Annotated in this window: 50 protein-coding genes, 2 tRNA genes and 3 pseudogenes; 32 read left to right on the top strand and 23 right to left on the bottom strand. The window is 63.7% G+C overall.

The window, feature by feature from the left end; translation table 11 throughout:
* Positions 1 to 152: 152 nt before the first annotated feature.
* Positions 153 to 422 (top strand): annotated as a pseudogene (gene phaP / locus EN845_RS24160) (TIGR01841 family phasin); the annotation flags it as partial.
* 226 nt (positions 423 to 648) lie between these two features.
* On the opposite strand, the gene EN845_RS24150 reads toward phaP, so the two are convergent.
* Positions 649 to 1944: a DUF445 domain-containing protein gene (locus EN845_RS24150; protein ID WP_127872691.1), complete on the bottom strand. Its 1296-nt coding sequence runs from the start codon at positions 1942 to 1944 to the stop codon at positions 649 to 651.
* A 271-nt stretch (positions 1945 to 2215) separates the two neighbouring features.
* Between EN845_RS24150 and rirA the strand changes: the two genes are divergently transcribed.
* Complete coding sequence (gene rirA, locus EN845_RS24145; RefSeq protein ID WP_127278767.1) at positions 2216 to 2680, top strand: iron-responsive transcriptional regulator RirA; 465 nt, start codon at positions 2216 to 2218, stop codon at positions 2678 to 2680.
* A gap of 31 nt (positions 2681 to 2711) precedes the next feature.
* Here the strand turns inward: rirA and EN845_RS24140 are convergent, their stop codons facing one another.
* From EN845_RS24140 to hemP, 5 genes are read right to left on the bottom strand one after another with little or no spacing between them, the layout of a single operon-like run.
* Entirely contained in the window at positions 2712 to 3500 is a 789-nt protein-coding gene (locus EN845_RS24140) for a heme ABC transporter ATP-binding protein (protein WP_127872692.1), read from the bottom strand.
* A gap of 26 nt (positions 3501 to 3526) precedes the next feature.
* The gene (locus EN845_RS24135; RefSeq protein ID WP_127872693.1) at positions 3527 to 4627 is read right to left on the bottom strand and encodes an iron ABC transporter permease; all 1101 of its coding nucleotides are present in this window, start codon (positions 4625 to 4627) and stop codon (positions 3527 to 3529) included.
* A gap of 5 nt (positions 4628 to 4632) precedes the next feature.
* Positions 4633 to 5541 (bottom strand): hemin ABC transporter substrate-binding protein, encoded by a 909-nt coding sequence (locus EN845_RS24130; protein ID WP_127872694.1) that lies wholly within the window; start codon positions 5539 to 5541, stop codon positions 4633 to 4635.
* A 10-nt stretch (positions 5542 to 5551) separates the two neighbouring features.
* Positions 5552 to 6613, bottom strand: a complete 1062-nt coding sequence (locus EN845_RS24125; protein WP_127872695.1) for a hemin-degrading factor — start codon at positions 6611 to 6613, stop codon at positions 5552 to 5554.
* A gap of 23 nt (positions 6614 to 6636) precedes the next feature.
* Complete coding sequence (gene hemP / locus EN845_RS24120) at positions 6637 to 6843, bottom strand: hemin uptake protein HemP (protein ID WP_027051401.1); 207 nt, start codon at positions 6841 to 6843, stop codon at positions 6637 to 6639.
* A 200-nt stretch (positions 6844 to 7043) separates the two neighbouring features.
* On the opposite strand from hemP, the gene EN845_RS24115 reads away from it, so the two are divergent.
* Genes EN845_RS24115 through EN845_RS24100 form a run of 5 tightly spaced genes read left to right on the top strand, consistent with a single transcriptional unit; the run spans position 7044 to position 11200 of the window.
* Positions 7044 to 9233, top strand: a complete 2190-nt coding sequence (locus EN845_RS24115; RefSeq protein ID WP_127872696.1) for a TonB-dependent hemoglobin/transferrin/lactoferrin family receptor — start codon at positions 7044 to 7046, stop codon at positions 9231 to 9233.
* Positions 9234 to 9239: 6 nt separating this feature from the next.
* Positions 9240 to 9677, top strand: a complete 438-nt coding sequence (locus tag EN845_RS24110; protein ID WP_127872697.1) for a hypothetical protein — start codon at positions 9240 to 9242, stop codon at positions 9675 to 9677.
* 8 nt (positions 9678 to 9685) lie between these two features.
* Positions 9686 to 10462, top strand: coding sequence for a hypothetical protein (locus tag EN845_RS36155; protein WP_245511793.1), 777 nt, complete (start codon positions 9686 to 9688; stop codon positions 10460 to 10462).
* Between the two features lie 49 nt (positions 10463 to 10511).
* Positions 10512 to 10826 carry an energy transducer TonB gene (locus EN845_RS36150; RefSeq protein WP_245511792.1) on the top strand — a complete coding sequence of 105 codons (315 nt, stop codon included), beginning with the start codon at positions 10512 to 10514 and terminating at the stop codon, positions 10824 to 10826.
* A gap of 59 nt (positions 10827 to 10885) precedes the next feature.
* The gene (locus EN845_RS24100) at positions 10886 to 11200 is read left to right on the top strand and encodes an antibiotic biosynthesis monooxygenase (RefSeq protein ID WP_127872698.1); all 315 of its coding nucleotides are present in this window, start codon (positions 10886 to 10888) and stop codon (positions 11198 to 11200) included.
* Between the two features lie 12 nt (positions 11201 to 11212).
* Here EN845_RS24100 and putA read toward each other — a convergent pair whose 3' ends face one another.
* Positions 11213 to 14821, bottom strand: coding sequence for a bifunctional proline dehydrogenase/L-glutamate gamma-semialdehyde dehydrogenase PutA (gene putA, locus EN845_RS24095; protein WP_127872730.1), 3609 nt, complete (start codon positions 14819 to 14821; stop codon positions 11213 to 11215).
* Between the two features lie 162 nt (positions 14822 to 14983).
* Between putA and EN845_RS24090 the strand changes: the two genes are divergently transcribed.
* Complete coding sequence (locus tag EN845_RS24090) at positions 14984 to 15436, top strand: Lrp/AsnC ligand binding domain-containing protein (protein WP_127872699.1); 453 nt, start codon at positions 14984 to 14986, stop codon at positions 15434 to 15436.
* Positions 15437 to 15493: 57 nt separating this feature from the next.
* On the opposite strand, the gene EN845_RS24085 is transcribed toward EN845_RS24090, so the two are convergent.
* The gene (locus EN845_RS24085) at positions 15494 to 16693 is read right to left on the bottom strand and encodes a cytochrome c peroxidase (protein ID WP_127872700.1); all 1200 of its coding nucleotides are present in this window, start codon (positions 16691 to 16693) and stop codon (positions 15494 to 15496) included.
* A 7-nt stretch (positions 16694 to 16700) separates the two neighbouring features.
* The gene (locus EN845_RS24080) at positions 16701 to 17150 is read right to left on the bottom strand and encodes a FixH family protein (protein ID WP_127280325.1); all 450 of its coding nucleotides are present in this window, start codon (positions 17148 to 17150) and stop codon (positions 16701 to 16703) included.
* A gap of 151 nt (positions 17151 to 17301) precedes the next feature.
* On the opposite strand from EN845_RS24080, the gene EN845_RS24075 reads away from it, so the two are divergent.
* A complete protein-coding gene (locus EN845_RS24075; RefSeq protein ID WP_127872701.1) occupies positions 17302 to 18225 on the top strand; it encodes a sugar kinase in 924 nt (307 codons plus the stop codon).
* A gap of 5 nt (positions 18226 to 18230) precedes the next feature.
* Here the strand turns inward: EN845_RS24075 and EN845_RS24070 are convergent, their stop codons facing one another.
* The 3 genes from EN845_RS24070 to EN845_RS24060 form a co-directional block, all read right to left on the bottom strand.
* Positions 18231 to 19253: an aldose epimerase family protein gene (locus tag EN845_RS24070; protein ID WP_127872702.1), complete on the bottom strand. Its 1023-nt coding sequence runs from the start codon at positions 19251 to 19253 to the stop codon at positions 18231 to 18233.
* Positions 19254 to 19339: 86 nt separating this feature from the next.
* The gene (locus EN845_RS24065; protein WP_127280496.1) at positions 19340 to 20797 is read right to left on the bottom strand and encodes an NAD-dependent succinate-semialdehyde dehydrogenase; all 1458 of its coding nucleotides are present in this window, start codon (positions 20795 to 20797) and stop codon (positions 19340 to 19342) included.
* Between the two features lie 182 nt (positions 20798 to 20979).
* A complete protein-coding gene (locus tag EN845_RS24060) occupies positions 20980 to 21930 on the bottom strand; it encodes an AEC family transporter (RefSeq protein ID WP_127280495.1) in 951 nt (316 codons plus the stop codon).
* A gap of 106 nt (positions 21931 to 22036) precedes the next feature.
* On the opposite strand from EN845_RS24060, the gene EN845_RS24055 reads away from it, so the two are divergent.
* The 10 genes from EN845_RS24055 to EN845_RS24010 all read left to right on the top strand — a co-directional run bounded on the left by EN845_RS24055 (position 22037) and on the right by EN845_RS24010 (position 32738).
* Entirely contained in the window at positions 22037 to 25057 is a 3021-nt protein-coding gene (locus EN845_RS24055) for a caspase domain-containing protein (RefSeq protein ID WP_127872703.1), read from the top strand.
* Between the two features lie 100 nt (positions 25058 to 25157).
* A complete protein-coding gene (locus EN845_RS24050) occupies positions 25158 to 25706 on the top strand; it encodes a histidine phosphatase family protein (protein ID WP_127872704.1) in 549 nt (182 codons plus the stop codon).
* 230 nt (positions 25707 to 25936) lie between these two features.
* Positions 25937 to 26010, top strand: a tRNA-OTHER gene (locus EN845_RS24045).
* A 1-nt stretch (position 26011) separates the two neighbouring features.
* Positions 26012 to 26077: transfer RNA gene (locus EN845_RS24040), tRNA-Ile, on the top strand.
* Between the two features lie 358 nt (positions 26078 to 26435).
* A complete protein-coding gene (locus EN845_RS24035) occupies positions 26436 to 27578 on the top strand; it encodes a slipin family protein (protein WP_167531450.1) in 1143 nt (380 codons plus the stop codon).
* A 230-nt stretch (positions 27579 to 27808) separates the two neighbouring features.
* A complete protein-coding gene (locus tag EN845_RS24030; protein WP_027029416.1) occupies positions 27809 to 28102 on the top strand; it encodes an acyl carrier protein in 294 nt (97 codons plus the stop codon).
* Between the two features lie 55 nt (positions 28103 to 28157).
* The gene (locus tag EN845_RS24025) at positions 28158 to 29348 is read left to right on the top strand and encodes a beta-ketoacyl-ACP synthase (RefSeq protein WP_127872705.1); all 1191 of its coding nucleotides are present in this window, start codon (positions 28158 to 28160) and stop codon (positions 29346 to 29348) included.
* 50 nt (positions 29349 to 29398) lie between these two features.
* Positions 29399 to 30676: a beta-ketoacyl-ACP synthase gene (locus EN845_RS24020; RefSeq protein WP_127279729.1), complete on the top strand. Its 1278-nt coding sequence runs from the start codon at positions 29399 to 29401 to the stop codon at positions 30674 to 30676.
* A 36-nt stretch (positions 30677 to 30712) separates the two neighbouring features.
* Entirely contained in the window at positions 30713 to 31741 is a 1029-nt protein-coding gene (locus tag EN845_RS24015; protein ID WP_127279730.1) for a zinc-binding dehydrogenase, read from the top strand.
* A gap of 13 nt (positions 31742 to 31754) precedes the next feature.
* Positions 31755 to 32738, top strand: a complete 984-nt coding sequence (locus EN845_RS24010; RefSeq protein WP_167531449.1) for a lipid A biosynthesis lauroyl acyltransferase — start codon at positions 31755 to 31757, stop codon at positions 32736 to 32738.
* 70 nt (positions 32739 to 32808) lie between these two features.
* Here the strand turns inward: EN845_RS24010 and EN845_RS24005 are convergent, their stop codons facing one another.
* On the bottom strand, positions 32809 to 33237 hold the full coding sequence (locus EN845_RS24005) for a L,D-transpeptidase (RefSeq protein ID WP_127278311.1): 429 nt from the start codon (positions 33235 to 33237) through the stop codon (positions 32809 to 32811).
* 217 nt (positions 33238 to 33454) lie between these two features.
* Here EN845_RS24005 and EN845_RS24000 point away from each other — a divergent pair.
* From EN845_RS24000 to EN845_RS23980, 5 genes and pseudogenes are all read left to right on the top strand, one after another.
* A pseudogene (locus EN845_RS24000) lies at positions 33455 to 34735 on the top strand (acetylornithine deacetylase/succinyl-diaminopimelate desuccinylase family protein).
* Positions 34736 to 34896: 161 nt separating this feature from the next.
* A complete protein-coding gene (locus EN845_RS23995) occupies positions 34897 to 36375 on the top strand; it encodes an ABC transporter substrate-binding protein (RefSeq protein ID WP_127872707.1) in 1479 nt (492 codons plus the stop codon).
* 34 nt (positions 36376 to 36409) lie between these two features.
* The gene (locus tag EN845_RS23990; protein WP_127872708.1) at positions 36410 to 37357 is read left to right on the top strand and encodes an ABC transporter permease; all 948 of its coding nucleotides are present in this window, start codon (positions 36410 to 36412) and stop codon (positions 37355 to 37357) included.
* The gene (locus tag EN845_RS23985) at positions 37354 to 38223 is read left to right on the top strand and encodes an ABC transporter permease (protein ID WP_127872709.1); all 870 of its coding nucleotides are present in this window, start codon (positions 37354 to 37356) and stop codon (positions 38221 to 38223) included. The genes EN845_RS23990 and EN845_RS23985 overlap by 4 nt, the downstream gene beginning before the upstream one ends.
* On the top strand, positions 38220 to 39842 hold the full coding sequence (locus EN845_RS23980) for a dipeptide ABC transporter ATP-binding protein (protein ID WP_127872710.1): 1623 nt from the start codon (positions 38220 to 38222) through the stop codon (positions 39840 to 39842). Before EN845_RS23985 ends, EN845_RS23980 begins: the two co-directional genes overlap by 4 nt.
* Before the next feature lie 97 nt (positions 39843 to 39939).
* Here EN845_RS23980 and EN845_RS23975 read toward each other — a convergent pair whose 3' ends face one another.
* Positions 39940 to 40371, bottom strand: a complete 432-nt coding sequence (locus EN845_RS23975) for a TerB family tellurite resistance protein (RefSeq protein WP_127278305.1) — start codon at positions 40369 to 40371, stop codon at positions 39940 to 39942.
* Between the two features lie 119 nt (positions 40372 to 40490).
* Here EN845_RS23975 and EN845_RS23970 point away from each other — a divergent pair, with 119 nt between their 5' ends.
* The 4 genes from EN845_RS23970 (at position 40491) to EN845_RS23955 (ending at position 42924) form a co-directional block, all read left to right on the top strand.
* Positions 40491 to 41276, top strand: a complete 786-nt coding sequence (locus EN845_RS23970) for a TSUP family transporter (RefSeq protein ID WP_127278304.1) — start codon at positions 40491 to 40493, stop codon at positions 41274 to 41276.
* A 51-nt stretch (positions 41277 to 41327) separates the two neighbouring features.
* Positions 41328 to 41498 (top strand): hypothetical protein, encoded by a 171-nt coding sequence (locus tag EN845_RS23965; RefSeq protein WP_127872711.1) that lies wholly within the window; start codon positions 41328 to 41330, stop codon positions 41496 to 41498.
* A 103-nt stretch (positions 41499 to 41601) separates the two neighbouring features.
* The gene (locus tag EN845_RS23960; RefSeq protein WP_127872712.1) at positions 41602 to 42432 is read left to right on the top strand and encodes an AraC family transcriptional regulator; all 831 of its coding nucleotides are present in this window, start codon (positions 41602 to 41604) and stop codon (positions 42430 to 42432) included.
* A gap of 72 nt (positions 42433 to 42504) precedes the next feature.
* On the top strand, positions 42505 to 42924 hold the full coding sequence (locus EN845_RS23955) for a VOC family protein (RefSeq protein WP_127278301.1): 420 nt from the start codon (positions 42505 to 42507) through the stop codon (positions 42922 to 42924).
* Between the two features lie 3 nt (positions 42925 to 42927).
* Here EN845_RS23955 and EN845_RS23950 read toward each other — a convergent pair whose 3' ends face one another.
* A complete protein-coding gene (locus EN845_RS23950; protein WP_127872713.1) occupies positions 42928 to 44403 on the bottom strand; it encodes a cobyric acid synthase in 1476 nt (491 codons plus the stop codon).
* Entirely contained in the window at positions 44403 to 45017 is a 615-nt protein-coding gene (locus tag EN845_RS23945; protein WP_127872714.1) for a dimethylsulfonioproprionate lyase family protein, read from the bottom strand. The genes EN845_RS23950 and EN845_RS23945 overlap by 1 nt, the downstream gene beginning before the upstream one ends.
* A gap of 136 nt (positions 45018 to 45153) precedes the next feature.
* Between EN845_RS23945 and EN845_RS23940 the strand changes: the two genes are divergently transcribed.
* Both EN845_RS23940 and mmsB read left to right on the top strand, forming a co-directional pair.
* Positions 45154 to 46320: an isobutyryl-CoA dehydrogenase gene (locus tag EN845_RS23940; RefSeq protein ID WP_127872715.1), complete on the top strand. Its 1167-nt coding sequence runs from the start codon at positions 45154 to 45156 to the stop codon at positions 46318 to 46320.
* Positions 46321 to 46347: 27 nt separating this feature from the next.
* Positions 46348 to 47232 (top strand): 3-hydroxyisobutyrate dehydrogenase, encoded by an 885-nt coding sequence (mmsB, locus tag EN845_RS23935; protein ID WP_127872716.1) that lies wholly within the window; start codon positions 46348 to 46350, stop codon positions 47230 to 47232.
* A 281-nt stretch (positions 47233 to 47513) separates the two neighbouring features.
* Here the strand turns inward: mmsB and EN845_RS23930 are convergent, their stop codons facing one another.
* The 4 genes from EN845_RS23930 to EN845_RS23910 all read right to left on the bottom strand — a co-directional run bounded on the left by EN845_RS23930 (position 47514) and on the right by EN845_RS23910 (position 52453).
* Complete coding sequence (locus EN845_RS23930) at positions 47514 to 48158, bottom strand: cytochrome c oxidase assembly factor Coa1 family protein (protein ID WP_127872717.1); 645 nt, start codon at positions 48156 to 48158, stop codon at positions 47514 to 47516.
* A gap of 105 nt (positions 48159 to 48263) precedes the next feature.
* A complete protein-coding gene (locus EN845_RS23925) occupies positions 48264 to 48629 on the bottom strand; it encodes a hypothetical protein (RefSeq protein WP_127872732.1) in 366 nt (121 codons plus the stop codon).
* A 123-nt stretch (positions 48630 to 48752) separates the two neighbouring features.
* The gene (locus EN845_RS23920) at positions 48753 to 50132 is read right to left on the bottom strand and encodes an aspartate aminotransferase family protein (protein ID WP_127872718.1); all 1380 of its coding nucleotides are present in this window, start codon (positions 50130 to 50132) and stop codon (positions 48753 to 48755) included.
* Positions 50133 to 50377: 245 nt separating this feature from the next.
* Positions 50378 to 52453, bottom strand: a complete 2076-nt coding sequence (locus EN845_RS23910) for a prolyl oligopeptidase family protein (RefSeq protein ID WP_127872719.1) — start codon at positions 52451 to 52453, stop codon at positions 50378 to 50380.
* 179 nt (positions 52454 to 52632) lie between these two features.
* Between EN845_RS23910 and EN845_RS23905 the strand changes: the two genes are divergently transcribed.
* A complete protein-coding gene (locus EN845_RS23905) occupies positions 52633 to 53127 on the top strand; it encodes a hypothetical protein (RefSeq protein ID WP_245511791.1) in 495 nt (164 codons plus the stop codon).
* 24 nt (positions 53128 to 53151) lie between these two features.
* Here EN845_RS23905 and EN845_RS23900 read toward each other — a convergent pair whose 3' ends face one another.
* Entirely contained in the window at positions 53152 to 54312 is a 1161-nt protein-coding gene (locus tag EN845_RS23900; protein ID WP_127872733.1) for an MFS transporter, read from the bottom strand.
* A gap of 96 nt (positions 54313 to 54408) precedes the next feature.
* Positions 54409 to 55584 carry an MFS transporter gene (locus tag EN845_RS23895; protein WP_127872721.1) on the bottom strand — a complete coding sequence of 392 codons (1176 nt, stop codon included), beginning with the start codon at positions 55582 to 55584 and terminating at the stop codon, positions 54409 to 54411.
* Between the two features lie 256 nt (positions 55585 to 55840).
* On the opposite strand from EN845_RS23895, the gene EN845_RS23890 reads away from it, so the two are divergent.
* Positions 55841 to 57418, top strand: a complete 1578-nt coding sequence (locus tag EN845_RS23890; RefSeq protein WP_127872722.1) for a trimethylamine methyltransferase family protein — start codon at positions 55841 to 55843, stop codon at positions 57416 to 57418.
* Between the two features lie 150 nt (positions 57419 to 57568).
* Here EN845_RS23890 and EN845_RS36790 read toward each other — a convergent pair.
* Positions 57569 to 57671 (bottom strand): annotated as a pseudogene (locus EN845_RS36790) (IS110 family transposase); the annotation flags it as partial.

The following is a 57671-nucleotide window of genomic DNA, read 5'->3' as shown; positions in this document are numbered from 1 at the left end:
TTGACCTTCCAGCTTGCCGGGAGCTTATGCCGTGGCGCTAATGCAACTATGTGCAAGGTTGCGGAATCGCGAACCGGCGTGCCGGATAGAGGGCGAAACGACAGCCGATGGGATTCACTTCTGCCCGTAGCCGGCGCGGACCTCCTCCATCGCTGGAGAAGGCGGCGCGGACCAGTGCGGCGGGAGCGACCTCGCTGTTGTCGAGGCAGCGCGAAATGCTGCAGGACACGTTGCGGGAGGTCGCCGACATGGCGCAGAGCTACCGCGCACCGGGCAATCCGCAGGAACTGATGGCCAAGCAGACGGAGTTTGCCAGAAAATCCTTCGAGGCCGCGCTCAAGAACGCTGGTGAAGTGGCTGAACTGGCCAGGAAATCAGGCACCGAATCGATCGACATACTGCGCGCGCGCATCAAGGAGGCGCTTCGAGGTTCTTGCGATGATGGGCAAGGATCGCCTCGACATCGACGTTGGGCACCTTCAGGTCACGGCCCGAATCTGCCGAACATCTCCATGAAGGAATCGGATTCTGCTTGTCTGGCCATGACTGTCTTCTCCCCTTTGCCGCGGTTGCGGACGCCCTCGACGGGAGAATAGCACTCGAACGCCGTGTGTCCATTTCGAACGCACACCTGGCGATCGATACGGATCAATTGACCGGGAGCAGCAACTCGATCGTATAGAGCACGATGCCAGCCAGCCCGCCGATGATCATGCCGTTGAAGCGGATATATTGCAGGTCCCTGCCGATGTTCATCTCGATCAGGCGTGTCAGTTGCGCCAGGTCCCAGCGCTTGACCTGGTCGGCGATGAATTTCGACACGCCGCTCTTCTGGCTTTCCACGAAGGAGGCCAACGCCACCACGAATCCTTGGTTCATGTCGGCTCGAATCTGGGCATCGCCGGCGAGATGGCGGCCGACTTCGACGAACATGTTGGCGAGATGCTCCCGGACCAGCGAATTCGGCGCCTTGGCATCCTGCTCGATGAACAGGCTGAGGCTCTCCCACATGTCGCCGGCCAGCGCCCTGACTTCGGGTCTGGCGAGAAAATCGCGCTTCATTTTCTCCGCTCGCTTGGCATATTGCTTGGACGTGCGCAGCCGGTCGACGAAACTTTGCGCGAAACGGTCGAATTCGGCGCGCATCGGATGGTCGGGATCGGCACGCACTTCGTCCAGCAGGGAGCCCGCCGAGGCGACGATCTTCTTCAGGAGGTAGGCATCGGCGCGAAACAGGTTGAACAGCGACGGCAGTTCCTCGCGGATCTTGTCGCGCATCGTCGCCAGCGCCTGTTCGTCGTTGAGGAACCGGCCGATGACCTTGATGAACTCGTCGAACAATTTCTGGTGGCGGCGATCGTCGGTGAGCGCCGACAAGAGTTCGGCGGCCAGCGGCGCCAGCGGCACCTTTTCGATCTGCTCCAGCATGCGGCTGGTGACGAAACCGCGCAGGCCCGATTGTTCGACGGCCGCAAGCGTACGCGGCACCAGCCGCACGACGAAGCGCGACAGGCCGGCGGCGCGTTCGGCATCGGCGAGCCAATCGGCGACGAGCGCCGAAAAATCGACCTCGGCGAGTTTTTCACGCACCGGCTCCGTTGCCAGGAAATTAACCTCGATGAAACGGCCGAGATTGTCGGCTATCCGATCCTTGTTTTCCGGGATGATGGCGGTGTGCGGGATGGGTAGCCCGAGCGGCCGTTTGAACAGCGCCACCACCGCGTACCAGTCGGCAAGGCCGCCGATGGTTGCCGCCTCGGCGAAGGCGGCGACGAAGCCGAGCCACGGGTAGCTGGCCTGGAAGGACTTGGCCAAGACAAAGACCAGCACGCAGAGTGCCAGCGCCGCCATGGCGACGAACTTTGTCCGCCGCAGCGCCGAAAGCTTGGCGCCCGCGTCGGTGTCGAAACGGACAGGCGCCAGCGACTGGGCCGATTGAGACATATGAGCCGCTCCTCGTCGATCCCAGGCTATTTAGTGCGTCGGTCGTCAAAATGCCCGCGACAGCCGATTTTCTCAGCGTTTCGCCTGGCCACGCACATAAAGTTGACGAGAATATTCAGCTATGATGCGAAGCCAGTCTGGAATTATTCCAAGGTATAGGCCATATTCGACCGAGGCCAGCGCGGCGACTCCGAAAATCCGGGTGAAGCCGCGCCGGCAAAGTTCCAGACTCTGGCATGGTTGCACCGCGCCAGCGCTTTGTGAGGATGAAATGCGGCTTACCCGCCAGACCAACTATGCCATGCGCATCCTGATGTATTGTGCCGCCAACAATGAACGGTTGAGCCGCATCCCGGAGATCGCGACCGCCTATTCGGTGTCGGAACTGTTCCTGTTCAAGATCCTGCAGCCTTTGGTCGAGAACGGGCTGGTCGAGACTGTCCGCGGCCGGAACGGAGGGGTACGGCTCGGCCGCGCCGCCGAAGCGATAAGCCTGTTCGATGTTGTGCGCGTGACCGAGGAAAGCTTTGCCATGGCGGAGTGCTTCGAGAATGACGCGGCCGAATGCCCGCTGGTCGACAGCTGCGCATTGAACTCGGCGCTGCGCGAAGCGCTCAACGCCTTCTTCGCCGTGCTTGCCCGCTACACGATCGCCGATCTGGTGGCGGCGCGGCCGAATGTGCGCAACCTGCTCGGTATCGACATGCTGATGGAGCGCCGCGCCCCGGCAGCTTGATCTGCGCAGGCCGGGCTGTAGACCGCCGGATCTAGGCTGCGGATTGCGGCAGCACGAATGGCATGTTGCCGGCCGGCAGCACGCCGACCTTGAGCCGGCAGTCGAACACCTTCTCGATCAGATCGTCACTCAGCACGTCGCGCGGCGATCCGGTCGCGGCCAGCCGGCCGCGATGCATCACGAAGATGCGGTCGGCGAACATCGCCGTCAGATTGAGGTCGTGCAGGATCGCGACCACGCCGCCGCCTCTTCTGGCGAAGTCGCGGGCGATGTTCATGATGATCAGCTGATGCTTGATGTCGAGGCTGGAAACCGGTTCGTCGAGGAAGAGATAGCGCGGCACTCCGTAAAGCACCGGCGCCCAGACCTGGCACAGCACGCGGGCAAGCTGGACACGCTGCTGCTCACCACCGGAAAGCTCCTGGTAGAAACGACCGGCAAAACCGTCGAGATCGACCCGCGCAAGCGCCCGCTCCGGCAGGCGTTCGTCCTCGCCGGGCAGCACGCCCGAGCGTCCACCGACAAGGCCAAGCCTGACGATCTCGCGCACGGTGAAGGGAAAGGACAGGGTCGTTGCCTGAGGCAGCACCGCTCGCACTGTCGCCGCCTCGACCGGCTTCATCGTCGACAGCTCGCGACCGTTGATAAGGATCCGTCCGGTATGGACGAGATCCCCCGACATCGACTTGAGAAAGGTCGTCTTGCCCGATCCGTTGGGGCCGACGATGGCCGAGATTTCACCTGGCCTGACTTCGAAATCGACGTTGGCGACAATGCGCTTCTTGCCGATCGCCACAGAAACGTCGCGGGCTTCGATCATGAAACACTCCTACAGGGTCTCAAATCTCACAAATCGATCACGCCACGCTTGCGCAGCAGGATCCAAAGGAAGAACGGCGCGCCAGCGACGGCGGTGACGATGCCGATCGGCAACTCTGCCGGCGCCACGATGGTGCGGGCGACGGCATCGGCGAGCAGCAACAGCGAGGCGCCGAGCAGCGCCGAGGCCGGCAGCAGGTAACGATTGTCCGGGCCAATCAGCAGGCGCAGCAGGTGCGGCACGACGATGCCGACGAAACCGATGCCGCCGCTGACGGCGACGGACGCCCCGACCGCCGCCGAGACACCAATGATGGCTGTGTATTTCAGCCGCTGCACCGGAATGCCGAGATGGCCGGCGGTGGCCTCGCCGAGCGCCAGCGCGTTGAGACCCCGGGCAAGGAACGGCATCGCCGCGAGTGCCAGGACGATGATGGGCCCGACGGAAGCGATCTTGGCCCATGTCGCACCACCGAGCGATCCCAGTGACCAGAAGGTCAGATCGCGCAACTGGCGATCGTCGGCCATGAAGATGAGGATTCCGGTCAGCGCCATGGCGAGTGCCGCCAGGGCGATGCCCGCGAGCAGCATGGTGGCGACAGAGGTTTGCCCGCGTCGCGTCGCGATCTGATAAAGCACCAATGTGGTGGCGAGGCCGCCGAGGAACGCCGCAAGCGGCAGCGCAAGCGTTCCGAGCAATGCGGTCACCGGTGCCAGCATGGTCCCGCCCAGCACGATGATGGCCACCGCACCGAGGCTGGAGCCAGCTGAAACGCCGATCAGTCCGGGATCGGCGAGCGGATTGCGGAACAGTCCCTGCATGACGGCTCCAGAAACCGCGAGCGCCGCACCCACCAGCATGCCGAGGATGACGCGCGGCAGCCGGATGTCATGGACGATCAGGCTGTCACGAGCGTTTAGTGCCGCATCGCCGGGGACGGTGCCAAAGAGCCAATCCCTAATGACGTTCAAGGCGGATGCGTCCGACGCCCCGGATGTGAGCGAAAGCAAGACGGCGCCGGCCAGGCCCAGGCACAGCATAAGAATGACGGCACGGGCGCGGCCGGAACGATCCCCTTCGGATGCACCCATCGCCTTCACCGGACCGGCGATCGACTGGTCGGCCATGATGCTCAGTCCGTGACCTGTGCGCCATAGAGCGACACGGCGAGATCGTGGATCGCGTCGGCAGTGCGCGGTCCGAAGCCCAGTAGATAGGCGCCGTCGATGCGGATCAGCTTGCGCGCCGTTCCGGCTGGCGTCGAGGCGATGGATGGATTGTCGAACAATTCGTCGTCCGAGACTGGCGGCCCGGCATTGGTCATCATCAAGATCACGTCCGGCCTGGCGGTGATGATCGCTTCGTCGGACATTTGCTTGTAGCCGGAAAAGCCTTCCACCGCATTGACCCCGCCCGCCAGCTTGACCATGCCATCGGCCGCGGTTTCGCTGCCGGCCGCCCGGATCTTGCCACCCTGTATCGAGAGAACGAACAGGACGCGCTTGCGCTCCTTGATCGAGGCTGTCTGCTTTTCGGCGGCCGTGAGTTTGGCATCGAGCGCCTTGGCCAGCACCTCGGCCTTGGCCTCGACCCCGAGCGCCTTGCCGACGATGCGGACCTTCTGGAGGATGCCTTCGCGGCTGTACAGTTCGGGCACTTCGATGAATGGAATGCTCGTCTTCTTTAGCACGTCGACGGCTTCCTTGGGGCCGCTGCCGTACAATGCCAGTATGCCTGTCGGATTGACCGACAAGACGCCTTCCGGCGACAGCTGGCGCATGTAACCGACATCAGGCAGGTCGAGCGCGGCTTTTGGAAAATTGCTGGTGGAATCGCGAGCCACCAGATGCTTTTCCTCTCCAAGCGCATAGACGATCTCGGTGATGGACCCGCCGATGGCGGCGATCTTCGAAGGATCGGCGAAGACCGAAACGCCTTCGTTGGCGCCGGCCGGCTGCATTGCGGCGAAAGCCAGGGCAAGGCCGATCGCGGAACCGATCATCGATCCGCACAGGGCGGACAGTCTCGACGCAAAACTCATTACACTGTCCTCAGGCTGCCGTCGGGCTTGGAATGCGCGGCAGGTGCTCGGCCAGGAAGCGCCAGTCGTCGCGCTCGCTTTCGCCTTCGTGGCGCTTGCCGAAGAACTGGATGATCATGTCGCCATTGGCGGCATAGACCTCGAGCGAGGTGACGTGGCCGTCCCTGGTCGGCTTGCGCACCGCCCATACCTCATGGATGTGGTCGGTTCGCAGATGCAGATGAAAGGTCTCGTCCAGCACGTTGATCCACGGCCCCATCGGCTTGATCGACTTGACCGGGCCGGAATGGATCTGGATGCAGCCGCGGTTGCCCACGAAGCACATGATCGGCATCTCGCTTTCGGCGGCGTGATGGAACATGGCGCGCACCGCGTCATTGTCGAGCAGCCAGGCGTAATCCTGGCCGACCATGCGCACCGCCTGGCGGCGGCTGAGCTTCAACGTCTTCAGCATGCCGAAGAACTGGTGCACGTCCGTCAGCCGGCTCCAGCGGTCACGCAGATCGTCCAGGCTCGCAGTCGATGTCCCGGCCTCGCTTTCCTCGTCGAGAACGGGTCCTGAAATCTCGATCGTCGGCCCCTGGTTCGGTGATTCCAGCGAGGCGACCAGCTTCTGGTAGGCATAGAGGCTGGAGGCGGGGCGCAGATGCACCTTGTGCACGGCCTCGCCGGAAGCATCGAAGAATTGCAGGCTGCGGCGGATGTCGTCGCCGTCCCGCTTTTCCAGGGCGAAGCCATGCGCCCAGATTTTCGGGAAGATGCGCAGGTCGATGTTCTCGCCAAGCACCATCGCATTGTGATTGCCGGTGACGACCTTGTCGTAAACGCCGATCTTTTCGTGCACGGCGCTTTCGTTGCGGGTCAGCGCCATCACCTCGCCAACGGCCTCTAGACCGGTCAGAAGGTCATTGACGCGCGGCTCGATGCGAATGACGCCATCACCGCAATGCGCGGCCACCAGCTCGGCCTCCGAAATGCCGAGCTGGCCGGCCAGATCACGCTCGCGCGCTTTCGGATTCTCGGTCCGTGCCCGCCGGATTTCATGCGGAGCGGGTTTTACGCACTGGTCCATGTCCTTACCCCTGATGCCTTGCCTTACTTGTTGAGAATGAGCTTGCCCTGGCGGGTGATCTTCAGCCGGTAGAGCGCCCCATGATGTTCGATGCCGATCTCGTGCTCGCCCTGGAATAGGGTGTTGCTGGACAGCGTTCGCACCGCCAGCGGAATCCGATCGAAACGGGCGGAGGCATCGTCGGAACGGCGGACGCGATAGCGAAAATCGTTGGGATTATGCGTGTTCATCTGGGTCGATCCCTTTCCTGTGCCGGGCATCTGGCTAGGCGTTGCGAAATTGCCGATTCATTTCTTGACTCGAATAATCATGTTTACTAGTCAGTGCAATACCGGACTAAATGAGTCAACATTTAAGATGCCGGATACGATCAAAAATGCCAGCAAGCCCCAGGCCAGCCAGCATGGAACCTGGGATTTGGAGTTGGGGCATGGGGTCGATGAATTGGGAACGGCGCGGCCGGGCGACGGCGAACGGCGCGGCGGCTTTACTCGCAGGCGTGGCGGCGATCGCCTTGTCCGCGCTATCGGCGCACGCCCAGCAGGCAATGCAGCCGGCGGGCAAGCAACCGGATCAATCGAAGAAGACTGACCAGGAAAAAGCAACTCCCGCGGGCGCGACGCTGCTCGACAAGATCCTGGTGCTCAGCCGCACCGGCGAAACGGCGATCGAATCGCTGGCCTCGGCCAGCCATGTCGACCAGGAACAGCTCGACCGCCGCATGGCGACGACGCCAAACGAGATGCTTTTCGGTGTGCCCGGCGTCGCCGCCCAGGCGGACGCCAGGCGCGTCAGCACCAGCATCAACATCCGAGGCCTGCAGGATTTCGGCCGCGTCGCTGTCATCGTCGATGGCGCGCGCCAGAATTTCCAGCGTTCCGACCACGGCACGCAGTCGACCTTCTACATCGATCCCGAGCTCGTCAAATCCGTCGACGTGATCCGTGGCCCGGTCGCCAACACCTATGGCTCGGGCGCCATTGGCGGTGTCGTCTTCTTCGACACCAAGGATGCCCAGGATTTCCTCAAGCCTGACGAGACCTGGGCCGGTTCCGTCACCGGACGCTACGAGAGCAACGGCAAGGGCTGGACATCAAGCGCATCCGGCGCTTATCGCGTCAGTGAGAACTGGGAGGTGCTGGGCAACATCGTCTACCGCGACTACGACAACTACAAGGACGGCGACGGCGACACCGTCAACGGCACTGGTTTCGACGTGCTGAGCGGCCTGCTCAAGACCACCATCCGGCCGACCGAGAACAGTGAGCTGAAGCTTGGCTGGGTCGGATCGAGCGACGGCTGGGACGAGACCAGCGGCGGCGTGCCTGTGAATGATATCGACCTGAAGTCGAACACGTTCACGGCCCGCTACAACATCACGGACGAAGACAAGAGCTGGCTCGATCTCCACATCAACACCTCCTACAACAAGACCAATCTCGGCCTGACCAGTCTTGTCCCGCAGAACCGCTTCGATCCGGTCTCCGGTCTTCCCGTGGTGCTGCCGGCAGGATCACAATCGACATTCGATGTCGGCACGGCCGGTATCGATATCTGGAACACGTCACGGTTCGAAACGGGCGGCATCGCGCATGAACTGACCTATGGCGGCGACTGGGTCGGCGACAATGTCAAGACGGGCGGCGCGGCCGGCGGCGACAGTTTCTACACGCCTTCGGGCAAGCGGAATGTGTCGGGCGCCTACGTCCAGGACAAACTCACCTGGGACTGGCTCGAGGTCATCGCCGGACTGCGCTACGACAGCTACAGCCTGAAGGACGCCACGCATGATATCTCCGGCGACAGGCTGTCGCCGCGCGTCACGGTCGGTGTCTCGCCGTTCGAGAGCGCCGGCCTTGCCGGCCTGCAATTCTACGGCACCTATGCGGAAGGCTATCGCTCGCCCTCGATCACGGAGACTCTGATCAGCGGCAACCATCCGGCAGGCGTCAGCTTCCCGTTCCTGCCCAATCCAAATCTGCGGCCTGAAACCGGCAAGACGACCGAATTCGGCGTCAACTACAAGCAGAACGACATCTTCGAGGCTGGCGACGCCTTGCGCCTGAAGGCAGCCTATTTCAACAACGATGTCGACGACTATATCGACGGCGTGACGCTGTCCCCGTTCGCCCCAGGCAGCGGCTGCCCCTTCGGCCCCGGCATCCCGATCTGCTTCCAGTATCAGAATTTCGCCAAGGCCAGGATCAACGGTGTCGAGCTGGAAGGTGTCTACGACGCGGCGTGGGGCTATGCCGGCCTCTCGGCTTCGATCACAAATGGCCACACAGTTTCCTACAAGGGCGTGGAGGCCGACCTCGCCACCACTCCCTCCTCTCAGGTCACCGCTCAGCTCGGTTTGCGTTTCCTCGAGGACAAGCTGACCGTCGGGGGCGAAGTGCAGTACAACGGCAAGCCCAAGGGCAATGCGGTGGCCACCGACTATACGCTGGTCAACGCCTTTGCCAGCTATCAGGCGACCGACGATCTGAAGGTCGATTTCCGCGCCGACAACCTGTTCGACGTCAAATACGCCAACCCGCTGAATGGCGGCACGACGGTCGCCGTCTATGAACCCGGCATCACGCTGAAACTGGCGGCAACCATGCGATTTGGAGGCTGATCCATCATGACGAGCTTGACGACATCGCTTCGTCTGCTGACCTCGGCGCTGGCGATGTCGCTTGCGATGGTTCCGGCGTGGGCTAAGCAGTCCGCGCCGGTCCTGACCCTCGAACTCAATGCAGCGCAGCCTTCCGACAAGGGCTGCCGCCTGACCTTCCTGGTCAGCAACAATCTCGGCGCCGACCTCACCAAGGCGGCGTTCGAGATCGCCCTGTTCAACGAGGCCGGTATCGTCGACCGGCTGACCGTGCTCGACTTCAAGGACCTGCCGGCCGGCAAGACCAAGGTGACGCGCTTTGACCTGGCCGGCACTGACTGCACCAAGGTCAGCCGCGTGCTGATCAACAGCGCCACGGAATGCGCCGGCACGGGCGTCGAGCCGGCCGCCTGCATGCGCAAGCTGAAGACGGACACCAGGACCGGCATCGCTTTCGGAGTCTGAGGGCGGCGGTGGGACTGGAACTTGACTTGGCACGACATATGGTGGCCCGGCCCCTGGCCGGCCTTCCGCTGTTTGAGCCAGTCCATCTTGATTTGACAATGACGCCTGGGCCGCTGCATTTTCCGCCGCGCGACATGCAGGAAATCAGTCCCCTCCGCGACGCCGGCGACGAGTTGGCCATCGTGCCGGCCGAGCCGCTTGCCCAGACACGGCCGCCGGCCGGCAACGGCAAGTGGGCAACGGCGATCGCCATCTCCGGCCTGCTCCATGCCGCGGTAGCGGCGGCTTTTCTGGTCTCACCTGCCGGCACGCTTGTTTCCAGGGAGACGGAGCAATCGGAAGGCGGCGATCACACAGGCGACAAGGTAGCCGGCAGTGCGCTGGACAAGGACCCGACGGCAATGAATGTCACGTTGGTGCCGAGCCAGCCGCCGGCCACCCCCCCCTCAGGCAAAGGCAGCCAGGCCGGCGCCGCCGACGGAACCTTCGCGGCCCGCGCCGGAAGCTGTGACACAGGATCGCGAGCCCGCCCGGGACGCCGCGAAGCAGGCTTCGGAGCCCTCGCAGGAACCGGCCAAACAGCCAATGGTGACACCCGACATACTGGTGACGGCAAAACCCCGCCCGGACGACCAGAGCGTGGCCGCCAGGAACGAAACGCAGGCGCAGCCGAGCGTCCAGGCCGAAACCGTCGAGATGCCTGTCGCCGCTCCCGATCACCCGCCGACCCCCTATGCAAGGCCGACTCCGGCGGCCGCGCCTGCGACAGCTGCAGCGGCGGATGAACGGAGCGGTACGGCCGACGGCCAGGATCGGCCGGCGCAAGCGGCCAGCATGGGCAAGAGGCAGAAAGAGGCCGGCAGCGCCGCGGAAGACAGCTACCGCGGCGACGTCTTTCGAAAGCTCGGCAGCGTCAATCGAACTCTCCCGCCTTCGCTGCAACTGGCCGCGCGAAACAATGCGGTTGTGGCATTCGCCATAGGCAAGAAGGGCAACATAGATCAGTTGCGTATTCTGGAAAGCTCGGGATCGAAGACTTTCGATGAGGCCGCGCTTGGCATCGTGCGCAAGGCTGCTCCCTTCCCTCCAATTCCGCCACAGGCCGCGAATCCGGGTTTGGAATTCGAGGTCGGGATCGGCCCGTTCTAAGATGTGAGCAGCACAAACGTTGCGGCGCCAACCATCAACATCCGCACGAAAGGGACCCCATGTATATCGCCATGAACCGCTTCAAGGTGCAGACCGGCTCCGAGGCCGATTTCGAAGCCGTGTGGAAGAACCGCGATTCCAGCCTTGCCGAGATGAAAGGCTTCCGGGAATTCCATCTGTTGCGCGGCCCGGCCAACGAGACCGAAGGCTACACGCTGTTTGCCTCGCATACGGTCTGGGCGAGCCACGCCGACTTCGTCGCCTGGACCAAATCGGAGAACTTTCGCGCCGCCCACCGCAATGTCGGCACGACAAAGGTCCATTATCTCGGCCACCCGCAATTCGAGGGTTTTTCCGTCGTCGAAGGCGCATAAGTACCGACTAATCTATGCGGCGGCCAACAGGCTGGCATTGCCGCCGGCCGCCGTGGTGTCGACGCAGACGGCCCGCTCATGCGCATAGGCCGCGGGATTGAGCACCTCGCTGACCAGCGGCACGATCGGCCCGCTGCGCTCGGCGATGACCTTGCGCACGATGCGCGCCGCCTCGGGCGTGCCTGAAAAAGCAACGACATCGACGCGCAGCGAGCGCGCCTCGACCGGATCGGGGCGGCCATCGATGGCCGCCAGCGGCAGGCCTTTGCCGGTCAGCGCCGACAGTGCCGCCGGGGCACCTGGCGCCACGGCCAGCACTGCATTGCCGGCGGCGAGCGCCTGGATGGTCTGCGCCAGCAGCGTGTCGGCGTCCGGCCCCAGGCACAGCACCCGGCCGCGCGGCGACAGTGACAGCGTGTTGGCCTCGCCGGTCGGGCCGGGCAAATCGACCTGACCGAAATCGATTGCAGCGGCGGCACCGATCGCCGCCGCGCCCTTGCCGCGCAGATGTTTCCTCAGGATGGCGATCCGGTCCGGCCGCGTCGACCAGCCGCCCAGCGACGGATCGGGCAGATTGTCGGCCAGTTCGGTGGCGGTGACCTTGTGCCCGTCGGCCAGGTGCGTGCCAGCTTCCGGCCCCTTGCGGAAGCGCCTGAGATAATGCGGGCCGCCGGCCTTCGGCCCGGTGCCGGAGAGGCCCTCGCCGCCAAACGGCTGCGAACCGACGACGGCGCCGATCTGGTTGCGGTTGACGTAGATGTTGCCGGCATGAATGCCGTCGACGAAATGCTGGACGCGGCCCTCGATGCGGGTGTGCAGGCCGAAGGTCAGGCCATAGCCCTTGCGGTTGATGGCGGTGATGACGCTGTCGATCTGGTCGGCATCGAAACTGGCGACATGCAGCACAGGCCCGAACACCTCGCGCTCCATGTCCTCGATGCCCTTGACCCGCAAGACATGCGGCGCGACGAAGCGCCCATCCTTGGGGGCCTCGAGCTTGGCGATCAGCCGGCCCTCAAGACCCTTCTTCGTGCAATAGTCGCGGATCGAGGCCTGCGCCTCATCATCGATGACCGGGCCGACATCAGTCGAGATCAGCCAGGGATCGCCGATATTGAGCGCCTCCATGGCGCCTTTCAGCATCTCCAGCATCTTCTTCTCGACGTCCTTCTGCACATAGAGCACGCGCAGCGCCGAGCAGCGCTGGCCCGCACTCTGGAAGGCCGACGCCAGGATATCGCGCACCGCCTGTTCGGGCAGCGCTGTGGAATCGACGATCATGGCGTTGAGACCACCGGTCTCGGCGATCAGCATGGCGTCCGGCACGGCGGTCTCGGCCAGTTGTTTCTCGATCAGCTTGGCGACTTCGGTCGAGCCGGTGAAGCAGACGCCGGCAATGCGCGGGTCCGCCGTCAACGGGCCGCCCACCGATGGGCCGTCGCCGGGCAGGAGTTGGATGACGTCTTCCGGCACGCCAGCCTCGCGGAGCATCTCGACAGCGCGGAATGCGATCAGCGGCGTCTGCTCGGCCGGCTTGGCGATCACCGAGTTGCCGGTGACGAGTGCCGCCGCGATCTGGCCGGTGAAGATGGCGAGCGGGAAATTCCATGGCGAGATGCAGACAATGGCGCCGCGCGCTTGCGTGCCCGCCTCGGCGTTTGCCGCCTCGGCGGCGTAGTAGCGTAGGAAGTCGACGGCCTCGCGCACCTCGGCGACGCCGTCGGCCAACGACTTGCCAGCTTCGCGGGTGGCGAGCGCGAAGAACTCGACCGCATTGGCCTCGTAAAGGTCGGCCGCCCGGTTGAGGATCGCGGCACGCTCGGCAACCGGCCGTTTTGCCCAGGCCGGCTGCGCCTCGACAGCGATGCGCACCGCGGTCGCAACCTGCTTGGCGGCGGCCTCGTGAACCGTGCCGACGACCTCGGAAGGCTGTGCCGGATTGACGATCGGACGCTGCTTGCCGTAGCCGGCGGCGCGCGTGATCGGCTTGGCGTGCCAGCGATCCGGCCCGGCAAAAGCCGCTTTGGCCTTGTCGATATCAGCCAGCGTCACCGTATCCGTAATGTCGAATCCTTTCGAGTTGCGGCGCCCGATCCCAAAGATCTGGGATGGCCTGGCAATCGCCGGATTGGCGGCGGGACTCTGGCTTTCGACCGTTTCCAGCGGATCACGCGCGATGTCCTCCGGCTCGATGTCCTCGTCGGTCAATTGGTGCACGAAGGAGGAATTGGCGCCGTTCTCCAGCAGGCGACGGACCAGATAGGCAAGCAGGTCCGAATGTGCGCCGACGGGAGCGTAAATGCGGCAACGCGTGCCCTCTGACCGGCGCACGGTTTCGTGCAAGGCCTCGCCCATCCCATGCAGGCGCTGGAATTCGAAGGTATCGCGGTTGTCAGCCATCGACAGGATGGCGGCGACGGTGTGGGCATTGTGGGTGGCGAATTGCGGATAGATCCGGTCGGTCATGCCAAGCAGTTTTCTCGCGCACGCAATGTAGGAAACGTCGGTGTTGGCCTTGCGCGTGAACACGGGATAGCCTGAAAGGCCGAGCGTCTGCGCCCGCTTGATCTCGGTGTCCCAATAGGCGCCCTTGACCAGCCGCACCATGATGTTGCGATTGTACTTTTTCGCCAGTGCATAGAGCCAGTCGATGGTGAAAGCCGCGCGCGGACCGTAGGCCTGCACGACGACGCCGAACCCGTTCCAGCCGGCGAGTTCCGGCTCGGCCAGCACCCGTTCGATGACGTCGAGCGACAGGTCGAGACGATCGGCCTCCTCGGCATCGATGTTGAGGCCCATGCGCGAATGCCTGGCCGCGAGTGCCAGCGACAGCAGCCGCTCGGCCATCACAGGCAGCATTTCCTCCTTCTGCGCCACCTCGTAGCGCGGATGCAACGCTGAGAGCTTGACCGAGATTCCATGGTTGAAGCGGATATCAGGGCCGTTGGAGCCGGCATCGAGCGAGGAAATGGCGTCGGCATAGGCCTTGTGATAGCGCAGCGCATCCGCCTCGGTGCGGGCCGCCTCGCCCAGCATGTCGAAGGAATAGAGATAACCCTTCTGCGTCATCGGCCGGCCGCGCTTGACGGCCTCGGCGATGGTGCGACCCAGCACGAACTGTTCGCCCATCTCGCGCATGGCGGCGGCCACCGCCTTGCGGATGACCGGCTCGCCCAGCCTGCGCACCATCGAACGCAGCGTGCCTTCGATGCCGCCCTCGCCTTCGTCGAGCACGCGGCCGGTCAGCATCAGCGCCCAGGTCGAGGCGTTGACGAAGATGGAACTCGAACCGCCCGAATGCGCCGACCAGTCGTGCGGCGCGATCTTGTCGGCGATGAGGTCGTCCATCGTCTCGGTGTCGGGCACGCGCAGCAGCGCCTCGGCCAGGCACATCAGCGCCACGCCTTCCTTGGTGGACAGACCGTAGGCGGAGAGAAAGACTTCCATCAGCCGGGGATCGGTGGAGCCCCGCACCGCCCGCACTAGGTCGGCCGCGCGGGCCGAGATTGACTTGCGGTCGCCGGCCGAAAGTCCGGTCGCCTCGGCCAACCGCCTTACCGCCTCGTCTTCGTCGGGCAAATAATTGGCGCGGATCTGCTGGCGGATGGCGTCGAGCGGCATGGCGGTCCTATGAGCAAGCATAAGGGAACGGGCCGGCGGTCACCGGACCGAATGGCGCAAGCTAGCACAGGGTGCGGATTTCAGTCGATCCAAAGAAATCGACACCGCAGGTCATTTGATCTATCATTACGGCACAAACTCAACAGATTGACCGCATTTTCCATGATAGAAGACCAATTGGACCGCATCGACAGGAACATCCTGTCGGCGCTGGCAGGCAATGGCCGGCTTTCCATGTCGGAACTGGCGGCCAAGGTCGGTCTGTCGAAGACACCGGTGCAGGCGCGGGTGAAGCGGCTGGAGAAGGATGGCTACATCAGGGGCTACCAGGCGATCATCGACCGCGAGCGCATGGGTGAAGGCCATGTCGCCTTCGTCCAGGTGAAATTGTCGGACACCCGTTCCGCGGCGCTCGATGCCTTCAACCGGTCCGTACAGGCCGTGCCGGAGATCGAGCAGTGCCACATGATGGCATCGAGCTTCGATTATCTCCTGAAGGTCCGCACCAGGGATATCGCCGCCTACCGGCGCGTACTCGGCGAGCGCATCTCGGCCCTGCCCCACGTCGCCCAGACCTCGACCTTCGTGGCGATGGAGACGGTGAAGGACCGATGACCATGATCCGAAAAGTGGAAGCCGGTTTTCGGACAAGATCACGGTCAACCAGAAGGGCTATTCCGACAGCGTCTTCAAAAACGCCACGAGTGCGGCGCGCTCGCGGTCCGACAACTCCAGCGGGTGGACTTCGGATACCCCTTCGACGCTCGGCGCAGCCTTGGCATAGTGAGCCACCACCTCGTCGAGCGATGAAAACTGCCCGGCATGCATGTAGGGCGGCCGTGTCGCAGCACCGCGCAGCGACGGCGTCTTGTAGGCGCGCACCAGTTCCGGCGCATCCTTGACCATGAAGCGCAGCTCGCCGCAGGCATTGGCCTCGCCATCGCGATAAGCGCCGAAGCAGTTGAACGGGTCGGCCTCGACCTGCGCCACCGCCTCGACCCGCCCGCGATCCGCCGGCAGGCCGGCAACTGGCGGCACGCCCGTATTGTGAAAACCGTTGTCGGTGAAACGCGGGCCATTGTGGCAGGTCACGCAATTGGCCTTGCCGATGAACAGTTTCAGCCCAAGGATTTCTTCCCGCGAAAAGGCCGCATCGCCTTTCGGCTCGGCGCCTGTGGCAAGGTCCAGCGCAAAGCGGTCGAATCGCGTCGGCGTCGGCTCGATCGAGCGTTCGAAAGCGGCAATCGCCTTGCCTATATTGGCATAGACGCTGTTGATGGCGTCACGCTGCGCATCGCTCATCGCGTTCCAGGCGGCTTTTTCGGTATCGCTTCCAAGCGGGCTGGCATTCAACGGAACGCCGGAAAAATCGGGCAATGGCCCGAAGATGCGCTCATAGCGTTCGCCAAAGCGCGCCTTCATGTAATGCGCGTAGGCGGTGCGGTTTCCCGCCTGTTCCAGCGGGTTTTCGAGCGGCGTCAGCGCCTGCGCCCACAGGCTGTCGCGACGTCCGTCCCAGAAGAACCAGGGGTCACGTGCCACACCCGCCAGCGGCATAGTGCGCCGGTTGGTCCGGCCGACACCCACCGCCTGCGGCAGGTCGTCCTGGAATTGGCGGTCGATCTTGTGGCAGGTCGAGCAGGACACCGTGCCGTCGCGGCTCATCCCAACATCGAAGAACAGCGTCGAGCCGAGCGCCGCGGCGGCCGGCACATCGGCGAAGCGGTTGGTGGTGTCAGGCTTCAGCGCCGGCAGGGTATTCAGCGCGAGCGAGGCAATCGTCTTCTTCTCGGCATCGGAAAAATCCGGCTTGCCGCAACCGCCAAGGAGCACGGCCACGGTCAGTGCCAAAAAGCAGAAAAGGCGCCTCATCGACCGCTCACAGCACCACGTTGAACAGCACAGTGTCGGAGCCCGCGCCGGATGATATGGCGAAACGCAGCTGCCACCAGCCGCTCATGGTGAATTTGAGCCCCTCGATGCGGTAGCGTCCCTCGCCGAGATAGTCGGTCGCCTGCGGACTGGTCGGCAGACCGTGATTGTGCTGCGGCATGCCGCCGGAGATGGCGATCGCGGCTCGCTCCACCGAAGCCCCTGTCTTTGTCTTCAGCGTCAGCACCCAGGATTCCAGCTCGCCCTGCCGCACCACGCCGCGTTCCGGCACGAAACTCGCTACGTACAATCCGTTGTCGGTTTTCTTCGTCCTCGAGACATCCGGACCGACAGGCTGTGCCGAATGCGGCGCGGTCAGATAGACGACCGCGAGAACGCCGACCAGCAAAGCAGCCAGACCAAGACCTGCCAGGAGATAACGCCATAACGATGCCAAACCGGTTCCTCTTCTGCGGATAACGTTCTGCCGGACGGATCGCATCCCGCCAGCCTGTGGGAAAACGCTGTGGCGGAAAAAAGCCTGCTTGCCAAGCATGGCGCTGCGTCCGGCAAAAAGCTACAGCACGCAAATCACTGGAGGATCGCAGATGGTGGGAAACGGCGTCGCCTCGATTGGCGAATGCATGCTGGAACTGTCGGGCCAGACCGGCCCGAACTGGCGCATGGGTTTTGCCGGCGACACGTTCAACACGCTGTGGGCGTTGCATGCGCTGAGCGCTGACCTGCCGGCAACCTATGTCTCTGCCTTCGGCGACGACCCCTTCTCCCAAGGCCAGATCGCTTTCTTCGCTGAAAACGGCATCGGCATCGGCTCCAGTCCGGTCATACCGGGCGCGCGCCCCGGCCTCTATGCGATCACGCTGACCGGTGCCGAGCGCTCCTTCACCTACTGGCGTGGCGACGCCGCCGCGCGGCAGCTAGCTTCGGATCCGGCGGCACTATCGAAAAGCATGCAAAATCAATCGCTTGTGTACTTTTCCGGAATCACTTTGGCAATTCTCGACGATGCCTCGCGCAAGACGCTGCTGGCGGCCGTGGGCAAGGCGCGCGCGGCGGGCTCGACGATCGCCTTCGATCCCAACTACCGGCCACGACTGTGGCGCGGCCGCGACGAAGCGCAGGCAGCGATCGTCGAAGCGCTTGCCGTCACCGACATCGCGCTGCCGACCTTCCCTGACGAGCAGATGCTGTTCGGCGATGACACCCCGCGGGCGACCGCCGAGCGGCTCAGGCAATGGGTTGGCGAAGTTGTCGTCAAGAATGGCGAGCAGCCGGCACTGATTGCCGAAAACGGATCATTGCAGGACGTGCCTGCAATCCATGTCGCGGCCCCCGCCGACACCACCGGCGCCGGCGATTCCTTCAATGGCGGCTATCTCGCCGCCCGTCTTGCCGGCCACAACCCGCAGGAGGCCGCCCGCAGAGCCCATCGCGTTGCCGCTGCCGTCGTGCAGGTGCGCGGCGCGCTGGCACCGTTCGAGACGCTGAGGGCGGCGTTCGGCAAGCCCTGAAAAAGCTAACCTTGCCGGAACCGGTATTCGGTCACGTGGTGATAGATCGCGCCAGGCCATAGCGTCGCCTGCGGGAAATAGGGCCGGTTCGGCGCGTCAGGCCATATTTGCGGCTCCAGGCAGAAGCCGCTGAAGGCCTTGTAATTCCGCCCTTCCAGGCCGGTGCGTGGCGTCACATATTGCCCGGTGTAGAGCTGGACACCGGGCTCCGTTGTCCAGACTTCCATCTCGACGCCGGAATTCGCCCCTTGCACCCACGCGGCCTGCTTGAGCGGCCCGCGCGCCGCGGCCAGGCAGAAATTCTGGTCGTAGGGCAGTTGTTCGCCCTCGGTCTCCATGCGCAATGGCCGCGCCTGGCGAAAATCGAAAGGCGTGCCGTCGACCGGCTTCACCACGCCGGTCGGGATCATGTCGCCGTCGACAGGCAGATAGGCACCGGCGTTCAGCATCATCCTGTGGTCGAGAATGTCGCCCGTGCCGCCATCATCGAGGTTGAAATAGGAATGCTGGGTGAGATTGCACGGCGTCGGCTCCTCGCAGGTCGCCGTCAGTTCGACGCTCAGCGTGCCGGGAATTTTCAGCCGGTAGGTGCAAGTAACGTCGAGCGCGCCGGGAAAGCCCATCGCACCGTCGGGATCATGCAGCGTCAGAGTGACGAAATCCCTGCCGTGCAGCGAAACTGTCCATGGTCGGTGGGAGTAGCCTTGCGAGCCGCCATGCAGCGTATGCTTGTCGAGGAAGTTGCGCTCGGTCTGGTAGCGGTTGCCGCCAATTGTGAAGCGGCCTTCGCCGATGCGGTTGGCGTAGCGCCCGACCACGGCCCCGAAGAAGCCAGTGTCGGTCTCATAGGCCTCCAGATTGTTGTAGCCGAGGACCAGCGGCGCGTCGTGCCCGGTCAGGCGCAGGTCCTGGACGATGGCGCCAAGCCCGATGATGTTGGCGGTGAGGCCGCCGCCCCTGATCGTAAAGCGGCGGATCGGTTCGCCTGCCTGTGTCGTGCCGAAAACCTCGCCGTCCTTCATCGTCATGCCCGCAAATGCCAGTGGATCCAAAGGACTTCGGCTGGTTGTTCAGCCCGGGGCAGGTTTACCAGCCTGCCCCACGCACTAGCCTATCAGAGCCCGAGGCCGCCGATGCACACATATTTGGTATCGAGGTAATCCTCGATGCCCTGATGTCCGCCTTCTTTGCCGAGGCCCGATTCCTTGACGCCGCCAAACGGTGCTTCAGGTGTGGTGATCAGCCCTTCATTGACGCCGACCATGCCGTATTTCAGGCCTTCCATGACCCGGAAGGCGCGGCCGAGATCGCCGGTGTAGAAATAGCAGGCAAGGCCGAATTCGGTGTCGTTGGCGAGCGCGATGGCTTCTTCCTCGGTTTCGAACTTGAACACCGGTGCGACCGGGCCAAAGATCTCTTCCTTCATGAAGCGCATTTTCGGCGTCGCATTGGCGATGACCGTCGGCTGGAAGAACGAACCGCCCAGTGCATGGCGATGACCGCCGGCGACGACCTTGCCGCCCTTTGAGGTGGCATCGGCGATCAGTTCCTCGACCTTCTCGACCGCCTTCTCGTCGATCAGCGGCCCCTGCTGGACGCCCTCTTCGAGGCCGGAACCGACCTTCAGTCCGTTGCTGGCCGCGGCGAGCTTTTCGACGAACTTGTCGTACACACCAGCCTGGACGAGGAAGCGGTTGGTGCAGACGCAGGTCTGGCCTGAATTGCGATATTTGGCGGTGATCGCGCCGGCAACGGCACGCTCGATATCGGCGTCGTCGAAGACGATGAACGGCGCGTTGCCGCCGAGTTCCATCGACACCTTCTTGACCGTGACCGACGACTTCTGGATGAGAAGCTTGCCGACCTCCGTCGAGCCGGTGAAGGTGATTTTCGACACCAGCGGATTGGCGCAGATCTCGTCGCCGATCTCGCTCGCCGAACCGGTCAGGATGTTGACGACGCCCTTGGGGAAGCCGACTTCCTCGGCCAGCGCACCCCAGGCAAGGCCGGAATACGGCGTCTGCGAGGCCGGCTTGACGACGGCGGTGCAGCCGGCGGCAAGTGCGGGACCAAGTTTGCGGGCCAGCATCGAGGACGGGAAATTCCACGGCGTGATGGCGGCAATGACACCGACCGGTTCCTTGGTCACCAGGATGCGGCGGTCCGCCCATGGCGAGGGTACGACGTCGCCATAGGTGCGCCGGCCTTCTTCGGCGAACCACAGGATATAGGCGGCGGCCGAACCGATCTCGCCCTTGGATTCGAACAGCGACTTGCCCTGCTCAATGGTGAGCAGTTCGGCCAGCACGTCCTGATTGTCCATCATCGCGTCATGCAGCTTGCGCAGCAGCTTGGAGCGCTCGAGCGCGGTGGTCTTGCGCCATGACTTGAAGGCGGCGTCGGCAGCCTCGATGGCACGGCGTGTCTCGGCCTTGCCCGACTTCGGCACGGTGCCGATCTTGAGGCCGGTAGCTGGATTGTTCACGTCGACCGTCTGGCCGCTGTCGGCCTGGACCCATTCGCCGTTGATGAGATTGGCCTGGCGCATGAAATGGCTGGTTTTCTGAAGCATGGTCTAGCCTCCGTTCGGCGCTCACGGGCCGCTATCTGGATGTCTTCGGTAAAGCGCAGGCAGGGCCGCACGCTGGAGCCATTGCTCTTAACCTAGGGAAAGCCCCGCAAGCAATCGCAAGATGGCATATAGGGGTTGGACCAGCGCAAGACGAGAGCGGGTTGGCGCAGCTGTCGCCAACCTCACCCGAAAACATGCAGGACAACCGTCAGCCAGAAAGCAGTAGTGATGACCGCGCAAGCAGTGGCGATGGTCATCTGGTTCGATGCTAGCGCCTGGCCGGTGTTGAACTGGACGGCGATGAGATAGGAATTGATGCCCGACGGCAGCGCCGCCACCACGACCGCCACCTTGGCCGTCAACGGCGGCAGGCCGAGCAGCCAGACGAAGGCAAGAACCAGCGCCGGCATCAGGAACAGCTTCAGCACCGAAAGTACCAGCGCTGGCCGGACATTGCCTGATATGCCGAAGCGGCGCAGGCTGAGCCCCATGGCAAACAGCGCCACCGGCCCGGCCGTGTTGGCCAGCGCATCGACCAGTCGCATGACGAGGGCCGGCAGCGGCACGCCGCTGATGCGCCATGCCAGCCCCAGCAGAATGCCGATGATCAGCGGATTGATGAACAGCCGTCTCAGGAAGCTGCGCAGGACCCGTAGCGGATGCACATGTTCGCCGCTGCCTCGGCCGAACATCTCGAACAGCACGATCGAGGCCATCATCATGATCGGCAGATGCACCGAGACCAGCAGCGACAGAACTTCGAAGCCGCTCGGACCGAATATGCCTAGGATGAAGGGAGCGCCGAGCAGCACGACATTGGAGTAGGCGGACGATACGCCGCCGACGACCCCGGCGCGCGCGTCGCGTCCGAATATCCGCGTGGTGACGAGATGGCCCGCCGCCCAGGTGATCGCCGCGGCGGTGAAATAGGCGCCCCATAGCGGCCATGGCGCGACGCCATGGAAATCAGCGTTGACCATGGTCTGGAACAGGAGCAGCGGCATGGCCACCGAGACCGCGAAGTCGGATATCCCCTCGCCGCTCGCCGGTCTCAAATAGCCTGTGAACCCAGCGAGATAGCCGAGCGCGACAAGACTGAAGACGAACAGGACGGTTTCGGTGAGTGGAGACATTTTTCAGGGATAGGCGAGCCACGGCCGCGGCGCAATCGCGCCCGAATTTGATCATCGTTGGCTGGCAGGGTTATAGAGGGTTTGGATCATCAGGGCGGAACGACAAATGACATTTGTCGACACCTCGAAACTGCGTCTTTTCCGGCGTGCGCGGGTGACGTTATTTGTCGCCATGCTTGTCTCCGTTGCCGCGTCGATGCTTCAGGCTGCCGAGGCAAAAGACCTCAAGGGCGTGGCGCTGATCATCGGCCAGTCGCAATACGAGCACATCGCCGCCCTCCCCAATCCAGCCAACGACGCCCGCGACATGGCCAAGATGCTGACCGACCTCGGCTTCGACGCCCGCAACGTCACCGATCGCGATGCGAGCAAGCTGAAGCGCGACCTCGAACGCTTCGTCGAGGACGCCGAGGGCGCCGACGTCGCCCTCATCTATTACTCCGGTCACGGCATCGAGGCCGGTGGCGAGAATTATCTGGTTCCTGTCGACGCAGACGTCTCGTCGCTCAAGGATGCCGATCAGGCACTGGTGCCGATTTCCGCCGTCATGGCCGAACTGAAGAAGACCGTGCCGGTGACGATCATGCTGCTCGACGCCTGCCGCACCAATCCGTTTCCATCGGACGCCGTGGTGCGGCGCGCACCGACCGCCTCCGCCGAGCCTATCGGCGCCGGGGGACTGGAGCCGGTGCGCGGCGCAAAGGCCCTCGGCAACGCGCCGGCGGCCGACGCGAGCCTCGGCACGGTGATCGGCTTCGCCGCGGAACCCGGCCGTCCGGCGCTCGATGGCGCCGCTGGCGAAAACAGCCCCTATGCGGCGGCCCTGCTGCGCCACCTCGCGGCGATGAAAGGCACCGAGTTCGGCTCGGTCATGCGCATGGTAACGGAAGAGGTCTATCTCGACACCAAGGCGAAGCAGCGCCCCTGGGTCAACGAAAGCCTGCGCCGGCTGCTCTATTTCGGTGTCGCACCGCCGGAGCCGACCGGCGACGACGGGCTGATCACCGGCGAGCGGCGGCAGTTGCTGCTGACCATTTCCGACCTGCCCGACCCCAAGCGGGCACAGGTGGAGCTGGCATCGCTGCAGGAAGGCGTCCCGCTCGACGCGCTTTACGGCGTGCTGAGGGCGCTCGGCACGGAGAAAATCCCTGAAGATCCGGCTGACCTGCGGAAAGTGCTCGATGCCCAGGCCGAGCGTCTGAGGAAGATGATGTCCGAGCGCGCGGCGTTGCGCACCGACGATCCGGAGATCAAACGCCTGGTCGCTTCCGCCGACAAGGCCATCGGCCAAGGCGCGATCGCCACGGCGCGAAAATTCCTCGATGATGCCGTGGGGCGGGTCGAAGCGACCAACGACGCGGTCGACCAGGCGGAGGAATTGATCAAGCAGAAGCGCGTCGCCGATGCCGCGATCTATGCCAAACGGGCCGACGCCTCGGCGCTGGTCTTCGACTACAAGTCGGCCGCCAACGACTATGCCAAGGCGTTCTCGCTGGCCGAGAAATGGGACGACAAGCTGCGCTGGAACTACAAGAACCAGGAGGCGGAAGCACTTAATTCCTATGGCTACGCCACCGGCGACCTGGATGCGCTGCGGCACGCGATCGAAGCTTATCGCGCCATCTTGAACTTCATTCCCAATGGCGAACAGAATCGCGACTGGGCCATCACCCGCAACAACATGGCGGTGGTGCTGCAGAACATCGGCGAGCGCGAGACCGAGACCGCGCATCTCGAAGAGGCCGCGCAGATCTTTCGCGATTCGCTTGCCGTGTTCGAACATGTGAAGGACGATCTCAACTGGGCCGCCGCCCAGAACAATCTCGGCAATGTGCTGCTGAAGATCGGCGAACGCGAAAGCGACCCGAAACGCTTGAACGAGGCGGTGGCGGCGATGCGCGCCACGCTGGACAAGCGCCCGCGCGACAAGGTTCCGCTCGACTGGGCGTCCTCGCAGAACAATCTTGGCCTCGCGCTCTATGCGCTCTCGGAACGCGAACCCGGCGGCGAGCATCTGGCCCAGGCGGAAGCGGCCTATCGGCTGGCGCTCGAGGAATATACGCGCCAGAAAACGCCGGTCGAATGGGCGATGGTCCAGAACAATCTCGGCAACACGCTTGTGACCCTCGGCATCCAGCTCAACGACAAGGCCAGGATCAACGAGGCCGCCGACGCCTTTCGCGCCGCGCTCGAAGTGCGAACCCGCGACACATTCCCGGTCTCCTGGGCCACCAGCCGGCTCAACCTCGGCAATGCGCTGAGTGGTGTCGCCCGTTTCGACATGGGCACCGGCACGCTCGAAGAGGCGGCGGCAGCCTATGACGATGCGCTGACGGTGTTTACCCGACAGCGCTTCCCGATGGACTGGGCGTCGGCGCAGAACAATCTCGGCTCGATCTACCAGACGATTGGCCAACGCACCCGCGACGCAGCCAGGCTGGAGCAGTCGGTTGCGGCATTCCAGGCGGCCCGCCAGGTCTATGTCAGGCGGAAATTCCCGCTTGATTGGGCGATGAGCTACTACAATCTCGGCAACACGCTGCAGCTTCTCGGCGGCGTGACGGACAAGCCCGAACACTATGGCGAGGCGGTCGACGCCTACCGCAACGCCTTGCGCGAATACAAGCGCGAGACCAACCCACGGCAATGGGCGCTGACCCAGGCCGGCCTCGGCTCGACGCTGCACTGGTTGAGCATGAGCAATGCCGGCCCCGCAACCTTGCGGGATTCGATCGCCGCGCGCCGTGCGGCGCTCGAAGTGCTGACCATCGAGACCGCGCCGGTCGACTGGGCGAACGCGCAGAACGGCATCGGCATGAGCCTGCTCAACCTCGGCAACATCGAACGGACCGGCAAATATCTCGACGAGGCCGAGGCGGCTTTCACGGCGACGCTGAAAGTGTTCACCAAGGAAAGTCAGCCCATGCAGTGGGCCTTCGAACAGAACAATCTTGGCGACATCCATTGGAACCGCGCCAGCTATGGCGGCGGCAAGCCGGAATATCTCAAGGCGATCGCGTTCTTCGAGAACGCCAAACAGGGCTTTACCGAAGCCGGCTACACAATCCCGATCCCGCTGACCGACCAGAAGATCGATTTGGTGAAGCAGCAGCTCGCCAAAAAGTGAGGCTTGAGACGCGACCGGCGCCCGGCTTGTCTTTGTGCCCGGTTTCCAATCCCTATATGCGAATGGTTGGAGCCCGATACGGACTCATGGAAGGGTGGCGATGATCCGGTTAGCCTTGGCGTTGTTCCTGCTTGTCGTCCCCGCCGCCGCGCACGCGACCGACGCCGGCTGGGCGCTGCTGCGCGATGGCGGCCATGTCGTGCTGCTGCGCCACGCCATGGTCACCGGCACCACCGACCCGGCCAATTTCGACATCGGCAATTGCGCCACCCAGGTCAATCTGTCGGCGCGCGGCAAGCAGCAGGCAAGCAAGATCGGCGCCCTGTTTGCCGCCCGCGCGGCTCCCATCGAGCGCATTCTGTCCAGCCGCTACTGTCGCTGCCTCGACACGGCGCGCACCGCCTTCGAGGCCGAGCCGGAACTGTTCGCACCGCTCGACCTCCTGAAGGGCGACGATGCACAGAAAGCAGCGCAGATCGCTGCCATCATGAAGGAAATCCGCGCTTATTCCGGCTCCGACAATCTGATCATGGTCACCCATCTGGAAGACATCGTGGCGCTGACCGGCATCTCGCCGCGCGAAGGCGAAGCCGTGGTGGTCGAACCGCAGGGCGACGGCCTTCGCGTGCTCGGCCGCGTCACCTTCTGAGGTCGCTGCGCCCGATCGCGGGGCGCGGCGACCAGTGTTGCCGAAATGTCACCGCTGAAAGAAGCCGCAAATTTGCCGCCACAATGTGGCTTGCGACAACCCGTCGCAGGGGCTATAGGCGCGCTCCCGGTCACGAGAACCGAAGTGAGCACAGCGGTTGGAGCTTTCGTCTCCGCCCGTGCAGGCGGCTTTGTCGACCTGTATACGGCGCCGCTTCGGGGGTTGGGATCGCGGATGTAGCTCAGAGGTAGAGCACCGGATTTGGGTCCGGAGGTCGCAGGTTCGAGTCCTGCTGTCTGCACCACGGATAGCTCAGTTTGGTAGAGCATCAGACTTATAATCTGACTGTCGAAGGTTCAAATCCTTCTCCATTGGCTGATAAGCCAACACCTTTGGGCGGTGTTATCCAAAACGGTCCGGGGACTGGAATGCTGAAGACCTGACGGACGGCCGAAACCCTCGGGCGACGGCCGGCTCGAAGGTCCGATGCCATCGGCTTGCGGCCAGGCTCGCGGTGATGGTCAAGGCGCAGCGTCGCCGGCAAAGGAGGCCAAGGCCTCCGGCGCCCGCTCCGCTGCCTCGCGATCCGCTCCCGAGGGCCCGCCACGGATTGATGCCACCGGTCCCCGGATCATTCGTGCCGGAATTGGAAGTGAAACGAGAAACGAAGGGAAGATCGACGCATGACGTGACGCCTCGCATGGGGCCATGCCCGACAGGAGTAAGACAATGACTATTCTCGATCAGGTTCTTGGGCGCGAGCGCGTCCTCGTAAAGGAAAATGAGCGTGCCCTCACTCTCTACAAGGGAGAGATCAAGGCTGTCCTGCTGCCGGGTGAGCACTGGCTCGCCAACCGGCGCGGCAGCCTTGAAGTCTCGCGGCACGATCTGAGGAACCCGGAATTCGTTTCGGCGTACGAGAAGGCGTTGTTCGACAAGCTCCCGGACGTGGCCGCGCGTCATTTCACCGTCGTCCGCACCGGGCGCACGGAGGTCGCCGTCATCGAGCGCGACGGCAATTTGCACAGCGTGCTGGCGCCGGACCGCAAGCTGGTGCTGTGGACCGATGCCGGACCGTGGAAGGTGACGATGGTCGACACCTCGGCCGATCTTGCCATCGATTCGGCGCTCATGCGCCGGCTCGGCCAGGCTCGGAAGGCGGAATTGATGTCCGTCCATCCGGTTCTGGATGGTCAGGCCGGGCTGCTGTTCGTCGACGGTGTCCTCATTCGGACGCTTGCCGCCGGCGTGCACGGCTTCTGGAACGTCGGACGGATGGTGCAGATCAAGGTCGTCGACCTCAAGCGCCAGTCGCTCGACGTCGCCGGGCAGGAAGTGCTGACCAGGGATCGCGTCACGATCCGCGTCAACATCGCGGCCGAATACCGGGTCGTCGATCCGGTCAAGGCGGTGAGCGCGGTGAAGGACTTCTCCGAGGCCCTCTACCGAGCCCTGCAGTACGCCTTCCGCAAGACGCTGGGCGCACTGACGCTTGACCAGATCCTTGAAAAGAAGGTGACGGTCGATGAGGAAGCCGCGGCCAAGGTCCGGGCCGACATGGCCGAGATCGGGGTCGAGGTCAGCGATATCGCGCTCAAGGATGTCATCCTGCCGGGCGAGATGCGCGAAATCCTCAACCAGGTGGTTTCGGCCGAAAAGCAGGCCGAGGCCAACGTCATCCGCCGCCGTGAGGAGACGAACGCCACGCGTTCCCTGCTCAACACGGCCAAGGTGATGGCAGAGAACCCGGTGATGCTGCGGCTGAAGGAGCTCGAGGCCCTGGAAGCCATCGCCGGCAAGGTCGAGCGGCTGACCGTCCACAACGGGACGGGCGGGCTGTTGAACGACCTGGTCAAGCTTCGCGAGAGCTGATGCATGTCCCCAAGTGGTTCCGGTTTTGGGATGACGACATGCATCGAACCAAGCATTGACCTTACGTCAATGGGAAGGGCCGCCGGGTTGACCGGCGGCCCTTCTTGCCTTTTCAACGCGCCCTCCCCATCTGCGCGCGGCTTATCAGGCCTTTTCCTGCCGGGAAAAACCGATTAGACAGCGCCCAAACAAGCTGCGGACAGATTCCGCCCGCAAAGAAGGAAAAGCCCTTGTCCACCACGAACTCCACCACGTTCGACAAAGTCGCCAAGATCATTGCCGACACCAGCGAGATCGATATCGACACCATCACGCCCGAGAGCCACACGATCGACGATCTCGGCATCGACAGCCTCGACTTCCTCGATATCGTCTTCGCCATCGACAAGGAATTCGGCATCAAGGTGCCGCTGGAAAAGTGGACCCAGGAAGTCAATGACGGCAAGGCCTCGACCGATGACTACTTCGTCATGAAGAACCTGTGCGCCAAGATCGACGCGCTGGTTGCCGCCAAGACTGCCTGACATCGGCCGGCGCGTGGCCTTGACGGGCCGCGCCGCCTGACCCACAAAGCCGCTCATGAGCAGCCCCCACGACGTCGTCATCACTGGTATCGGCATTGTCTCCTCCTTGGGAGAAGGCCCTGACGCACACTGGCAGAAGCTCGCGCAGCCGGGCTTGCAGCCGGTGCTCGAAGCCGCGCGGTTCGCGCCCTATACCGTCCATCCGCTGCCGGAGATCGACTGGAACCTGCAGATCGCCAAGCGCGGCGATCAGCGGCAGATGGAAACATGGCAGCGGCTCGGCACCTATGCCGCAGGCCTGGCGTTGGACGATGCCGGCATCAAGGGCAATGACGAGCTCTGCACGACCATGGACATGGTTGTGGCTGCCGGCGGCGGCGAGCGCGACGAGGCGGTCGATGCCGCCATCCTCGCCGCTTCGGAAAGCCGCAACGACCGCGACGTGCTTCTCAACGAGAAGCTGACCACCGAGTTGCGGCCGACCTTGTTTCTGGCCCAGCTCTCCAACCTGCTCGCCGGCAACATCTCCATTGTCCACAAGGTGACCGGCTCGTCGCGCACCTTCATGGGCGAGGAAGGCGCCGGCGTCGCCGCCGTCGAAACGGCCGCCGCGCGAATCCGCTCCGGCCAGTCGACGCACATCCTGGTCGGCGGCGCCTTCCAGACCGAACATTCCGACATGCTGCTAGGTTACGAGCTTGCCGGCTATTTGCATCGCGGCCCCTGGAAACCTGTGTGGCAAAGACAGGGTGCCGAGGGCGGCGGCATCGTCACTGGATCCGGCGGTGCCTTCCTGGTGCTGGAGCAGCGCGAACACGCCGTGAGCCGCGGGCGCAAGATCTATGCGGAGCTCGGACCGGTGGTTTCCGGCCGCGCCAGGCGCTCACGCGGTGAGCTCGGCGCCGAGATCGCAGCACTACTCAGCCAGGCTGCGCTGCCGGACGGCAAGCTGCTTGCCCTGTCGGGTGCCTCGGGCGCGCATGCCGCAACCACCGCCGAGAAAACGGCGCTCGATGCCAATCCTGCGATTGCCACGCGCGGCTTCTCGACGCTGACCGGGCATATGAAGGAAGCGCAGTTTCCGTTCGCCGTGGCGCTGGCGGCACTCGCCGTCGACCGCAAGGCCGCCTACCCTGTTTTCGATGCCACAGCCGAGAAGCCGTTCGAAGGCGTTCCCGCGACCGTCCTTGCAACGGCGATCGGCTATCACCAATTCGAGGGCATGGCGCTGGTCAACGCCGCGTAACGCGGCGCTGCGCGATCCATGCTGCAACGATAAACGCTCGAGGGCTCCAGATGGCCAATCTGAACGATCACATGGGCAGGCCAATTGTCGCCGTCACCGGCATCGGCGTGGTCACCTCGCTTGGTGTCGGCAAATCAGACAATTGGGCGGCGTTGACATCAGGCAAGTCGGGTATTCACCCGATCACCCGCTTTCCCATCGATCAACTGAACACCCGCATCTCCGGCATGGTCGATTTCCTGCCGTCGAGTTCGAAAGGTGCCAGCCCGCTCACCTATGAGCTAGCCGAGCTTGCCGGCCTCGAAGCGGTGACTGAAGCCGGTCTTAATTCCAGCGATTTCGGCGGACCGCTCTTCCTCGCATCGCCGCCGGTCGAACTCGACTGGGCCGAGCGCTTCTCGCTCTACAATTCCGACAAGGACAAGGACGACACCGCCGCCGAAAGACTGCTTCGGGTGGCGCGTAGCTTGAAAGAGCTGGATATTTTCGAGACCACCCAGTTCGGCTCGATCGCCGACCGCCTTGCCGACCGCCTTGGCACACGCGGTCTGCCGATCACCCTGTCGACGGCTTGCGCTTCGGGAGCGACCGCGATCCAGCTCGGTGTCGAGGCGATCCGGCGCGGCGAATGCGACCGTGCGCTATCGATCGGCGCTGACGGTTCTGCCACCGCCGAGGCTTTGATCCGTTTCTCATTGCTCTCGGCGCTCTCCACGCACAACGACATTCCCGAAAAGGCATCGAAGCCCTTCTCCAGGGATCGCGACGGCTTCGTGTTGGCCGAGGGATCCGGGGCGCTGGTGTTGGAATCGCTTGAAGCGGCATTGGCTCGCGGCGCGACTATTCTCGGAGTCCTGGGCGGTTGCGGCGAGAAGGCCGACGACTTTCACCGCACCCGCTCGAAGCCGGACGCTTCGCCGGCCATTGCCGCGGTTCGCGCCGCCCTCGCCGATGCGGGCCTGAGTGAAGACGAGATCGACTATGTCAACGCTCACGGCACGTCGACCCCCGAGAACGACAAGATGGAGCATCTGGCGCTGTCGACCGTGTTCGGAGAGCGGATTGGCTCGATGCCGGTCTCGTCGAACAAGTCGATGATCGGCCACACACTGTCCGCGGCCGGCGCTGTCGAAGCGGCGTTTTCGCTGATGACGATGCGCGAAAGCGTCATTCCGCCGACCATCAACTATGACAATCCCGACCCCGCGATCGCGCTCGACGTCGTGCCAAACAAGAAGCGCGACGCGCAGGTTCGCACCGTTCTGTCGAACTCCTTCGGCTTCGGCGGCCAGAACACTTGCCTTGTCATGGCGCGGGAACCGGTCTAAGCGAGCCCTTTCCGCTTAACAGAACCGACAGGCTCCATGCGCGCACTGCAACTTATCGAGGACCGCCGCCTTGAAACGGTGGACCTGCCGCCCCCACCGCCACCCGCGCTCGGCGAAGTGACGCTGCGCATCAGGGCAGTGGCGCTGAACCACATCGACGTCTGGGGCTGGCGCGGCATGGCCTTCGCCAAGCGCAAGCTGCCCCTGGTCGTCGGTGCCGAGGCTTCCGGCGAGGTCGAGGCGGTCGGCCCCGGCGTTTCCAGCCTGCTGCCCGGGCAATTGGTATCGATCTACGGCGCACGCACCTGCGGCCTGTGCCGGGCCTGCCGCGAAGGCCGCGACAATCTTTGCGAGCATGTTTCGGGCGTTCACGGCTTCCATCTCGACGGCTTCGCGCAGGAGAAGATCAACCTGCCGGCGCGCCTGCTGGTCCCCGCCCCGCCCGGCGTGACCGACATTGGCGCGGCGGTAGCGCCCGTCACCTTTGGTACGGTCGAGCACATGCTGTTCGACAACGCCAGGCTGCAGCCCGGCGAGACGATCCTTGTCCATGCCGGCGGATCCGGCATCGGCTCGGCGGCGATCCAGTTGGCCAAGCGGATGGGCTGCACGATCATCACCACGGTCGGTTCGAATGACAAGATCGACAGGGCCAAGGCGCTCGGCGCCGACCATGTCATCAACTACCGCGACGACCGCTTCGAGGGCGTCGTGCGCAAGCTGACCAGGAAGAAAGGCGTCGATGTCGTGTTCGAACATGTCGGCGCCGACACCTTTGCCGGCTCGATGCTGTGCCTGAAACGCGGCGGCCGCCTGGTGACCTGCGGCTCGACCTCGGGCGTGTCGACGCAGATCAACCTGATGCAGCTTTTCCAGCAGCAGTTGAAACTGCTCGGATCCTTCGGTTGCCGCATGGAGAACATGGCCAACGCCATGCAGAAGATGGCGGCGGGACAGGTCGCGCCGGTCATCGACACCGAGGTCGGCTTCGACGATATCGATGCCGCGCTGAAGCGCATGGAAGGCCGCGACGTCTTCGGCAAGATCATCCTGCGCGTCGCCTAGAGCCTCGATTTCCGTGCTCAAGAAGCTTCGCCGGGATCTGAAATTTCGCTATGGCAGGCAACTGCGCCAGGTGAATTACTGGCTTGTCGCGCGGGCCGCGATGATCATCATGTCGCTGCTGCGCCTGCTGCCGGTGGACAGCGCGCTGAATTTTGCCGACCGCGTCGCTCGCCTCATCGGTCCGAGGGTCGGACGCCACCAGGTCGCCCTCGACAATCTGCGCAAGGCCTATCCGGAAAAGAGTGATGGCGAAATCCAGGCCATCGCCTCCGACATGTGGGGCAACATGGCCCGCCTTGCCGCCGAATACATCTTCCTCGACGCCCTGTTCGACTATGATCCCGCCGCCGGCAAGCCCGGCCGCGTCGAGGTCAAGGGAACGGAGCATTTCGTCGAGATCGCGGCCGAGAAGCAGCCGCACATCGTCTTCACCGGCCATCTCGGCAATTTCGAGCTGCTGCCGGTGGCGGCCGCGACCTTCGGCATGAACATCACGGCGCTGTTTCGCCCGCCCAACAACCCCTACCTCGCCGACTACATCCTTTCGACAAGGCGCTCGACCATGGGCGGCTTGCTGCCGTCGATGGCCGGAGCCTCGTTCGCGCTGGCCGGGGTGTTGGAGAATGGCGGCAATATCGGCGTTCTCGTCGACCAGAAATTCTCCAACGGCCTGGACACGACCTTCTTCGGCCGTCCCTGCCAGAGCAACCGCGTGCTCGGCACCCTTGCCCGTCACTATGACTGCGATGTCTACCCGGCGCGCTGCGTCAGGTTGCCGGGCAACCGCTTCCGGCTCGAGATCGAGGACAAGCTGGTCTTGCCGCGCACCGCCGACGGCAGCGTCGACGTCCACGCCACCACCCAGATGCTGAACGACGTCGTCGAGCGCTGGGTCCGCGAGGACCCCGGCCAGTGGATGTGGTTCCACAAAAGGTGGGAGATCAGCAACTGGCGGCGAAAAAAGCGCACCAAGGTGGCTCCCGTCGCAAACGGCTGAGCGAGCCGCCGGCGGGAACGTGTGTTCCTCCGCCGACAGACAAAGCCAATATCAGCGAATCGCCAACCGCCTAGTTCGTGACGACAATGCGCGTATTGCCGAATCCGACTTCGCGCACCATCGAATAGAAGGCCGCGGCATTGGCCGTATGCAGCCTTACGCAGCCATGCGAAGCTGGGCGGCCGAGTTGCCTGACGGCGCCTGTTCCATGGATGGCATAACCACCATGGAAGAACACGGAATAAGGCATCGGCGACATTTCGTACTTGCGCGAATACCACATCCGCGCCGTGCGCTGCGGCCGGTAGGTGCCGCGTGGCGTGAAATAGCCCGGACGGGCGGTCGACACGGCCCACCGATAGACCGAATCACCATAGCGGACCGTCATTGTCTGCGACGACACGTCGATATTCGCCACCAACGTGGCCGCCTCGCTCGCGACCGATGCGCCAAACAGCGCGACGGCCAGCACCGTTGCCTTAAGGAACGACATTTTCATGCGATCAAACCCCTTTGATTGCCCCTTGCCTGCCCGCCATCACGTTATTTTTCACCTTTTTAATGGCAGTGAACAGATAGCACACACTCCTTGACCAATTCGCCAATCCAATGCAGCGAATTTGAACGATTTCCCGCGATAGTTGCCGCCAGGACACGTTGCACCGATTTGGTCGACGGGCTTGCAAAACCGTGGGGTTCGCTGCTCAACTCGTGGCATGAACGAGAGACTCCTCAAGGCAATCGACAGCAAGCGCGACGAGTTGGTGGCGCTGACCGCCGACCTGATCCGCTTTCCGACCATCAATCCACCCGGCGAAGCCTACAGGCCATGCGCCGACTATATTGGTGCGCGGCTAAGGAAACGCGGCTTCGAAACCGAGTTCATCCGCGCCGAAGGCACGCCCGGCGACACCGATCGCTATCCGCGCGTCAATGTCGTTGCTCGTTTCGATGGCCGGTCACCGGGCGCCTGCGTCCACTTCAATTCGCATATCGACGTGGTCGAGGCCGGCGAAGGCTGGACGGTGGATCCCTTTGCCGGCGTCATCAAGGACGGCAAGGTCTATGGCCGAGGCGCCTGCGACATGAAGGGCGGCCTGGCTGCCTCCATCATCGCCGTCGAGGCTTTCATGGAAGTCTTCCCCGACTTTCCCGGTGCCATCTAGATCTCGGGCACGGTCGACGAGGAGTCCGGCGGCTTTGGTGGCGTCGCCCATCTCGCCGGGCTCGGCTATTTCTCGAAGCCCAGGGTCGACCACGTCATCATCCCCGAGCCCTTGAACAAGGACCGCATCTGCCTTGGCCATCGCGGCGTCTGGTGGGCGGAGATCGAGACCAAGGGCGAGATCGCGCACGGCTCGATGCCGTTTCTCGGCGACAATGCGGTGCGCCATATGGGCGCCGTCCTCAGGGCATTCGAGGACGAATTGTTCCCCGCACTCGACCGCAAGATCACGCGCATGCCGGTAGTACCGGAGGGCGCCAGGCGCTCGACCATGAACATCAACTCCATCCATGGCGGCCAGACCGAGGATTTCCGGCCCGGCCTGCCCTCGCCCAACGTGCCCGATTCCTGTCGTTTGACCATCGACCGCCGCTTCCTGCTCGAGGAGGATCTCGCCACGGTCAAAAGCGAAGTGACCGGCATTCTCGACCGGCTGAAGCGGGAGCGCAAAAAATTCGACTACGAGATACGCGACCTGATGGAAGTGCTGCCGCTGATGACCGAGCGCGACGCGCCCGTGGTCAAGGCGGTGGCGCAAGGCATTCATGCCATCTTCGACCGCGAGCCCGACTATGTCATATCCCCCGGCACCTACGATCAGAAGCATATTGCCCGCATCGGCCACATCTATGACTGCATCGCCTACGGACCCGGCATTCTCGACCTCGCCCACCGGCCGGACGAATGGGTCGGCATATCGGACATGGTGGAATCGGCCAAGGTGATGGCGATCGGACTCAACGTGCTGCTGCGTGGCACCGCCACGGGATAACCCTCCATCGCGACAAGCTTCGACCTTCCTACACGGCTGGCACGGCAAAAACATTCTCGGCCATCCTGCCTGACAGCACGAAACGCAATTTACTCCCGCGCGAAATCACGCTTCTATCGCCCGGTTTGAGCACGTGTCCTGAACGCATGGGGAGTTGCACGATGAGACTGTGGAAAACCATTCTGGCCGCGGCGGTCCTTGCGCTAGCCGCTGGAAGCCAGGCCTTTGCGGCCCGGACCGACCTGGTCATCGGCATTCCGCTCGAACCTCCGCACCTCGATCCGACCGCGGGCGCCGCGGCGGCGATCAAGGAAGTGCTCTACGCCAATGTCTTCGAGGGCCTGACCCGGATTGGGCCCAATGGCGAGGTGCTGCCGGATCTGGCCGAGAACTGGACCATTTCCGATGACGGCAAGGTCTACACCTTCAAGCTGCACACCGGAGTCAAATTCCATGACGGCGCCGATTTCAGCGCCGACGACGTGAAATTCTCGCTCGACCGGGCCCGCGCCGACAATTCGGTGAATGCGCAGAAGGGCCTGTTCGCGGCCATCGACAAGGTTGACGTCATCGATCCGGCAACGGTCAAGGTCACGCTGAAGAACCCGCAAGGATCCTTCCTCTACAATATGGGCTGGGGTGACGCGGTGATGGTGTCGCCAAAGTCAGCCGACACCAACAAGGAAAAGCCGATCGGCACCGGCCCGTTCAAATTCCAGAACTGGGCCAAGGGATCGTCGATCACCCTGGTAAAGGCGGACGGCTACTGGGGCGCTCCGGTGTTCCTCGACAAGGTCGAGTTCCGCATCGTGCCGGATGCCGCGGCCTATGTGCCGGCCCTGCTGTCCGGCGACATCCAGGCCTTCCCCTTCTTCGACCCCGACAGTCTCGCACAGGTCAAGGACGATCCGCGTTTCAAGGTGGTGATCGGCTCGACCGAAGGCGAGACCATCCTGTCCATCAATAACAAGAAGCCGCCTTTCGACAAGCTGCAGGTCAGGCAGGCGATCTCCTACGCGCTCGACCGCAAGGCGATCATCGACGGCGCCTCGGCCGGTCTTGGCCTGCCGATCGGCTCGCACATGTCGCCGGCCAACAAGGACTATGTCGACCTCACCGGCCTCTATCCGCACAATGTCGACAAGGCCAAGGAACTGTTGAAGGAGGCCGGGTTGGAGAACGGCTTCAAGGCGACGCTGAAACTGCCGCCGCCCAGCTATGCCAGGCTCGGCGGCGAGATCATCGCCTCGCAACTTCGCGACGTCGGCATCAATCTCGAGATCATCCCTGTCGAATGGGCGCAGTGGCTGGACCAGGTGTTCACCAAGAAGGATTACGACCTGACCATCGTCTCGCACACCGAGCCCAACGACATCGATATCTATTCGCGCAAGGACTACTACTTCAACTACGACAATCCGACCTTCGACAAGGTGATCGCCGACCTCAACCTCACCTCCGACGAGGCCAAGCGCAAGGAACTGCTTGGCGAGGCACAGAAGATCCTGGCCGACGACGCCGTGGTCGGTTTCCTCTATGAATTGCCCAAGGTCGGTGTCTGGGACGCCAAATTGCACGGCCTGTGGGAAAACGCGCCGATCCAGGCCAATGATCTCACCAAGGTGAAGTGGAGCGAATGAGGTCTGTGGTGCGAGCGCCGCTCCTTCGCCTCCCATGACCGCCTACCTCCTCAAGCGCCTCGCCATCGCCCTTGCCACGCTGGTGCTCGCCTCGATGGTGGTCTTCGCCGTGCTGGAAATCCTCCCCGGCGACCCTGCGCGGCTGATGCTGGGCATGAACGCCAGCGCCGACCAGGTGGAACTGCTGCGCAACCAGATGGGCCTCAACGCGCCGCTCGTCCTGCGCTATTTGCACTGGGCCGGCAGCCTGCTCAGCCTCGATTTCGGCCGCTCCTATACCTATTCGGTGCCGGTCATCGATCTTGTGCGTGAGCGGCTCGCCGTCTCGTTGCCGCTGGCGCTGATCGCGCTTGCGCTCTCCACCATCATCGCCGTTCCGGTCGGGCTTTATTCCGCCAGCCGGCGCGGACGGGCCGGCGACACGATTTCAATGGGCGTGGCGCAGCTTGGCGTCGCCGTGCCCAATTTCTGGTTCGCGCTGATGCTGATCTATGTCTTTGCCGTCTGGCTGCGGCTGGTCCCGGCCGGTGGTTTTCCGGGCTGGTCTGCCGGCGCCTGGCCGGCGCTGAAATCGCTGCTGTTGCCGGCGGTGGCGCTTGCCCTACCGCAGGCCGCTATCCTGGCGCGCGTCACCCGCTCGGCGCTGATCGAGGTGCTGAACGAGGACTATATCCGCACCGCCCGCGCCAAGGGTCTGCCCTATCGGGCCGTGCTGTGGCGGCACGCACTGCGCAACGCGATGATCCCGGTGCTGACCATCCTTGGCCTGCAATTCGCCTTCCTGCTCGCCGGCACCATCATCATCGAGAATGTCTTCTACTTGCCCGGGCTCGGCCGGCTGGTGTTCCAGGCGATCACCCAGCGCGACCTGATCGTCGTCGAAAGCGTCGTCATGCTGCTGGTCGCAGCCGTCATTGCCGTCAACCTCGTCGTCGACCTTTCCTATGCGGTGGTCGACCCGCGCCTGAGAAGCCGGCAATGACGCTGCGCATCGACATCCCCGAGGAGACGTTCCGCAGCATCCTGGCCAAGGCGTTTGGAAATACCGCCTTCGTCACCGGCTTCGCCATCACCGTGCTGATCCTAGCGATGGCTTTGATCTCTTACGTCTGGACACCCTACGATGTGACCAAGCTGGTCATAGCCGACAAGACGCAAGGCCCCTCGCTGACCCATTGGTTCGGCACCGACCATTTCGGCCGCGACATCCTGTCGATGATCATGGTCGGCGCCCGCAACTCGATTGCCGTGGCGCTGGTCGCGGTCGGCATCGGCATGGGTGTCGGCGTGCCGCTCGGCACCTTTGCCGCCGCGCGCGGCGGCCTCGTCGACGAGGCGCTGATGCGCGTCAACGACCTCGTCTTCGCCTTCCCGGCGCTGCTCTCGGCGATCATGATCACCGCCATTTTCGGGCCCGGCGCCGTCAACGCCATCATCGCCATCGGCATCTTCAACATCCCGGTCTTTGCCCGCGTCGCCCGCGCCGGCGCGCTTGCCGTCTGGCCGCGCGAATTCATCCTCGCCGCGCGCGCCGCCGGCAAGAGCCGCACGCAGATATCGATCGAACATGTGCTGCCCAACATTGCCACGCTGCTCCTGGTGCAAGGCACCATCCAGTTCGCGCTGGGCATCCTGGCCGAAGCGGGGCTTTCCTATCTCGGCCTCGGCGCGCAGCCGCCAATGCCGAGCTGGGGCCGCATGCTGTTCGACGCCCAGACGCGCATGGTGGTGGCACCGTGGATGGCGATCTTCCCCGGCATGGCGATCGTCGTCACCGTGCTCGGCCTGAACCTTTTGGGCGACGGCATCGCCGATATTCTCGACCCGAAATCGCGGCGGCAGCGATGAGCCTGCTGGAGATCGAAAACCTATCGTTGACCATCGGCGACACGCCGATCCTGAAGGAGATCGAGCTCTCCGTCGCGCCCGGCGAGATCATGGGATTGGTCGGCGAATCCGGCTCCGGCAAATCGATGACCGCGCTGACGGTGATGCGGCTCCTGCCCCATGCCGCTCGCGCCACCGGGCGCGTCACATTCGACGGCATCGATATCCTCGCGGCAACCGAGGACCAGATGTGCGCCCTGCGCGGCGACGACATCGGCATGGTGTTCCAGGAGCCGATGACGGCGCTCAATCCTGTCAAGACGATCGGCGAACAGGTCGCCGAAGGCATACGCTGGCACACCAGGGCAAGCCGAGCCGACGCAGAGGAGCGGGCGCGAAAAATGCTCGACCGCGTCGGGCTGCCTTCGGCAAAGTTCCCGCTGTCGCGCTATCCGCACGAATTGTCCGGCGGCCAGCGCCAGCGCGTCGTCATCGCCATTGCCTGCGCGCTGAAGCCGAAGCTCTTGATCGCCGACGAGCCGACGACGGCGCTCGACGTGGTGCTGCAGGCGCAGATCCTCGACCTCCTGCGCGACCTCGTCGCGGAAAACCGCATGGGCCTGCTGCTGATCTCGCATGATCTCGCCGTCGTGACCGAGATGGCCGACCGGATCACCATCCTACGCCATGGCGAGGTGATGGAGGCCGGCGACACGGCGCGCACGCTCTCCGGTCAGCTGCATCCCTATACGCGCCAACTGGCGCAGGCCTCGATGCATGTTCCGGCGCGCGCCAAACCTCATCTCGTCGGGACGGACCAACCCCTGCTGCAGGTCGAAGGCATCACCCGCGACTATCCCGGCCGCCGGACTTCGCTGTTCAGGCGCGCGCCTGCCATCCGCGCGGTCGACGACGTCTCCCTGTCGATGGCGCCGGGCCAGTCGGTGGCGCTGGTCGGCCGCTCCGGCTGCGGCAAGTCGACCCTTGCCCGCATGATCCTGGCGCTGGACCGGCCGAGTTCGGGCGCGATCCGCTTTCGCGGCGAAGCCATCACCGGCAAGAGCGAAGCCGAGTTGAAGCCCGCCAGGCGCGATATGCAGGTCGTCTTCCAGGACCCCTACGGCTCCTTCGATCCGCGCCAGAAGGTCGAAAAACTGGTCGCCGAGCCCCTGCATGTCCTGGAGAAAAAACCGACGCGCGCCGAAAGCCGGGAGATGGTGGCGCATGCGCTGCACGAGGTCGGCCTCGACCAGCGTGACATGGATAAATACCCGCACGAATTTTCGGGCGGCCAACGCCAGCGCCTGTCGATCGCCCGCGCCATCATCACCCGCCCAAAACTGGTGGTCGCCGACGAGCCAGTCTCGGCACTCGATGTCTCGATCCGCGCGCAGATCCTGGACCTTTTCGCCGGACTCAACCAGAAACTCGGCATCGCCTATCTCTTCATCACCCATGATTTGACCGTCGCCCGCGCCATCACGGACGAAGTGCTGGTCATGCATGAGGGCAAGATCGTCGAGCGGGGCAAGACGAACGACGTGCTCGACCATCCGCAATCCGAGGCCGCCAGGGCGCTGGTAGCGGCGGCGCCGGATCTGCACCGCGCAATCGCCAAGCGGATGCAGGAACAGGGGTGAGCGACCGGTTCTCGATGCAAATCCATCGTGCCAGTGGCACGATGGAAGGCCGCGAACGCTGGGGAGATGCAGCAGGCCCGGCCGGGACCTCCGCCCCCTACTCTTCCGGCTTCACCACGTCGACCGGGCTGATGTCGAGCAAATCGAGCGTGCGGCGCAGCAGCCGCACCTCGCTCTCGGCCAGTTGCGAATCCGCCTTGGCGATCTCCGCCATGTGCTGCGCCAATTGCTTGCGGCGTTCGACGTCGAGGTCGCGGAACAGCGCGATCGCTTGCGAGCCGTTGGTCTCGTAGCCGAATTCGTTGAGATATTCGATGACGCTGTCGATGCTGGTTTCCGGAATGCCGAAAGCCCCCTTGCAGATGCGCCGGAAGGCAACCATCTCGCTCTCGCTCACCGTGCCGTCGGCCAGGATCATGCGGAACAGCATCAGCAGTTCCGCCGACAGGACGGGATCGTCCGCGACCTTGCGCACGCCCGGGTCGCCGTCGAAGATCGAGCGTATCTGGTCCAGCAACGCGAATGCCATGAACGGCCCCCTTTCCGATTCCTCTTTGATAGAATTAGCGCGGAATCGGCCTTGCGCAAACGGGGTGGTCGTGGTCGAACGCGCGCTATCTCAGCCGACCGGACATCTCGACACATCAGATGATCGACCTCACCGCCCAGTCCATCGCCATCCTCGCCTTCGCGGCTTTCGCCGCGGGCTTTGTCGATTCGATTGCCGGCGGCGGCGGATTGATCACCATCCCCGCACTGCTGCTTGCCGGTTTTTCACCGGTCGAGGCGCTTGGAACCAACAAGCTGCAAGGCATGTTCGGCTCGGGGTCGGCGACCATCCACTATGCCTCGAAAGGTCATGTCGACCTGCGCCGGCAATTGCCATCGGCGCTGCTGGCACTTGCCGGCGGCGCCATCGGCGCATTACTGGCCACGATCGTGCCCGGGGACCTGTTGCGCGCGGCCTTGCCGCTGGTGCTGATTGCCATCGCGCTATACTTCGCCCTCAAGCCCAACATGAACGATGTCGACCGGGCCGAGCGCCTGTCGCCCTTCCTGTTCGGCGTGACCCTGGTGCCGGCCATCGGCTTCTATGACGGCGTGTTCGGGCCGGGCGCCGGTTCCTTCTACATGCTGGCCTTCGTCGCCCTTGCCGGCTACGGCGTGCTCAAGGCGACAGCGCACACCAAACTGCTCAATTTCGCTTCCAACATTGGCGGCTTCATCGTCTTTGCCGCTGTCGGCGTCATCTCCTGGAAGATCGGCCTGATGATGGGCGTTGCCCAGTTCCTCGGCGCCCGGCTTGGTGCCAGCCTTGCCATGCGCATCGGCGCCAGGTTGATCAAGCCGCTGCTGGTGGTCGTCTGCGTGGCTCTGGCGGTGAAGCTGCTGGCCGATCCGGCCAACCCGCTGCGTGTCATGATTGGTGTGTGATCACGCGCCTGTTACAATATCGCTGTTCGAATCATGTTGCGGGAGCCAGACATGAATCTCAGCGCGCCTACCCAGATTGTTTTCATCATTTCCCTGGTCATCGCCATCATCGGCATTCTCGCCGCGCTTGGCGTTCTTGCGTTCATACCTCTTGCATCGGTGTGGATCGTGCTTGTCGCCTACATCGTGCTCGCTGTCGGCTGCCTGATGCGCGGCGCCTGACAAGTTTCCCTCGACAAGTGGGGACCGAGAGCGCCCGGCCAAAGCCGGGCGTTTTTGATTCTGATGCGGCCTCTGCTAAATTCGCTTGGCGGAAGGATGGCCGATGCCAATCGAGATGCAGCGCCCGAAAGAACAGGATCGCTCCATATCGGGGCTGTTCGAAATGCGCCGGCGGCTTCCCGCCGCCGCGCTTGACGGCGTTGTCACCGACATCTGCGGCTATCGCGAAACAGCTGCCGGCCATTTCCGCAATGTCGAATACGCGTCGCTGACGGTGCCGCTGGTGATCAGCTTCGCCGAGCCGTTCGCCATCGGCCTCGGCAAGGCGCCTGATGACAATGACCGCTTCGCCAGTTTCGCCGCCGGCCTTTTCGCCGGTCCGGTGATGATCGAATCCTTCGGCGGCGCCTGCTGCATCCAGGTGAATTTCACCCCTCTTGGCGCACGCCGCTTCTTCCGCCTGCCGATGAGCGAATTGACTGACAACATGGTCGTACTCGACGACGTGCTTGGCGCGGAGGGCGCGGCCCTGCGCGAACGGCTGGGCAACACGCCTGACTGGACGGCACGTTTCGATCTTGCCGAGGCCTTCGTCGCCGCACGTCTCGAGAGCGCCGCCGAAACACCGCTCGAAATCGCCTGGGCCTATGACCGCATCATCACATCAGGCGGCCGGACCCGGATCGCATCGCTTGCCGAACAGTTGGGCTGGAGCCGCAAACATCTCGCCGACAAATTCTCCGACGCGACCGGCATCGGCCCCAAGACGCTGTCGCGCATCGTCCGCTTCAACCGGGCGCTCCGCCTGTCGAGCGAGCCGACCGCCGACTGGGCGGATGTCGCCGCCGATTGCGGCTATGCCGACCAGGCGCATCTGGTGCGCGAATTCCGCGAGCTCGCCGGTGAGACACCAACGGCACTTTCGGTCAGGTAACATTTCTTCAAGACGCAGGAACGGCCCTTGGCCAGAGTGAGGCATAGACCGATCCAGATGAAGGAGGTTCCGATGCCCACCACCACTGAAGCACCCCGGCTCTACCCTGCCCTGCGCTACAAGAATGCGGCGGGGATGATCGACTGGCTGGGCGAAGCCTTCGGTTTCAGTGTCCGTGCCCGCTATGGCGAAGGCGATGTCGTGCACCATGCCGAACTGGTCTTAGGCTCCTCGATGATCATGCTGGGCACGGTGCGCGACGACGACTACGGCAAGATGGTCGGCGAACCCGGTTCAGGCGGCGGCAAGTCGATCTATATCGCCGTCGACGATGCCGACGCCGCCTACGCCAAAGCCAGGAAGGCCGGCGCGACGATCATCCAGGAACTGACGAACCGCGATTATGGCAGCCGCGAATTCATCTGCCGCGACCCTGAAGGCAATGTCTGGTCGTTCGGCACCTACTGGCCGAAGGCCGGTGAGAAGGCCTGACCTTCAACGTGCCAATGAAAAAATCGCATCACAGTCGAGATGGGTTTCCAGCTCGGCGGCGACCTCGTCCAGCGCGCGCTCGACCTCGGCTCGGTAATCTATGCCACCGCTCCTGACACCCAGGCTTTCGAGGAATTTCCCGCGAAAGCCGTCGGCGCCGAACAGGCCATGCATATACGTGCCGATCACCTTGCCATCGGCCGAGATCGCGCCGTCCTCGGCGCCATTGATGATCGCCGACGGCCGCCTGGTGTCCGGGCCCGTCGTGCGGCCGAGATGGATTTCGTAACCCTCGAGCGGCAGGTCGAACGGCACCGAGCGGGCGCTGACATTGCGCACCGTCTTTTCCGGCTCCATCACCGTCTCGACATCGAGCAGGCCGAGGCCCACGGCTTCGGTGACGTTGCCTTCGATACCGTCGGGATCGCGCACCATGCGGCCGAGCATCTGGAAACCGCCGCAAATGCCGACGACATGACCGCCGCGCTTGCGGTGCGCCGCGAGATCCCGGTCCCAGCCGTTCTCGCGAAATTTCAGGAGGTCGCCGATCGTCGACTTGGAGCCGGGAATGACCACCAGCCCGGCATCGACCGGCAGCTTCTTTCCCGGCGGCACGAACACCACTTCGACCTGCGGTTCGGCCTTGAGCGGGTCGAGATCGTCGAAATTGGCGATGCGGCCAAGCATCGGCACCGCCACTTTCAATTCGCGCGCCTCGCCGGACGCCAGCCGCTCCAGCACCACGGAATCCTCCGAGGGCAGCCGCGCCGCCGCCTTGAGCCACGGCACGACGCCAAAACAGCGCCATCCGGTGAATTTCCCGATCGCCTTCAAGCCATCATCGAACAGCGAGACGTCTCCCCGGAACTTGTTGATGAGGTAACCGGCGATCATGCGCCGGTCCTCTTCCGGCAGGATCAGATGCGTGCCGGCGATCGAGGCGATGACGCCGCCGCGATCAATGTCCCCGACCAGCACCACCGGTACATCGGCCCGTGTGGCAAAACCCATATTGGCGATGTCGCGGCTTCTGAGGTTGATTTCGGCTGGCGAACCGGCACCCTCGACAATGACCAGATCGGCGCCCGCGCCGACCTTTCCCCAGGACTCCAGCACGGCATCCATCAGCCGGCCCTTCAGCGCCTGATAGTCGCGAGCCCTCGCCTCGCCGAACACCTTGCCCTGGACGATGACCTGGGCGCCGACATCGGTCTGCGGCTTGAGCAGCACCGGGTTCATATGGACCGACGGCGCAACCCCGCAAGCGATCGCCTGCAGCCATTGCGCGCGGCCGATCTCGCCGCCGCCATGGTTGTTGTCGCCGGGAACATCGGCGACGGCGGCGTTGTTCGACATGTTCTGCGGCTTGAACGGCCGCACTTTCAGGCCGCGATTCCTGGCGGCACGGCATAGCCCGGCGACAAGCACCGTCTTGCCGACATCCGAGCCCGTGCCTTGCAGCATGATTGCCCTGGCCATCAGCTCCTGTCCTGCATCGAGGTTCCGGTGATCGTGGATTTCTGCGCCAGCGGCCCGCCGCGCCAGATATAAAGCGCCAGCAGCGGCTCCTTGCCGGTACGCATGGCGTGGTTGACGTTGGAAACATGGTGGACGACCTCGCCGGCCTCCCGCTTGCGAAAGCCGCCCTCGCCCATGCGCCACTCGGTGCCGCCGGTCAGCGGAATATAGATCTCCTCGGCGACGTGATGATGGTCGGGATAGACGATCCCGGGTCCGAGCATCAGCAGGCCTGCGGCGACCTCGTCGTTGGCGAAATGGCCGCGCGTGCCGAACATTTCCAGCCAGCCGTAATTGTCGATGAAGGCCTTGCCGAAATCAGCCTCGGTATAGGTCTGCCCCCAATGCAATTCGTTGCGCCGCTCGGCCAGCAATCGCACCAGGGGTTTCGCATCCGGCGGTGCCAGTTCGGCGGCGCGGTCGAGATGGCGCAGGCAGCCAAGCGGACGCGGCTCCAAATCGCGGGCCGGCATATCCCAGCCGATACGCGCCACGGCGTCGCGCACCAGGGCATCATCGACGGAAGCAAGATAGGCGTGGAACTGTCCCAACAGCTCATCGAATTTTGTCGTCACATCTTGCTCCGGACATGCATTGGTGCACAGCCGCTCCGCGGCGGCTCGGGTTGCGCGGCGGCATCATTGGTCTAGATTGGTGCGCGCGCAAAGCCAAAAACGACAGGCCAGCAGGTCAGACATCAGGGAGCACGCCATGGACGCCGCGGTCGATGCGAGCACCAGCCAGTTCGAACTCACCGAGGAACAGCGCGCCATCCAGGAGATGGCGCAGGCCTTCGCCGCCGATCGCGTCGCGCCGAACGCACTCGACTGGGACCGCAGGAAACACTTCCCCGCCGACGTGATCCGCGAGACAGGGCCGCTCGGCCTCGGCGGCATCTACATCAGGGATGATGTCGGGGGATCGGCTCTCGGACGCCTCGACGCAGTGCTGATCTTCGAGGCGCTGTCGCACGCGGATCCGGCCTTTTCGTCCTTCATCTCTATCCACAACATGGTGGCATCGATGATCGACCGTTTCGGCAATGAGGAGCAGCGACAGCGCTTCCTGCCGAAGCTCACCTCGATGGAATGGCTGGCGAGCTACTGCCTGACCGAGCCGGGTTCCGGTTCCGATGCCGCCGCCCTGAAGACGCGCGCGGTGAAGAGCGGCGGCGACTATGTGCTCAACGGCGCAAAGCAGTTCATCTCCGGCGCCGGCGACAGCGATGTCTATGCCGTCATGGTGCGCACCGGCGCCGATGGCCCGAAAGGCATCTCCACCATCGTCGTGCCCAAGGATGCGCCAGGCCTGTCGTTCGGGGCCAACGAGCACAAGATGGGCTGGCACATGCAGTCGACCCGCCAGGTCATCTTCGAGGACTGCAAGGTGCCGGCCGAGAACCTCCTGTCGGGCGAAGGCGCCGGTTTCGGCATCGCCATGGCCGGGCTCGACGGCGGCCGGCTGAACATCGCCGCCTGTTCGCTGGGCGGCGCGCAGTCGGCGCTCGACAAGGCGCTGGCCTACACGGCTGAGCGCAAGGCCTTCGGCTCGAAAATCAACCAGTTCCAGGCGCTGCAGTTCAGGCTGGCCGACATGGAGACCGAATTGCAGGCAGCGCGCATCTTCCTCTATGCGGCGGCCTCGAAGCTCGACCGCAAGGCGCCGGACGCCGGTAAATGGTCGGCGATGGCAAAGCGCTTCGTCACCGACAGCGGCTTCAACGTCGCCAACGATGCGCTGCAACTGCTCGGCGGTTATGGCTATCTGCATGATTACGGCATCGAGAAGCTGGTCCGCGACCTGCGCGTCCACCAGATTCTGGAAGGCACCAACGAGATCATGCGCGTCATCATCGCGCGGGCGCTGATAGGACGCTGAAGCCAGCAAACTCCGGGAGTGAGACAAATGACGACGATCGCCTTTATCGGCCTCGGTAACATGGGAAATCCGATGGCCGCTAACCTGGTCAGGGCCGGGCACGTGGTGAGCGGGTTCGACCTCGTGCCGGAAAACCTCACGGTCGCCAAAGAACATGGCATCACAATCATGGCCAACGCCGTTGCCGCCGTGAAGGATGCCGATGTCGTCATCACCATGCTGCCTGCCGGCAAGCACGTGCTGTCGGTCTATGAGGATATCGCCCCCAAGGCGAAGAAAAATGCCTTGTTCATCGATTCCTCGACCATCGACGTGGAATCGGCGCGCAAGGCGCATGCAATCGCCGCCAAACACGGCCTGCTGTCGATCGATGCGCCGGTCTCCGGTGGCACCGGCGGGGCGACAGCCGGCACGTTGACCTTCATGGCCGGCGGTTCCGACGATGCCTTCGCCGCCGCCGAGCCGATCCTGAAGCCGATGGCCGGGCGCATCGTCCATTGCGGCGGTGACGGCGCCGGCCAGGCCGCCAAGATCTGCAACAACATGATCCTCGGCATTTCGATGATCGGCGTTGCCGAGGCCTTCGTGCTGGCGGAGAAACTCGGCCTGTCGCATCAGGCGCTGTTCGACGTCGCCTCGACCTCGTCGGGCCAATGCTGGTCTCTGACCACCTATTGCCCGGTGCCCGGCCCGGTGCCCACTTCGCCCGCCAACAGGGATTACAAGCCGGGATTTGCCGCGGCTCTCATGCTGAAAGACCTGAAATTGTCCCAGGAAGCAGCGCTTGGCGCGGGCGCCGTGACACCGCTCGGCGCCGAGGCGGCGCAGCTCTATGCGCTGTTCAACGCCCAGGGCCATGGCGGCGCCGATTTTTCCGGCATAATTAATTTTCTGCGCGGCAACCCGGCCTAAACAGCGGATTCGATAGACTTTTCCCGGGTCTTTGCGGAGAAAGACCCGCAAATTTAGATTTGCTTAAGCTCTCGATAACTCTGCGGTAACGATGTCCCTATAAAACGGATTGCGAGGCGGACATATCGCATCCGCCCGGCGCTCCGGATCAGGTCTCGCGTACCGGAGCCCGTAAGTTTCGCAAGTGTCTTCGTAGCGAAACGCCATGCGTATCTGGCAAAGCCGCGTTCCCGATGGGGCGCGGTTTTTGCATTTCAGGCCCCTTTCCTATCCACGATCATCTATATTCCGATCGCCGCACCCGGGATCGGCACGTGATCTTCATTGGTCAGCACGATCGGTGCATCGACGCCGTCGACACGGACGACGAGCAGCCGCGTACTCCATGTGCCTGCATTGCGAACGAGATGCGAAAACACCGTGCCCTTGCCCTTGGCGCCGTGGACGGGAATGCTGAACTGGGCGTCGCCCGCGCCATTCGCATTGACGTTGAGATGACCGCCGACCCAGAAATTATCGGCCACATCGTCGCCGATCGTGGCCTTCACCCGGGTGTCGGCACGGACCGCGTCCATGGTCATCCGGTAGGCGTCGCTGCCCTTGAGCACGAAAGGGATGCTGCCGACCATCGTCGCACAGCCGCCGATGCTGACCACCCAGACGGCAAGGCCGGCAATCGCCCAGTTGCGCTGCGTCTTGCGGAACTGCTCGGCGTCGCGCCAGGCCCGGTTCCGCCAGGCCCAGCGGCTGCCGCGGGCGCCGAGCACGAAGATCATGATGAGGTTGACGACGGGGATCAGCGCCAGCAGCGCGATGAAGGTACTGTTGCCGATGCCCCAAATCCAGTTCAGGAAGAAGGCGCCCCAGTTCCAGCGGTCGAGTTCGGCTGGAATTTCAGCCGGCTGGTTGAGCGGTTGTCCGGCCATTGCTTCCCCCTCAGTAACTGTACCGGCTGGTTCTAGCCCATGATCTGGACGATGCGCAAAATCAAAGTTCCGCGCACCCCATTCGCGCTGAGCAGGCAGGCCGGATCAGGTCTTTGTGGAAAGCCGGCGAAAATTCGCCTTCACCGCTCGGCTGGCGGGCTTCAGCGCGGCGCTGATTGATCGTTCCGCCGCAATGCCATTGAGCAGCGACGGAGTAAGGCCGGAAAGGATTTCGGGCCAGAAACGGGTCGCCGATTGCAGCAGGGACATTTGCGCCGCGAAGACGCCTTCAGCCAGTGCAACCGTCTTCTCGTTGACGGCCCGCGCGGTTTCGGTTCCCCACGGCTGGCCGCTTCCGGCGTCCATTGCCATGAGAGGCAGGCGCATCATCGCCACCATCGGCGCCAGCATGAGATCGCTGCCGATCGTGACCGCTTCTCGGCGGCGCCGGCTCCTGCCACTCCTGCTCATGAACACAATCCCCATAGGGCAGCCGCTGCGCTGCGCCATCAACTACGCGCGGTAGCAATATTCGTTCCGCCCGCGACGATATTTTGAGGCAGGCGTCCGATTGATGGGCGCCTGCCTCGTTTCTTAGCGCTTGCGCAGGTCGGCCTGCGCCAGGTCGAGCGCCTTGCCGATGCGCTCGCAGGCCATGTCGATCGTGTCGCGGGTCCAGATCAGGGGCGGCGACAGGATCATCGTGTCGCCGGTGGCGCGCAGCATCATGCCGTTGGCGATCGCGTGGTCGCGCACAACAACCGCGGCACTTCCCGACGGCAGGAAGCGCTCCTTCGTCGCCTTGTCCTTGACGATCTCGATCGCCCCCATCAGGCCGATCGAACGCACCTCGCCGACCAGATCATGCCCGGCGACGCGCTCCTGCAGCGCCTTGGCGAAATAGGGTCCGGTGTCGTTCCTGACGCGGTCGACCAGGCCTTCCCTCTCGATGATCTCGAGGTTCTTCAGCGCCACGGCGCAGGCCACGGGGTGCCCCGAATAGGTGTAGCCATGGTTGAACTCGCCACCCTTCTCGACCAGCGTCGAGGCAATGCGATCGCCCACCAGCAGCGCCGAGAGCGGCTGATAGCCCGATGTCAGCGCCTTGGCCGTGGTGATGGTGTCCGGTTCGATGCCGAAGGTCTGGGCCGCGAACCACTCGCCTGTGCGGCCATAGCCGGTGATGACCTCGTCCAGCATCAACAGCACATCGTATTTGCGGCAGATGCGCTGCACTTCGGGCCAGTAGCTTGCCGGCGGGATCTTGACGCCGCCCGCGCCCATCACCGGCTCGCCGATGAACGCCGCGACCTTCTCGGCGCCGGCCTCCAGGATGGCATCCTCGACCGATTTGGCCGCGCGCAGGCCGAAATCATGGTCGCTTTCGCCAGGCAGAGCCAGCTCATAGGCATAGGGCATCATCACATGGACGATGTTGGGCACCGCGCCGTTGAGCTGCTTGTGCATGGCATCCATGCCGCCGAGCGAGGTGCCGGCGATGGTCGAGCCGTGATAGGCCATCTTGCGCGAGATGACGCGGTTCTTCTCCGGCTTGCCTTCCAGCACCCAATAGTGGCGCACAAGGCGCAAGGCGGTGTCGTTGGCCTCCGAACCAGACGAGCCATAGAACACCTGGTTGACGTTTTTCGGCGCGATCTCGGCCAGCTTCTTCGACAACAGCACCGGCGTTGGCGTCGAGCATTTGAAGAAGGAATTGTAATAAGGCAGTTCCTTCATCTGCGCATAGGCGGCCTCGGCCAACTCGTCCCGGCCGTAGCCGATATTGACGCACCACAGGCCGGCCATGCCATCCAGCAGTTCCGTCCCTTCGGAATCGTAGATGAACGGACCATTGGCGTGAGTGATGACGCGCGCGCCTGCCTCGCGAAGCTCCTTATGGTCGGTGAAGGGATGCAGGTGATGCGCGGCGTCGATCTGCTGAAGCTGCTTCAGCGAATAGTTCTGATAGGTCATTGATTTGATCTTTCCTCTGAAATCATTCCGGCGGCGCCGGGGCGAATTCGTCAGAGGACGGCAGGAGGCGAATAACCGATACGGGCGCACAGCCGCAAAAGCTCGGCGCGCAGCGTGCGCGATGACGGTGTCACCGCGACCCGAAACGCACGAGCTGATAGTCTAGCGAGAGCCATGAAGGTACCTTAGAGCAAAGGGCGGTCGAGGTGAACCACCCTTTGCTCAAGTGGTGCCATGGAATGAGATCAGGCTTCGCCGCTCAGCGCCCGCTGCAGAAACACATACTTCATCGCCGTCTGCGCCGCCTGCGGCCGGCGGTCGCCGCGCCCGCCATGTCCGCCTTCGGTCTCCTCGAAGAACAGCGTTTTGCCATGTCCGGCCTCCAGCAGGCGGGCCGCCATCTTGCGCGCGTGGCCGGGGTGGACCCGGTCGTCGGCGGTCGAGGTGGTCAAGAGTACCGGCGGATAGGCGGCATCCGCCTTGACATGTTGATAGGGCGAATAGGCCGAAAGCCACTGGGCGTCTTCCGGCTTTGACGGATCGCCATATTCGGCCATCCACGAAGCGCCCGGCGGCAATTCGGTGTAGCGCAGCATGTCGAGCAGCGGCACCTCGATGATGACGGCGCCGAAAAGCTCGGGATGCTGTGTCAGGGAAGCGCCGGTCAGCAGGCCGCCGTTGGAGCCGCCCTGAATGCCGAGCGATTGGGCCGTCGCAATACCGCGCCTGACGACATCCTCGGCTACCGCGGCAAAGTCGTCGAAGCCGTTCTGGCGCTTGCCTTTCAGCGCCGCCTGGTGCCAGCCAGGCCCGAATTCGCCACCGCCACGAATGCAGGCCTGCACATAGGCATTGCCCTTCTCCAGCCACAGCCTGCCGCGCACGCCGGCATAACCGGGCAACAGCGGCACTTCGAAGCCGCCATAGCCATAGAGCAGCGTCGGCACCGGCCCGTTCTGGTCCCGCCGCCTGACGACGAAGTAAGGGATCATCGTGCCGTCCTTCGATCGTGCCTCGAACTGCTCCGCGATCAGCGGCGATGCGTCGAAACGGGCCGGCTGTGACTTCACGGTGGCCAGCGTCTCGCCATCGTCATCCGACCAGATGATCGAGCTTGGCGTGAGGAAATCGGTGAAGGAAAAGGACACGGTGGAGCCGAAATGCTCTGCATGGCTGATGCCGACAGTGCCGTTTTCAGGCAGCGCGACGGGCTTCAGCGACCAGGCGCCATCCTTGCGCTCGCAGACGATAACTTTGCCGCGGACATTGTCCATCAGGTTGATGAACAGGCGGTCCTGCGTTCTGGCGAGCCCGGCAATCGAGACGCGATGCGCCGGCGCCAGCAAGGTCTCGATGGCGCCAAAACCGCCAGTTTCGATCCAATACGCGAAGTCGAGCGAATAAAGCCCGTCCGGCTGGCATGCGGTGCCGTCCGGCGCCGTCCACGGAGTGCGCACCCCGAACACCAGCTGATCCCTGAAGAGCGCGGTGTCGGTAACGTCGTCGGGCAGCGGGATGCGGCGGTTCTCGCCCGAAGGGAGGCGCAGGAAACTGTGCGATGCGAAGAAGTTGAGTGTCCGCGCCAGAAACAGATGGCGCTTCTCGCCGTCGAACTCGACGCCGGCGCCAACGGCGAGATCCTCGGTCTTTCCCTCGAAGATCGGGGTTGCCTCTTCCAGCCTGGTGCCGCGCTTCCAGAGCTTGACCACGCGCGGATATCCGGACTCTGTCTTGTCGGCCTCTTCGAACGCGGCCGAGACGATGACCGTGTCCTCGTCCAGCCAGCCGAAGCCCGATTTCGAGGCCGGCGCCTGAAAACCGCTTTCGACAAAGGACTTGGCCGCGATGTCGAACTCGCGCATCACGCTGGCATCACCGCCATCGGGCGACACCGAGACCAGGCAGCGGTTGAAATCGGGGTAGAGCCTGACAGCGCCGCCGAACACCCACTTTATCCCCTCCTTCGCCGCCAATTGGTCGAAGTCGATGATCGTTTCCCATTCGGGCTTGTCGGTCTTGTAGGAAGCGACTGTCGTGCGCCGCCACAGGCCGAGCGCGTTGGTCTTGTCCTGCCAGAAATTGTAGACATGGCCCGCGATTGCCGCGCCGACCGCGATATTGTCCTCGGCCGTCATCAGGTCGAGCGCCGTCTGGAACGACGCCTGATAGGACGGATCGCCCTGCAATTGCGCCACCGTCACCTCATTCTGCTGGTGAACCCAGTCGAGCGACTGTTTGCTTGTCCTGTCCTCCAGCCAGAGAAAGGGATCTTGCGCCTCGTCAACTGGCCCTGGCTGCCTTTGGGCGATCGAATTGGTCATGTGGGTCTCCGAAAAATTTATCAGGCTCGGTGCCACAAACATCGGCATGACGCTACCGACATTCAACGGGAACAGGTAAAACGGTTCGCGGACGCGACAGCTGTTCAGAGCAGGCAGCCGACATGCAACATCTTTACATCGCAACCGAGAAGTTCAGCCGATTCCACGGAAGCGGGTGGATGGAATACATCGAGTGGTCGGGCCTCACCCAGTTGACCGAAGTCGTTACGCTCGACGGGATGCTTTGCCCGGTTGCGCTCCCGCAGATCAAGGAGAGCTACTGGCCTCACATCGTCAATGAAGACAACATGCTCGATTTCTTTGTCGACCTGGACTTCCTGCTCTCGGAATTGGGCGATCCCAGCAACTTCAACATCCTCGGCGTCATCCGAAGGCCTCCGGCAGACGCACGATCGCTTGGTTGGGACGGGTTCACCTTCATGGGCTATGACTTGATGGATCAGGCTGTCGGCGTCAGCGCATTGACCAATTGCGGTGGCTTCCCGGACGTGTTTGCAAATGCAGAGCTGTCCAGGGTCGGGCTGATCGATGACTTCGATCGAGCCGTGGAAATTCGGGATTCGCTGCGCAGGATGCATCTGGAAGAACGCCATGCCGACTGTGATCTCTGGGCCATTTTCAGGCGGACGAGCAAACCGGGACCAGGGATTTGAGCATCCCGATACCCCGATGCATGCCTACACAACCCGTCTTCGAACAAGCGTCGCCAGCGCCAGCGTGGCGCAGATCGCGCCAAGCGTGAACGGCAGGCCACTCGCGCCGAGCACATCCATCACGCCGCCGGTAAGCGGCGGGACCAGAATGCCGCCGACGCCCCACATCAGGGAGAATGCCGCATTGCCGGCAACCAGCGCCGAGCCGGCAAAGCGCTCGCCGAGCTCGATGATCGACATCGTGTAGATGCCGTAGGACACCGCGCCCCAGACGAAGACGCAGGGCCAGATCAGCGGCGTTTCGATCAGCAGCGGCAGCAGCACACAGCCGCCCAGCGTCAGCAAGACGCAGATGAAGCGTACCAGGCGGGCCGTCAGCCGCTCGGCCAGCAGGCCAAGCGGCACCTGCATGGCAATGTTGCCGGCAATCATGACCGACAGCAGCGCCGACATGCGAGCCTCCGCGATGCCATGATGGGTGCCATAGACAGGCAGCAGCGCCAGCACCGCCTGCTCGAAGCCTGCGGCCACCACCACCGCCGACAGAAGCAGCCAGGCAAGCGGCATGAAACCCATCACCGAGACCCGATGCCCGGCCTCGTCGACCCTGGGCAGCTGCGGCAGAACCGACACCAGGCAAAAGCCGCAGAGCACGAAGGCGCCAATCCCGACAAGGAATGGCGGCCAGCCTTCCGTACCGACGGCAAGCAGGCAAAGCGGGCCGGTCGCGAAGCCGGCGGAAATGATCGTCGAATAGAGACCCATGATGCGGCCGCGCCGGGCCGGCGGTGCCAGCGCGATCACCCAGATTTCACTGAGTACATAGAGAGGGTTGGTCACCACGCCGATCAGGAAGCGCAGCGGAAACCAGAGATAGACGTTCTGCGTCCAGCCGATCGACGCCAGCACGACAGCCGAGAGTGCGGCACAGGTGAGCGCCGTGCGCCCTGCCCCGAACCGGCGCGCCAGGCCAGGTATCAGCGGCGATGACAGGATGAAGCCGACAGGAGTCATTGCCGCCGACAGGCCGATCATCGCAGGCGAGATGCCCTGGCGCTGCAGGATGAAGCTCAGAAGCGGATAGGACAGGCCCTGAGCGATGGCGAACACGGACACGGTTGCGATCACACCGGTGATCGCCGCCCACTGCATCGTCTCGTCGCTTCTGGTGTCCACCAAATCCATCATCCACAATACGGTCGCGGTTTCAGCCTTAGCGGTTCGGCCCGACGGCTGTAACCCCCGCGGCCCGAACGGACGCTCGGCTCCAGCCAAACCCTGTCAGTGGCTTCTGCGGCTGGCCGATCTATAGAGAGCGAAGGCGACCAGCAAAGCGTCCAGGCCAATGATCACGGTCGGCAATCCCAGCGGCCCGATCGCCTGCATCAGCAGGCCGGCGCCTGGCGGACCAACGATGCCGCCAACGCCCCACAACAAGGCGAATGCCGCATTGCCGGTGACCAGCAGCGAGCCCCTGAAGCGGCTGCCGAGTTCGACCAGCGCCATCGTGTAGACGCCGTAGCCGACCGCCCCCATCACCAGAAGCACGCCCCAGATCATGGGCGTGGTGATCAGCAGCGGCAGCAGGACAGCACAAGTGGTCGTCGCCACCGCACAGGCCAGGATCATCGGCCGGCCGCCGAAGCGTTCGGCGAGCAGGCCAAGCGGTATCTGCAGCAGGATGTTGCCAAGCGACAGCGCCATCACCAAAGCAGCCAGCACGGCCTCGGGCAGGCCATAGCCGGCGCCGAAGACCGGGACCAGCGCATAGGTGCTCTGCTGGACGGCGGCCGAGACCAGCACGGCCAGAAGCAGCGCCGGCGCCAGCCGGGCAAAACCGAAAAAACTCCCTGCCGGCTGGCCGTCATCCTCGAACCCGGCGAGCTTCGAGGAGACGAGACGCAGGATGACCGCGCAAAGTACAAAGCCGCCAATGCCGACGCTGAAAGGCGCCCACCCCTCTATGCCGACAAAGGTCAGGGTGAACGGACCCGCCGAATAGCCGGCTCCCATCAGCGTGTTGAACACGCCCATGACGCGCCCGCGTCGCGACGGCGGCGCCAGCGACAGCGCCCACACCTCGCCGAGGATGTAGAGCGGGTTGATGACCACGCCGATGATGAAGCGGATGACGTACCAGGCCACCCAGTTCTGCAGATAGCCGATCCCGAGAAAGCACAGTGCGCCGATCAGCGAGCATCCGACCGCCAGGTTTCGCGCACCGACCAGCCGAACCGCCGCCGGCACGAAGGAAGCTGAAAGGATCAGCCCGAGCGGCATCATGGCCGCCGACAGTCCAATCAATCCCGGCGACATGCCTTGCTTCTGCATCAGGAGCGTGAACAGCGGCGAGCTCAGTCCTTGCGCCGCTCCAAACATGGCCAATGCGGCGGTGACGCCGGCGAGCGCTGCCCACTGCGTTCCCGCTTCGCCTTCGCTCGAGCCGGTTGCGGCCATGCTGTCATTCCATGTGAGGCGCCGGCTGCCCTCCCCGCCGACAGGCCTCACCAGCTACTGGTTCGATCCGGGGAAAGAAAGGACCGCCGAGGAAAACCCGTTTGCGCCAAGGGATGAATGATCGGGCGAATGCGGCGGCCGCGCAACTGCCGTTCGGGCATGTCGCTTCCCTCGCCCTAGTGGTCGCCGCCTCCGCAATGGCCGGACGGGCGCCGGTCCATTATGCCGCCCGTTATCGCATCCTACGAGGACCATCATGACCGCCGCCCTACAACCCTCAGAACCGGCTTTGGCACCCGACCGTGCCCGCCGTGGCGGTCGCGCCGGAAAGCGTGCCGGTGGCTCGGCCGCGTTCGAGCAGCCTGCTTTCCGCCAGCTGAAAAATCCACTGACGCCGACCAAGCTGGTTTCCGAGGATGAGCTGGAATCGATCCACCTCGCCTCCCTGCGCGTGCTCAGGGAAATCGGTGTCGATGTCCTGCACGACGAAGCCCGCCGCATCATGAAGGCGCATGGCGCCGATGTCCGCGAGGGCTCTGAGCGGGTACGCTTCGACAGCGACATGATCCTCGATCTGGTGTCGAACTGCCCGTCCGAATTCACCATCCATGCCCGCAATCCCGCGCACAATGTGCGCTTCGGCGGCGACAATCTCATCATTTCGATGATGGCCTCGGCACCCAATTGCTCCGACATCGATCGTGGCCGCCGGCCGGGCAACCAGCAGGATTATCGCAATTTCCTGCGGCTGGCCCAGATGCACAACATCCTGAACTGCACGGGCGGCTATCCGGTCGAGCCGACCGATATCCACCCGTCGGTCCGCCACCTCGAATGCATCCGCGACCTCGCAACGCTGACCGACAAGGTGTTCCACATCTATTCGCTCGGCAAGGAGCGCAATGTCGACGGCATCGAGATCACCCGCATCGCGCGCGGCATCAGCCACGAGCAATTGCTCGCGGAGCCGTCCGTCTTCACCATCATCAACACCAATTCACCGCTCAAGCTCGACGTGCCGATGATGGAAGGCATCATCCAGATGTCGAGCAAGGGCCAGGTCGTCATCGTCACGCCGTTCACCCTGTCGGGCGCCATGGCGCCCGTCACCATTGCCGGCGCGCTGGTGCAGCAGAATGCCGAGGCGCTGTCGGGCATTGCCTTCGCCCAGATGGTGCGCAAGGGCGCGCCGGTCGGCTATGGCGGCTTCACCTCCAATGTCGACATGAAATCCGGGTCACCGGCCTTCGGCACGCCCGAATACATGAAGGCGCAACTCGTCGGTGGCCAGCTTGCCCGCCGCTACAACATTCCCTACCGCACCTCCAACACCTGCGCGGCCAACACGGTCGACGCGCAGGCAGCCTATGAAAGCGTGTTCTCGCTTTGGGGCGCCATTCAGGGCGGCGGCAATCTGATGATGCACGCCGCCGGCTGGCTCGAGGGCGGCCTGCGCTGTTCCTACGAGAAGACCATTCTGGACATCGACCTGTTGCAGATGGTGGCAGAATTCCTGACCCCGCTCGACCTCTCCGAAGAGGCGCTCGGCTTCGACGCCATCCAGTCGGTAGGCCCCGGCGGCCACTTCTTCGGCACCCAGCACACGCAGGACCGCTACAAGACCGCCTTCTATTCGCCCATCCTGTCCGACTGGCGCAATTTCGAGACCTGGGCCGAAGCCGGCTCCCCGACAGCGCTGGAAAAGGCCAACAAGGTCTGGAAGGAGCGGCTGGCGTCCTATGAGGAGCCTTACATGGACCCGGCGATCCGCGAGGAGCTCAACGCCTTCGTCCAGAAGCGCACCGCCGAAGGCGGCGCACCGACCGATTTTTGATCTATGTTGCTGATGAACCGTCGACCCCCACTCCGTCGAGCTTCGCTCGACACCTCTCCCCCGATCGACGGGGGAGAGGAAAGGCGCGAGCTTATGCCGGCTGGCTCCCTTCCTCTCCCTCCGGAGGGGGGAGAGCGACTATCTGGGGTGTCAAGTTGCATTTGCGAATTCGCTTCTCGCGTCGCGTGCTTTTGCGTTGAGGATGACGAGAAGTTTTCTGGCGAGTGCGATGCGGATGAGCATTTTGGGCTTT

The organism is Mesorhizobium sp. M8A.F.Ca.ET.202.01.1.1 (assembly GCF_004791595.1).
In the GTDB taxonomy this organism is placed as follows: domain Bacteria; phylum Pseudomonadota; class Alphaproteobacteria; order Rhizobiales; family Rhizobiaceae; genus Mesorhizobium.
This window is presented reverse-complemented; position numbering and strand designations above follow the sequence as displayed.

Coding starts and splice junctions, on each gene's coding strand:
- EN845_RS23965 (WP_127872711.1), top strand. CDS start 41,328: ATGAATCTCAGCGCGCCTACCCAGATTGTTTTCATCATTTCCCTGGTC.
- EN845_RS24035 (WP_167531450.1), top strand. CDS start 26,436: ATGACTATTCTCGATCAGGTTCTTGGGCGCGAGCGCGTCCTCGTAAAG.
- EN845_RS23980 (WP_127872710.1), top strand. CDS start 38,220: ATGAGCCTGCTGGAGATCGAAAACCTATCGTTGACCATCGGCGACACG.
- EN845_RS24015 (WP_127279730.1), top strand. CDS start 30,713: ATGCGCGCACTGCAACTTATCGAGGACCGCCGCCTTGAAACGGTGGAC.
- EN845_RS24060 (WP_127280495.1), bottom strand. CDS start 21,930: ATGTCTCCACTCACCGAAACCGTCCTGTTCGTCTTCAGTCTTGTCGCG.
- putA (WP_127872730.1), bottom strand. CDS start 14,821: ATGCCGCTCGACGCCATCCGCCAGCAGATCCGCGCCAATTATTTGCCC.
- EN845_RS24100 (WP_127872698.1), top strand. CDS start 10,886: ATGTATATCGCCATGAACCGCTTCAAGGTGCAGACCGGCTCCGAGGCC.
- EN845_RS24150 (WP_127872691.1), bottom strand. CDS start 1,944: ATGTCTCAATCGGCCCAGTCGCTGGCGCCTGTCCGTTTCGACACCGAC.
- rirA (WP_127278767.1), top strand. CDS start 2,216: ATGCGGCTTACCCGCCAGACCAACTATGCCATGCGCATCCTGATGTAT.
- EN845_RS23975 (WP_127278305.1), bottom strand. CDS start 40,371: ATGGCATTCGCGTTGCTGGACCAGATACGCTCGATCTTCGACGGCGAC.
- EN845_RS24005 (WP_127278311.1), bottom strand. CDS start 33,237: ATGAAAATGTCGTTCCTTAAGGCAACGGTGCTGGCCGTCGCGCTGTTT.
- EN845_RS24110 (WP_127872697.1), top strand. CDS start 9,240: ATGACGAGCTTGACGACATCGCTTCGTCTGCTGACCTCGGCGCTGGCG.
- EN845_RS24070 (WP_127872702.1), bottom strand. CDS start 19,253: ATGACGATGAAGGACGGCGAGGTTTTCGGCACGACACAGGCAGGCGAA.
- EN845_RS24065 (WP_127280496.1), bottom strand. CDS start 20,797: ATGCTTCAGAAAACCAGCCATTTCATGCGCCAGGCCAATCTCATCAAC.
- EN845_RS23925 (WP_127872732.1), bottom strand. CDS start 48,629: ATGAGCAGGAGTGGCAGGAGCCGGCGCCGCCGAGAAGCGGTCACGATC.
- EN845_RS23920 (WP_127872718.1), bottom strand. CDS start 50,132: ATGACCTATCAGAACTATTCGCTGAAGCAGCTTCAGCAGATCGACGCC.
- EN845_RS24020 (WP_127279729.1), top strand. CDS start 29,399: ATGGCCAATCTGAACGATCACATGGGCAGGCCAATTGTCGCCGTCACC.
- EN845_RS23985 (WP_127872709.1), top strand. CDS start 37,354: ATGACGCTGCGCATCGACATCCCCGAGGAGACGTTCCGCAGCATCCTG.
- EN845_RS23910 (WP_127872719.1), bottom strand. CDS start 52,453: ATGACCAATTCGATCGCCCAAAGGCAGCCAGGGCCAGTTGACGAGGCG.
- EN845_RS24140 (WP_127872692.1), bottom strand. CDS start 3,500: ATGATCGAAGCCCGCGACGTTTCTGTGGCGATCGGCAAGAAGCGCATT.
- EN845_RS24115 (WP_127872696.1), top strand. CDS start 7,044: ATGGGGTCGATGAATTGGGAACGGCGCGGCCGGGCGACGGCGAACGGC.
- EN845_RS23890 (WP_127872722.1), top strand. CDS start 55,841: ATGACCGCCGCCCTACAACCCTCAGAACCGGCTTTGGCACCCGACCGT.
- EN845_RS23900 (WP_127872733.1), bottom strand. CDS start 54,312: ATGGATTTGGTGGACACCAGAAGCGACGAGACGATGCAGTGGGCGGCG.
- EN845_RS24130 (WP_127872694.1), bottom strand. CDS start 5,541: ATGAGTTTTGCGTCGAGACTGTCCGCCCTGTGCGGATCGATGATCGGT.
- EN845_RS24135 (WP_127872693.1), bottom strand. CDS start 4,627: ATGGCCGACCAGTCGATCGCCGGTCCGGTGAAGGCGATGGGTGCATCC.
- EN845_RS24025 (WP_127872705.1), top strand. CDS start 28,158: ATGAGCAGCCCCCACGACGTCGTCATCACTGGTATCGGCATTGTCTCC.
- EN845_RS23960 (WP_127872712.1), top strand. CDS start 41,602: ATGCCAATCGAGATGCAGCGCCCGAAAGAACAGGATCGCTCCATATCG.
- EN845_RS24125 (WP_127872695.1), bottom strand. CDS start 6,613: ATGGACCAGTGCGTAAAACCCGCTCCGCATGAAATCCGGCGGGCACGG.
- EN845_RS23990 (WP_127872708.1), top strand. CDS start 36,410: ATGACCGCCTACCTCCTCAAGCGCCTCGCCATCGCCCTTGCCACGCTG.
- mmsB (WP_127872716.1), top strand. CDS start 46,348: ATGACGACGATCGCCTTTATCGGCCTCGGTAACATGGGAAATCCGATG.
- EN845_RS23905 (WP_245511791.1), top strand. CDS start 52,633: ATGGAATACATCGAGTGGTCGGGCCTCACCCAGTTGACCGAAGTCGTT.
- EN845_RS23995 (WP_127872707.1), top strand. CDS start 34,897: ATGAGACTGTGGAAAACCATTCTGGCCGCGGCGGTCCTTGCGCTAGCC.
- EN845_RS24055 (WP_127872703.1), top strand. CDS start 22,037: ATGACATTTGTCGACACCTCGAAACTGCGTCTTTTCCGGCGTGCGCGG.
- EN845_RS23955 (WP_127278301.1), top strand. CDS start 42,505: ATGCCCACCACCACTGAAGCACCCCGGCTCTACCCTGCCCTGCGCTAC.
- hemP (WP_027051401.1), bottom strand. CDS start 6,843: ATGAACACGCATAATCCCAACGATTTTCGCTATCGCGTCCGCCGTTCC.
- EN845_RS36150 (WP_245511792.1), top strand. CDS start 10,512: ATGGGCAAGAGGCAGAAAGAGGCCGGCAGCGCCGCGGAAGACAGCTAC.
- EN845_RS23895 (WP_127872721.1), bottom strand. CDS start 55,584: ATGGCCGCAACCGGCTCGAGCGAAGGCGAAGCGGGAACGCAGTGGGCA.
- EN845_RS23940 (WP_127872715.1), top strand. CDS start 45,154: ATGGACGCCGCGGTCGATGCGAGCACCAGCCAGTTCGAACTCACCGAG.
- EN845_RS23970 (WP_127278304.1), top strand. CDS start 40,491: ATGATCGACCTCACCGCCCAGTCCATCGCCATCCTCGCCTTCGCGGCT.
- EN845_RS24075 (WP_127872701.1), top strand. CDS start 17,302: ATGGTGGGAAACGGCGTCGCCTCGATTGGCGAATGCATGCTGGAACTG.
- EN845_RS23930 (WP_127872717.1), bottom strand. CDS start 48,158: ATGGCCGGACAACCGCTCAACCAGCCGGCTGAAATTCCAGCCGAACTC.
- EN845_RS23950 (WP_127872713.1), bottom strand. CDS start 44,403: ATGGCCAGGGCAATCATGCTGCAAGGCACGGGCTCGGATGTCGGCAAG.
- EN845_RS24085 (WP_127872700.1), bottom strand. CDS start 16,693: ATGAGGCGCCTTTTCTGCTTTTTGGCACTGACCGTGGCCGTGCTCCTT.
- EN845_RS24090 (WP_127872699.1), top strand. CDS start 14,984: ATGATAGAAGACCAATTGGACCGCATCGACAGGAACATCCTGTCGGCG.
- EN845_RS24050 (WP_127872704.1), top strand. CDS start 25,158: ATGATCCGGTTAGCCTTGGCGTTGTTCCTGCTTGTCGTCCCCGCCGCC.